Below are 42,091 nucleotides of genomic sequence, written 5' to 3'. Positions count from 1 at the left end.
TTGTCCACGACTTTGGCCTTCTATCCACGACTCTGGCTCTTCTATCCACGACTTTAGCTCTTCTATCCACGACTCTGGCTTTTGTCCGCGACTTTAGCTCTTCTATCCACGACTCTGGCTTTTGTCCACGACTTCGGCTCTTCTATCCACGATTCCGATGATTCTAAACGTCATTCGACTCTTTTTACAATGCAAGAACGCAAAAAAACTGCCCAACATTTCGTTTTGGACAGTCTTTGCATCCTATTTTAATCTTCTTTTTCGATTAGTGCTGCTAATGCTGTAACCGCTTGCTCGGCATCGTTACCATCGCCACTAAGTACAACTTCTGTTCCTTTGGCAATGGCTAAACTCATAACGCCCATAATGGATTTAGCGTTTACTTTTTTCTCGTCTTTTTCCAGAAAGATATCTGCGCTAAAACGATTTGCTTCTTGCACAAATAGTGCTGCTTGTCTAGCTTGTAGTCCTAATTTTAATTTTACATGGACTCTTCTCTCGGTCATTCTTAAAACTCCCCTTTACTACCGTTCATCTGTTATTTTTATCTTACCTTACTTACTAGCAAAAGAACAATACGCGATTAGGTATCACATTCATACCTGAAAAGTATGAAAATTTAACCACCAATTTTTTCTCCGCTTCTTAATGCATCAGCAATTTCATCGATTTTCCGTAATCGATGATTGACACCCGATTTACTAACCGTTCCGCTTGAGACCATTTCACCAAGTTCTTTTAGTGTTACATCTTGGTATTCTACTCGTAATCGTGCAATTTCACGAAGTTTTTCTGGTAATTGATCTAGACCTATTGAATTTTCAATAAATCGGATATTCTCTACTTGACGTAATGCTGCGCCTATTGTTTTATTCAAGTTCGCTGTTTCACAGTTGACAATGCGGTTGACACTATTTCTCATGTCTCGTAATATGCGAACATCTTCGAATTTCATCATTGCTTGATGAGCACCAACAATATTAAGGAAGTCAGAAATTTTCTCCGCTTCTTTTAAATAGGTGACAAAGCCTTTTTTTCGTTCAATTGTTTTTGCATTTAGCTCAAATTCATTCATTAAATCCATTAAAGCCTCGCCATGCTCTTTATACAATGAATAAATTTCTAAATGGTAGGCTGATGTTTCTGGATTGTTGACAGAGCCTCCAGCTAAAAATGCGCCTCGTAAATACGCTCTTTTTTGTCCACCCTTTTTAATGAGCTTCCGAGAAATAGTATGATTAAATTGAAAGTCGTCTGAGATGATTTCTAAATCAATTAGTAGCTCACGCGCACCTTCTCTTACGCGGCAAATGTATACGTTATTTTTTTTCAAACGCATTTTTTTTCTTACAAGTAACTCTACATTATACGGATAAAGCTTCTTCATAATCGTATAGAGTCTTCTTGCGATTGCAGCGTTTTCAGTTTGTACGTCTAAGCTTAACTGTTTATTCGCAAAGGATAATGAACCATTCATACGAATTAGGGCAGATACTTCTGCTTTCATACAATGATTGTCCGCTTCTATTTGCGTTAATTCTTTTTTCGTTTCAGAAGCAAAAGACATATCACGCCCTCCTTTCAACCTTTTGTTCTATGTATATGTTCATCTTATCATATACAATAAGCGCTTTATAATTCACTAACTTTTTGTCCGTAGATATTTGCGTAGTCTACAAGCCATTTAGCAACGTTTGTAGCATTATGACGAACCGTCCCATCTGGGCGAATCGTGGCAATATCTCGTTTAATAACCTCTAAGCCCATACTTTCCAGTTTTGCAACGTCAAATGTTACTGGCTCAGCACACTCTTCCTTATAAAGCTCTTTTACAGGATGAGGAAGTTTTACATCATTCACCAATATAGAGTCAATGAAGGAGTCTCCAACATGCTTATATAAAGCTTTAACATGATCGCCTGCTGTATAGGAAATGGTTTCACCTTTTTGAGTCATCAAATTACAAACATAAATTTTTCTTCCTTTCGCCTTCACAACGGCTTCCCCAATTTCTTTTACAAGAAGGTTTGGAATAATGCTTGTATATAAACTTCCTGGACCAATTAAAATATAGTCAGCTCGATTGATTGCTCGAATAGCCTCTGGTAGCGGTTGCACGTTTTCAGGCACTAAAAAAACCCGATTAATTGGTTTTTTAGCCTTTGGAATTTTAGATTCCCCTTCAATGATTGAACCGTCCTCAAGCTCAGCGTGTAAATTTATCTTTTTATTAGCAGCTGGTATGACGCGACCATGAACCTTTAAAACTTTTCCCATCTCACTAATAGCATGGTTAAAATCCCCGGTAATATCAGTTAATGCAGTCAGCATTAAATTACCTAATGAATGTCCACGTAAATCTTCGGATGCTGAAAATCGGTATTGAAACATTTGCTCTACAAGCGGCTCAACATCCGATAACGCCGCGATCACATTACGGACATCACCAGGTGGTGGAATATCATAGTCATCTCGTAAGCGTCCTGAAGAACCACCATCATCTGCTACTGTCACAATGGCAGTAATATCAAATGGGTGGTGCTTGAGCCCACGTAGTAACGTAGAAAGCCCTGTACCACCACCAATTACAACAAGCTTTGTTCGCTTCTTTCCCATTCACTCAATCCTTTCTACGATTGATGTCACGATGCGTAATAACAGTGTTTTCCTTTCCAGCTAAATAGGCTCCAAAATACTCTGTTAATGTTACCGAACGATGCTGTCCTCCAGTACATCCAAAAGCAATGACAAGTTGTGATTTACCCTCTTGTCTATAGAGCGGAATCATAAATTCAAACAAATCCGTTAGTTTTTGGATAAGTGTTTGCGTATCCTCAAGTGCCAGAACATAAGAAGATACCTCCGTTTGTAGGCCCGTTTTATGGCGTAACTCCTCCACATAATATGGATTTTTTAAAAAACGGACATCAAAAACTAAGTCAGCATCTATTGGCATACCATGCTTAAATCCAAAGGACATGATATTTACTGTGAAAATATTATCAGCATCACTGGCAAATTCTTTAGCAATTTTTTCACGTAGCTCTTTAGGCTTCATATTAGATGTATTGTAGACAGATTTAGCGCGACCTTTTACTTCCGATAAAAGCTTACGTTCTTGTTTAATGCCATCTAACGGCAAACCATTTACAGCCAATGGATGTGCGCGTCTTGTTTCTTTATAACGTCTAACTAAAGTTGCATCATCTGCATCTAAAAATAATATCCGAGCAACAATATCGCCTTCTTTAAGAATATGATCGAGGGCACCGATAAGAGAATCAAAAAAGTTGCCACCACGCATATCCATGACAGCTGCTATACGTGTAATATTTTTACCCGAATCCCTTAGTAAGGTTAAAAATGTTGTGAGTAACGCTGGTGGTAAATTATCAATACAGTAATACCCTAAATCCTCAAAGCTTTGAATAGCTACTGTTTTCCCAGCTCCAGACATTCCTGTAATAATAACCAATTCATGTTTACCTTTTAGGCCTTCAACCACCACTGTCATGCAGCTCCTTTATTGTTCAATTGATATTTGTATTTTCTCATGAAGTAATTCAAAATCAGTTGTGTATTCAAATGTACCGTACTGAATGCCTGATTGTGAGATAGCAAATTGTAAGTTTGTACGATCACCTTCAGCCATTGGCAAATGTTCCAAATCCTCTACAGGGTGCCATGCAAGTTTGCCTTCTCTCGTTTCTTTAAACGGTACTCCTTCTATATCCTTTGCAACAAATGTATAAAGCATCCATTCGTCCACTACCTCATTATTTTCTTTCATAACCATCGTATAAACACCCTTTAAATGAGCATTTATTGGCGTGACATTTGTTTCTTCTTTAAACTCACGTACTGCAGCCTCATAAATCGATTCACCGCGCTCCATTTTACCGCCAGGAGCTACGTACCAGCCACGTCTCGGCTTCTGAAGTAAAAGCACTTGACCATCTTTTACGGCTATTAAATTTGCGATTCTTTGCATAGGCACACCTCTAATCTCATTTACATTCTACCTTTTATTATAGCAAGACCAAACAGGGTTTGTCCTCATTTCTAAACTTTAGGTGCATGGCAATTTTAACTTCATCGATACATGTAGGAGACAAGTTTTTTTAACCTTTACACAAAGATATGAAACTCCGCCAGAAAAAATCAAAATTTCCGTACACAACAAAAATAGGTTGCTCCACCTTATTTGGCGGAAACAACCTACTCAACAAAATAAAAGGGGGATTGCTAATTACACTCTTTATATTACACCTTTTATATGTCATTCAAGTTACAACTATATTAAGACCGTATTAAAATTGTATTTTTTTCCTTAAAATAATGATTATGGGTACTTCTCCATAACGTGTGGTTGATTTCCGTTCCGATTGGGCGCTTTCCTGGGGGCGTCCGATGAGCCGCTTCGCTTCGCTGCAGGGTCTCATCTGTGACGCTAATCCCCAAGGAGTCGCCCAGTCTCCACTCCAATCAACTTATATAAATGTCATCCACAATGTTTTGGGTACTTTACTAAAATATTTACTTGACTACACATTACACTCTGGGAGGAGACTACCCTTATCAACATTGACTTTAAGCGTTAATTTTTTCTAATAATTCTTCCACATAGTGCTGTACTGCTTGTGCTGCAATACTTCCGTCACCTGTCGCTGTAACGATTTGACGAAGTGATTTTTCACGTACATCTCCAGCAGCGAAGATTCCTGGTACTGTTGTTTCCATATTATCATTTGTCAAAATATAACCAGCATCGTTTAAAATACCCAGAGATTCAAATGGTTTTGTTAATGGCAGCATACCAATGTATACGAATACGCCATCAGTAGCAAAATCAGATTCTGTACCATCTACCGTTGATTGTAATGTTACACTTCCAACTTTACCATTCGCCTCATTAATTTCTTTGACTGTTGCATTCCAAATGAAATCAATTTTTTCATTAGCAAAGGCACGATCTTGGAGAATTTTTTGTGCACGTAATTTATCACGACGGTGCACAATTGTTACTTTATCAGCAAAGCGAGTTAAATAAACGCCTTCTTCAACAGCAGAATCCCCGCCACCTACGACAACAAGATTTTTTTGCTTGAAGAATGCACCGTCACATACTGCACAATAGCTGACACCACGGCCACCAAGTTCTTTTTCGCCAGGCACGCCCATTTTTTTATATTCTGCACCTGTAGAAAGAATAATAGCTCGTGTTTTATATTCTTTAGTACCTGAAATAATTGTTTTATATTCCTCACCATCAATAATTTCAGTTACATCGCCATACGCATACTCTGCACCAAATTTTTTAGCGTGATCGAACATTTTTGTCGATAGCTCAGGCCCTAAAATTGTATCGAATCCTGGATAGTTTTCTACTTCTTCTGTATTTGCCATTTGTCCGCCAGGAATCCCACGTTCAATCATTAAAGTTGAAAGGTTGGCACGCGATGTGTAAACAGCCGCAGTCATACCAGCAGGACCTGCACCAATTATTACAACATCATAAATTTTTTCTTCTGACATAAATACTTCCCCCTAAACCGATTTTTTACTTTTTTATAATAACTTTAGTATGTTCATCGTATGTGAAAGTAAAAAGTTATTCAACTATGTTGCTCACGGTCTAATTATTTGGTAAAAACATTAAAATTTCTTCAATATACTTCGATAAAGTTGATACTGATACTCCGTATTGTTGAGCTATTTCCTTTTTTGTCACCTTGAGCATCCGGGAAGAACGAAATAAATAATCATTTGCTCCTGCAATAGCTGCTGGATTTGTAAAACGATAATTATTCATTAATGCTTGCTCACAAAGCACAAACCACATTTGGAACATTGGTGCAATTAATGTAGTAAGCTTCCCATACTGTTCTAGTAAAATTTCTGGTACACTTACTGCTCGTATAAAGCTAGCCTCCACTTTATTTTTCATATCAAATTGATGTCCTAGTGCATATGCGAGGAATAGCTTTTCATACGCATTAAATTGGTCAACGTCTATCCATTTTGGATGCGCAATAATTTCCTGTTTATGTGCTGTACAGCTTAGTAAAAATAAACCAAATATGCGTTCACTTGTATAATCGCTCTCTAGCTTTTCCACAATATAATCACGGTCGTGTTCTAATGCATCTAGTGAATAATTGTTGTTTTCTTCTTGACGCCAAGGCTCAAAGCCTTCTTTATCGGGATCTTGCTCAAGTAATTGTTCCCATGCACTCTTAGAAATTTCTTCATGTCCTGAGAAATAAGCTGCATGTGATAACCAAAAGTAAAAGCCGGCATCACCTACGTAGCCTCTTTTCTGCATGCTACGTAACCATTTAAATGCTAAATCATATTGTCCAACGAGCGCTAATGTTGCACCCAGTTTGTAGCGATGTTCCCATAAGTATGGTTGAATTTTCACAAGTACTTCTAAAAGGTCCTGTAAATCTTCTTCATTTTTTTCATAGTACGCGATAACCGTTAAATTACATAGTGCATGTAAATTACCTTTATTTTCACGTAATACCGTGTTTAGAAGCGCCTTTGCCTGTTCTGCTTCTCCCACATAGAAATAAGCAAGGGCTAAGTTGTTATGAGCTGACCAAAAATCAGGTCTATCTTCTATTAAGTCTTCTAGCATTTTAATAGCTTCAGGGAAATCTCCCTTTTCCATACTACGTCTCGCCTGTTCCTGCCGATATAAATCTTCTGCAGAACCTTCAAGCTCCTCAAAATCATCTTGCTCAATATCAACAAACTCTAATATTTCAGTAGCTTCATCTGCATAAACACCTTCTGGCTCTATTTGTAAATATTGCTCTGCAAAGCGTTTAGCATCGTGTATGATGCCGACACATCCTGAAACCTCTGCCATATAAAAAATAATTTCTGGATTGTCTTTATCTATCTGATAGGCATGACGAAGAAGATCATACGCTTCCTCGAAACGTTGACCCTCTAACTCTATGATCGCTAATTGTAATAAAATCATTGGATCATCAGGGCTTAAATCCACTGCTCGCTGTAAATATTTATAGGCTTTATTCATTTGTCCACTATTCATTGCTTGAATTGATTTTTTATAATAATAGTCGCCTGTTGGAATGAACGACACTATATTCGTTTGATTCTCTTTTTGACGTTTCTTTTCCAAAATATTTCCTCCGAAACAAGAAATAAGGAACGTATGATACGTTCCTTTTCACAGTAACTTCTATTATACCATACAATAAGCAATATGCCGTTATTTCTCCTCATGACGTTTTTCCAACACATGTAACACGTCATAAACACTTACTTTTTGCTCTTGTAGCAACACTAGTAGATGATAAATTAAATCGGCAGCCTCCCATTTTACTTCTTCGGCATCACGATTTTTTGCACCTATGACAACTTCCGTTGCTTCTTCTCCAACTTTTTTACAAATTTTATCGATTCCTTTATCGAACAAATATGTAGTATACGCCCCTTCTGGCATTTCTTGCTCACGCTTTTCAATGACCTTTACGAGTTTAGAAATAATCTCAACAGATCCTACCTTGGCATTTTGCTGTATGATGTCCGTGAAACAAGAAGTTGTTCCATTATGACAAGCCGGACCAGCAGGAATTACTTCGATCACTAATGCGTCACTGTCACAATCAGCCTTGATTGATATCACTTTTTGTGTATGACCACTTGTTGCCCCTTTGTGCCAGAGCTCTTGACGTGAACGTGAGAAGAACCATGTTTCACCCGATTCAAGTGTTTTTTCTAGAGATTCTTTATTCATATATGCAACTGTTAGTACTTCTTTTGTATTAGCATCTTGTACCACCGCAGTGACAAGACCTTTTTCATCAAATTTAATGCTGTCTATCATCTTACTGCCACTCCTTTTTCGCGTAAGTACTCTTTTACTTGTGCAACGCTCGTTTCTTTGTAATGGAAGATGGATGCGGCAAGTGCTGCATCTGCATCGATATCTTCAGCTAATACTTCGTAAAAATGTTGTGCATTTCCTGCACCACCACTCGCAATAACAGGAACTGTCACAGCCTCTCTTACAGCTTTTGTTAGGGTTAAATCAAAACCGGATTTCTCTCCGTCTTGATTCATACTTGTTAATAAAATTTCACCGGCACCTAGGCGAACCGCTTCTTTCGCCCACTCAGTTGCTCGCCATGTTGTTTTCTTTCGACCACCATGCGTATAAACCATCCACGTAGCATCTTCTTCGCTATAGCGGGCATCAATAGCTACAACAATACATTGTGCTCCAAAAAAGTCAGAACCTTCTTTAATGAGCTCTGGTCTCTCTAGAGCAGAAGTATTCACTGATACTTTATCGGCACCGGCACGTAAAATACGTTTCATATCATCTAATGTACGAATTCCACCGCCTACTGTGAATGGAATGGCTAATGTTGCTGCCGTTTGCCGTACGACATCAACCATCGTTTCACGGCCTTCATGCGATGCCGAGATATCTAGAAATACAAGCTCATCTGCCCCCTGCTCATCATAAAACTTAGCAAGCTCAACTGGGTCACCTGCATCACGTAATGACACAAACTGTACACCTTTGACAACTCGTCCCTCTTTCACATCAAGACATGGAATAATGCGCTTTGTTAACACGATGCCACCCCCTTCAACCATTGCTCTAATAAATGCACACCAAGTTGACCAGACTTTTCGGGATGGAACTGCATGCCCGTAATAGAGCCATTTGCCACAATGCCAGGAACCTTTATACCATGATAATCCGCATAAGCGATGAGCTCCCTTTCATCGATATCAGTTGCATAAAATGAGTGTACGAAATAAACATGCTTTGCGGTTACTTCACCATTTAACCAAGAAGGATACTTTGTCATGACAAGCTCATTCCATCCCATATGCGGCACCCGATACTTGCGCCCAGCATTGTCACCATTAAATCGTTTGATGCTTCCTTTAAAAAAGCCCAAACCCTTCGTTGGAGAAACTTCTTCACTTTGCTCAAATAATAATTGCATGCCTAAGCAAATTCCGAGAAGTGGCCGATTTTCAGCTTTCACCTTGTGCAAATATCGATCTAACTCCGTTTCAGCTAAACGTTTGATAGCATCTGGAAATGCTCCAACACCAGGAAGCAATAGTGCATCTGTTGTATCTAGCACTGTCTCGTTAGCCGTCACCACAACCTCACAGCCAAGTCGTTTTAATGCCTGTTCAACACTAAATAAATTCCCCATTCCATAATCAATAACACCTATTTTCACGTTAACAGCCCCTTAGTCGATGGTACACCTTTCACACGCGGATCCATTTCCACTGCTGCGTCAATGGCACGTGCCAACGCCTTAAAAATAGCTTCAATTATATGATGTGTATTATGGCCATAAGGTACGATGACATGGACATTCATTCGAGCCTCTAGTGCAAACTTCCATAAAAATTCATGCACTAATTCCGTATCAAAGCTACCGACCTTTTCCTTCAACTGTGGCACACGATATTCTAAGTGCGGACGATTCGAGCAATCCACAACGACCTGTGCAAGTGCATCATCCATTGGCACAAATGCTGTACCGTACCGCTTTATTCCTTTTTTGTCACCAAGCGCTTCCCGAATAGCTTGGCCTAATACAATTCCGAGGTCTTCTGTTGTATGATGGTCGTCGATATACGTATCACCATTCGCTTCAATCGTCCCATCAAAAAGCCCGTGTTTAATAAATAGGTCAAGCATATGATCCATAAAGCCAACACCTGTTTTAATAGTTGCCTTCCCTTCACCATCTAAATCGATAGCTACCGAAATTTGAGTTTCATTTGTCGTACGTTCAACTTTTGCATATCGTTTCTTTTCAGTCATTATGACTACTCCTTTTCCCATCCACGCGATTCGACTGCACGCGCATGACCCTCTAAGCCTTCCATACGTGCTAGACGTGCAATTTTCGGTGCATTTTCTGCCCAAGTTTTTTCACTATAATAAACAACGCTCGATTTTTTCACAAAATCATCGACATTTAAGCCACTTGCAAAGCGTGCCGTACTATTCGTTGGCAGCACATGATTTGTCCCAGCAAAGTAATCACCAACTGGTTCAGAGCTATAACGACCGATGAAAATCCCCCCAGCATGTCGTACTTGCTCAGCTATAGCCTCAGCATTTTTTGTGACAATTTCTAAATGCTCTGGTGCTAGCGAATTAATGGCATCTATGGCATCAGCCATTGTTTCAGCCACATAAATGGCACCAAAGTTTTCAATTGATGCACGCGCTACTTCTTCACGTGGTAAAGTCGTTAATTGCTTCTCTACTTCATCGGCTACTTTTATAGCTAATTGCTTTGAAGTCGTTATTAACATGGCACAGGCCAATTTATCGTGCTCAGCCTGTGATAGAAGGTCTGCCGCGATTTCATCAGCAAATGCTGTGTCGTCTGCTAACACTGCTATTTCACTTGGGCCTGCAATCATATCAATCGCTACCTCACCAAATACTTCACGCTTCGCTAATGCTACAAAGATATTTCCTGGACCTGTAATTTTATCAACTGGAGAAATTGTCTCTGTGCCATAAGCAAGAGACGCGATGGCCTGAGCTCCACCGATTTTATATATTTCTTCTACTCCTAAAATATGTGCTGCAGCAAGTACACCTGGAGGTAATTTTCCATCGCGGCCTGCTGGGGATGTCATAACAATGCGTTTGACACCAGCAACTTGTGCAGGAATAACGTTCATCAAGACCGAAGATGGGTATGCTGCTGTACCACCAGGAACATAAAGGCCTACTGCATCAAGTGCAGTAATTCGTTGCCCAAGCCATGAGCCATCTTTAAGCTCTAAGCGATAACCTGAACGCTTTTGCTGTTCGTGGTAAAAGCGGACATTTTGGGCAGCCTCTGTTAGATCAGCATAGAGCTGTGGATCGATTGAATTTGCGCCCTCTTCTATTTCTTCCTTCGTTACGCGTAACTGGTCTGGGGCAAAGCCATCCCATTTTTCTGTATAAAAACGGACAGCCGCGTCACCTTGTGTCCGAACGTCTGCTAATACTTGACGCACAACCTTTAACTGTTCTTCATTTCCCCCTTCAAGTACTCGTTTCAAGGAAATACCTTTTTCTAGCTTCGTTATTTTCATAGGTTTAATCTCCTTTAAGCCTCTTCCAATAGTAGATATTTTTATTTAACACATCTTTTTAAACGTTTCACGAGGTCGATAATACGGTCACTCTTCATGCGATAGCTTACGGGGTTGGCAATCAATCTGGACGATACGTCTGTAATAAATTCATACTCCACTAAGCCATTTTCTTTCAGTGTCCGACCTGTTGAAACAATATCGACAATTCGATCTGCTAAGTCAATCATAGGCGCCAATTCAATCGATCCATTTAGCTCAATAATTTCAACCTGCTCCCCAATACCCTTATAATATTTCATGGCGATATTCGGATATTTCGTCGCTATTCTTGGTGCAATTTCATTCATCGTCGTATTAGGTAAGCCTGCAGATGCGATATAACAGGTACTTATTTTTAAATCTAGTAATTCATGTACTTCTCGTTGCTGCTCTAATAAAACATCCTTCCCAGCAATACCAATATCCGCTACACCGTGCTCTACATATACAGGAACATCCATTGGTTTCGCTAATATAAAGCGAATTTTCTCTTCTGGAATTTCAAGCATTAATTTACGGGACATTTCGACTTCTTCTGGTAAATTAAAGCCAGCTTCTAAAAGCATCTGATATGCCTCGTCAAAAATACGCCCCTTCGGCATAGCAATCGTTAATTCATTCACCGTCAACGTCCTCCTGTCCCACAACAACTACTTCTGTAAAGTGTGCTAAAAAAGTTGCTTCATCTACTAGGCTACTCTTTAGCTGTAAGGTAACCTGTTTACCAGTTGCTCGTAGCTTCTGTACCTTTGCAAGAGCCGCTTCAAATTGTTCTTCCTCAAATAGCACGACTGTAGCTTCTTGTCGTTCATCGGATAGCCCATCAAGCGTTTCTAATAGGCGATCAACGCGAATACTAAATCCTGTTGCACCAACTTCTGAACCAAACACCTCTAGCAATCCGTCATAGCGTCCCCCATTACCTAATGGAAAACCACTGCCGGTTGCAAACACTTCAAATAACATGCCTGTGTAATAGCTCATGTGACTAGAAAGTGTAAAATCAAAGGCTACATAATCTGCTAAGTTAGCAGTTTCAAGCAATTTAGCGAGCTGTTGCATATATTCTAATGCGTCGTTTTTCCGCACGTATTTTTCAATATCTTGAATTTCTTTTACATTCATCGCTTCTTCAATAAATTGCAATAATGCATCGGATTTCGTTTTAGGCAAATCAAATGATGCTACCGCTTCTTCAAACCCTACATAATTGCGTTGCACAAGGAGTGCCCGGAGTATATTCTGCTGTTCAACGCTTTCGGTATAATCTTGTAAAATACAATGTAATATACCTGCATGACCGATCGTCACTTTAAATTGCTCTACGCCAAATTGCTTTAATAACTCCATTGCTGTCACAATAACCTCAGCATCAGCAAATACAGAATTGTCACCAATTAACTCGATCCCCATCTGGTCAAATTCTGCTGGGCGCCCACCTTCTGCTTCCTGTGCGCGAAAAACACTAGCAAAATAAGCCAGGCGTATCGGAATCATCTCTTTTAATAATTTGGATGTTGCGACACGTGCAATCGGTGTTGTCATATCAGGTCGTAGTACTAACGTGTTGCCTTGGCCATCCACTAATTTAAATAAATGCGCATTGGCTATCGCTGATGCTTTACCGACTGTATCAAAATACTCTACTGCAGGCGTTTTAATAAATTCATAGCCTCTTCGACATAAAAAATCTCGCCCTGTATTTCTTACAGCCTCTACTTTTTCAAATATTTGCGGAAATGTATCGCGCATTCCAAGTGGTTTCTCAAACATTTTAATCGACGACATTTTGACACTTCCTTACGTTGTACTTTAGTTCACTAGAGTATTAGAGAATTAGATTATGAAAGAATTTTAACTCACTTTCCCTTTCTAGTCAATGCAACTCTAGTAAGTTATCAAATAATTTCAATACTGATTATTCTGTTAATTATACTCGAAAATAAATAAATTGGAACTTTATTCAGCAAGGCAAACCTTGCACTATGTGGTGCTTTTGAAAAACTATATCACTAGAATTGAATAAAGTATGACTCTCCGGCAAAACGAGGGTTGATTTCCGTTCCGACTGGGCGCTTTCCTGGGGGCGTCCGATGAGCCGCTTCACTCGCGTTGCTCGCTCCAGGGTCTCATCTGTGACGCTGATCCCCAAGGAGTCGCCCATTCTCCACTACAATCAACCTCTTCACATAACATGTATCATTTATAGTGATAAAATGGTACTTCAACATGACTCTACAAAAGCAAATCCGCAGCGACAGAGGTTTTTTGTAGCGAAAGCGAAGCGACAAGTGTCACCACAGGAAAGCTATTAACTTCCATGACCACAAAAAACACTGTGCAAAGCCTGCACAGTGTAGGTATTTTTATTTTTTTGGCGTGCACCATTCTACTACTTCATTGCGTTTGCGCTCTGCCATTTGTTCGGCTGTATAAATAATTTGCATAGGATTACCGCCTGCTAGGCAGCCAGCTGGTACATCCTTATGAACAAGGGTAGCAGCTGACACTATCGCACCGTCACCTATCGTAACACCTGGAAGGATCGTTGAATTGGCACCAACCATCACTTCATTGCCAATATGAACATCTCCTAGACGATACTCCTCTATTAAATATTCATGCGCCAAAATAGTCGTATTGAAGCCTATAACGGTATTATCACCGATATAAATACGTTCTGGAAACATTGTATCTGGCATCACCATTAAAGCTAAAGAGGTTTTTTCACCAATCTCCATTTTTAACAAAGTTCGATACAACCAGTTTTTCACACGTAAAAACGGTGTGAAGCGTCCAATTTGAATGACAACGAAACACTTCATCACCTTCCAAAAGGACACCGTATCATAAATATTCCAAAGCGAGTTTGCTCCTTCGACACGGTAGCGTTCTGTTTTACGTGCCATTACCTTACCCCGCTTTCACAATGTCAAATAAATCCGTCATATGATGCAACATATATTCCGGCTTGAATTGCTGTAAGTATTCCTCACCTTTAAATGCCCATGCGACACCAGCCGCTCTAACTCCAGCATTGTGTCCTGCCTCAATATCGTGAGAATTATCACCAATCATAATGGCGTCTTCCTTATTTACACCAAGGCGTTCAAGAGCAAGCAAAACTGGCTCTGGATTTGGCTTTACATTTTTCACATCATCCGTGCCAATACGGATATCAAATAGATGACTTGCCCCTAGCACAGATAGACCACGGTCAATCATCGCATTACGCTTTGTAGAGACAATCGCTAATTTAATACCCATATCCTTTAATTGCTCTAAAGTGGAAACAACATCGGGATATTGAGTGACAAGCTCATCGTGATGTAATTCATTATATTCGCGATATTTAGCCACCATTGCATCCTCTTCACCAGGAGCAATGTCACTAAATGTCTGTTTTAAGGATGGTCCAAGGAATTTCAGGCAATCTTTTGGCGAATATTGCCCGGGAAATCGTTCGTTTAAAACGTGCATAAATGTTTGAATGATTAAATCATTTGTATTGAGTAATGTGCCATCAAAATCAAATAGTAATGCCTTTATAGCCATGCTATGCACCCCTTATTTATTATCTAAATACTTTACTGCAGGTTTCTCTTTTATACGTCGGTAAATAATTGCACCAAGACCTACTACAATACCTATTATTGAAACAACCTGAGCTGAGCGTAAATCCCCTACTAAATATAGGCTATCCGTACGCAGGCCTTCTATATAGAAGCGACCGATTGAATACCAAATTAAATAGCTGAAGAATATTTCGCCACGATTTAAATTTACTTTGCGTAAGACTAATAAAATAATTAGCCCAATGAAGTTCCAGACGGATTCATATAAAAAAGTAGGATGTACGTATGATCCTAATTCTTCAATATACATTTGATTAATAATCCAATCTGGAAGCATTAGATGTTCCAAAAACTCACGTGATACTGGACCACCATAAGCCTCCTGGTTCATAAAATTGCCCCATCGACCAATTATTTGTCCAATTAAAATACTCGGTGCCGCAATATCCGCTACTCGTAAAAAGCTTATATTTCTTCTACGAGTGAATATGTAAGCTGTTAAAAATGCACCAATCAGAGCACCGTGTATAGCAATGCCGCCATTCCAAATTTCAATAATCTTCCCTGGATTTTCACTATAATAATCCCAACGCATTGAAACATAGTAAATACGAGCACATATTATAGATATAGGAACAGCCCATAGTAATAGATCTGCAAGAAAATCCTCTGGTAAGCCTCTCTTTACAGCCTCTCTTTGTCCTACAATATAAGCTAGAATAATACCCGATACAATAAGTAACCCGTACCAACGTACAGGAATAGGTCCTAAATGGAAAGCAATCGGATTAATGTCTAATAATAATAAATCCATCTTAAGCTCCTCTCAAATTCATGTATTACATTTGTTAATGAATCCTAATCAATTATGCCTTAGCATAATTGCGTCCGGAATCGACTTTGTGCTTACCGAAAGCGTAGCGACAAGTACGGATGCTTGGACACCCGTTACAAGAAGTTAAAAACGATTAGTCGTCCAACTCATCTGTTGAGGAGATGACTTCATCTAATCGTCTAGAAAACTCCTCGGCTGCGTTAACACCCATCTTCTTTAAACGATAATTCATTGCTGCTACTTCAATAATAACAGACACATTTCGTCCAGGTCTTACAGGAATCGTTAGCTTTGTTAATTCCGTATCAATGATTTTCATTTTTTCTTCCTCTAAGCCTAGACGATCATATACTTTATCTGGATCCCATATCTCCAATTCGATAATCAATGTAATACGTTTGTATGGACGTACCGCACTTGCTCCGAAGAGTGTCATAATATCGATAATACCAATACCTCGAATTTCGAGTAAATGTTCTAAAAGAGGCGGTGGACTCCCAATTAAAAAGTTCTCGGATTCCTGACGGATCTCTACACAATCATCAGCCACTAAGCGATGCCCCTTCTTGACTAGCTCAAGTGCTGTTTCACTTTTCCCTACACCACTCTTGCCGATAATTAGTATACCGATGCCGTATACATCAACTAAAACTCCGTGAGCAGCAGTCATTGGTGCTAAACGACCTTCTAAATAGTTTGTAAGCCTACTCGAAAATTTCGTTGTTGTCATGTGCGTTTTAAATACAGGTACATGTTTTTCATTGGACGCCTGTATAAGTTCCTTAGGTACCTCTAAATCACGAGAAATAATAATAGCTGGTGTATCCTGTGAGCAAAGAAGACGCATGCGCTCCAGTTTCACATTGGCAGGCAGCATTTCAAAAAAAGAAAGTTCTGTTTTTCCTAGCAATTGTACTCGATTTGCAGGATAATGCGTAAAATACCCCGCCATTTCGAGCCCTGGTCTTGAAATATCACTAGTGACAATCGTTCTTCCTATGCCTTCCTCACCAGCTAATAGTTCTAACTTAAATTTCTCCATAACGTCTCTTGTTAATACTACGACCAATGTTTAGTAGCCTCCATTCAATGGAATTGAATATGTTTTGTCCTGCGTTAACTAGCGATCAGCATAATGATTGCAGTTTCACCTTATTTTAGCATGTCTATGTATAAAAGAAATGAATTTACACTCTGTCTGCCTGGCTAAAATATTCTACAAAATATAAAAAAACTAGCGGTTCTCCAGCCCGCTAGTTTCATGATTGTTTATTTTTGAGTAGCTAACCATTTGGCAACCGCTTCTGCATCTGCACCTTTGACAACCCCAGCAGGCATTGTACCTTTACCATTTTCAATAACATTTAAAATTTCTGCCTCTGTCATACGAGAGCCTACATCGCTAATCTTTGGTGCATTATTTTGACCTTGTAGCTCACCACCATGGCAAGTAATACAAGATTTCATAGCAATTGTTTCACCATCTGAAGCAGTAGTTTTTGTACCTGTTGTCGTTTTACCTCCACCACAAGCAGCTAAAAAGATTGCTGAACCAATCGCTACTGTTAACATTGCCTTTTTCATTAGGGCCCCTCCTAAAAGTAAATAAGTTCTTTCCCTGTCATTATACCAAAATTACGCACGCTTGAAACCTTCTCCCAACACCTCATAAGCATTAGAAACGATAACAAACGCTGATGGGTCAACGCTTTTAATGAGTTGTTTCAGCTTTGTGAACTCTGTTTGATAAACAACAACCATTAATACTGGTCGTGTTTCCCTTGTATAGCCACCTATAGCAGGCAACTTTGTCACGCCTCGATTGATCTCAGCATAAATGGCATCACGTACTTCATCTTGTTTCAGCGTAATAATATAAACCATTTTAGACTGGCTAAAGCCGAGCTGAATAATATCAATCGTTTTTGTAGTGACATAAAGTCCGATTAGGGCATATAACCCTTTCTCTAAGTCAAAAACAATTGCTGCACTAATTGCGATAATCCCATCAATTAAAAGTACACTTGTACCAAGCGATATTCCAGTATACTTTGTAATTATTTGCGCTAGTAAATCAGTGCCACCAGTAGAAGCATTCCCCTTAAAGACAAGTCCTATTCCTAAACCGACCACAATTCCCCCAAAAAGCGCTCCGAGTAAAGGATTATCTGTCCAAGGCCCCCAACTATTCGTTAGTAATACAATAAGCGGTAATGTGACTGTTCCAATAAATGATTTAATTCCAAACTTTTTCCCAAGAAATAATACACCTGCTATAAATAGTGGAATATTGAATGCATATTGTATAAATCCTGGATTCCAACCAAAAATACCGTGTAAAATTGTACTAATTCCGCTTACTCCACCTGAAGCTACTTGATTTGGCAATAAAAATACATTGAAGCCGATTGCAATAATTGCTGCTCCTATTATGACGTACACATACTCTACAATGCTTTCCCTTACACCATGAATTTGATTCATTTCCCCCACGCCCACTCCAACTATCAGAATTTTTTGAAGACCAGATGATTATAGCAAATAGTTTTCGCATTGAGAACTTCACCATGATGAAGGAAAAGGAAACATGTCCTTATATAATTTGCCTTATGTATTACACTTATGACAATTAATATAAAAGCACAAAAAATAAGCACCTTAAAGAGAGTTTTTTAGATAGCTTATTTCTATTTTATACGTTGCAGATGACACTTTGTTAAAACATATGTCATGTGGATTAGTTGATTGTAGTGGAGACTGGGCGACTCCTTGGGGATCAGCGAGAGTGGAACGAAGGCTAAAAGCATCACATCCTGTGATAACGCCTTCGTGACCAACATCGGTGCTGTTGCTGTCGCTACGCTTTCGCACAAACAAAACCCTCTGCTGCCGCTACGTTAGCACTACGCTTTCGCGCAAAAAACATCTGTTGGCCCGAGACCCTGCAGCGAGCATCGCGAGTGAAGTGGCTCATCGGACGCCCCCAGGAAGCTCTGCTCTGCGCGAAAGCGAAGCGGCAGCGGCAATGTTTTATCTGTGCGAAAGCGAAGCGGCAGCAACAAAGCACCCAGTCGGAACGGAAATCAACCCTACACTATGATTTACCCTTGTTTTTATAAAGATTTTTCTGCCCACTCCATTGCTTCATTGTAAAAAAGATCAATTTTTGTTAAATCAATATTGAGCTGAGGAGCTAAATCTTCTAAAGTAGACCAATCTAACTTACCTAACGCAATACTGAATTCCAAATAAGGTGTCATTTCAGTTTGCTTCCCTAAAATCGTTGATGTTATGTCTTCTGAAAAAGGTAACTGCTGTAAAATAACGTTCAGCGGTCTTTGCAACAAAGTATCTATTAATGAAAACATCCCAACTAAAAAATATTCAGAGAAGTTTTTCTTATAGGATAGCTTAGCCAGTTTTTCACATACTTTCGCTCTAAATAAAGAAGTACGCATGACTTCTTTAAAAAGATCATTATCCGCATTTTTATCCATTTCTCGCATTGCCAATAAATAAATCCACTTACGTAAATTTGAAACGCCTAGTAATATAATCGCTTGTTTTATGGAACGAACCTTTGATTTAGATCGTCGCTCTGAATTATTAACCATTTGCAATAATTTATACGTTAAAGAAATATCACGCTCAATATTATCAGCTAATAACTGTATATTAGGCTCCTCTTCTTTTAACAGCGTAATAATATATAAATATTGAATAGTATTAGCAGGTATCTCGGTTCCTGTAATGATTTGAGGCTGTTCAAAAAAATATCCTTGAAATAATTCATAGCCAGAATGCTTTGCCACTTCAAATTGCTGTCGTGTTTCTACCTTCTCAGCTAGTAATTTTATATGCGGGAAATTTTCTTTCACTTTATTTTCAATTTCCATGCGCTCTAGTAATGGTGACAATAAAAAATCAACTTTTATATAATCAACATAAGGAAATAACTCATCATAAACTTGTACCTTATCATCCAAAATAAAATCATCTAAGGCAATTTTAAAACCATATGATTTTAGCTCTATGACTCTCTCGACTAAATGAGTTGTAATAGGAACATCCTCTAAAATCTCAATAACAACTAGCGATGGATTTAAATATTCGTTTAAGGGACTCATCAGCAAGTTTTCTGTAAAATTAACAAAACTAGGTTTACCTTTTGTTACCTCTTCAATGCCGATTGAAAGAAATGAGTTTACTAGTACATCGATTGTTGCAGCATCTGAATCGACCATCGGAAAAGCATTCACGTTTTTGCTACGATATAATAATTCATACGCTACGACTTGTTCATGAAGGTTAAAAATAGGCTGTCTCCCGATAAATACTTCCATTTCGTCCCCCCCTTTCTCCATATTCTAGTAAATAATATTATAGCACCTTTCAATACTCTCTGCTTACCATTCAAATAACTGTCAAAAGTCTCCTACCATTAATGAAAATCAATACCTAAAACTCCAAATGGCTCAAACTCATTTTCCTTTTCCAGAGAGACTTTTTCGATTTTACTTATCCTCCCCATATAATATTTCCAAAATAATCATTTGTTATTGACATTTACCAATTTACATCATATAGTACATTACAACACTAATGCACTATGTTACACAGAAATGAAAGGAGGTTTTTCGATGCACGTTCATCTAGATGGTACAGCACCAATTTATATTCAAATTGCTGAATGGCTACAGCACGAAATCATTGCCGACCGATTACAAACAGACGAGAAGGTCTATTCACAATACCAGTTAGCTGAAATATTCAATATTAATCCTGCTACAGCTGGTAAAGGACTGACAATTTTACTGGAAGAGCAACTTTTATATAAAAAACGGGGGTTAGGGATGTTTGTCGCTTCGGATGCAAAAGAGCGAATTTTACTGAAACGTCGAAATGAAATATTGACGAAAATGGCACAAGAGATCGTATTAGAGGCAAAACGTTTACTTGTATCTGATGAAGAATTGCTAGTGCTTATTCGAAAAACTCAGGAGGGATTGGCATGAATATTATTCAATGTGAGGAATTATCTAAAAGCTTCGGACGTCGTCATGCACTACAGCGTATCACCTGCGCTCTGGATGCAGAGAAAATTATCGGTATTATTGGTCGTAATGGGGCTGGAAAGTCGACATTACTTAATATATTTGCCGGCTATTTAAAACCTACAAATGGATCATGCAGAGTGTTTAATGAGAATCCTTTTAACAATATTCATACTGCTAGCAACATGATTTTTATCGATGATCAATTAAGCTTCTCTAATTACTTGTCGCTCGAAGATATTCTAAAGATGGGGGCTAATTTTTATCCTAATTGGCAAAATGAGTTGGCCTATCGCATGCTCGATTATGCAGGTATAGATCTCACATTAAAGCATCAACAACTATCTAAGGGGCAATCGGCAACCTTTAACCTTGTTTACGGATTAGTAAGTCGATGTGCACTAACGATTTTGGATGAACCGATGAATGGCATGGACGAAGTGATTCGTACGGATTTTTACAGAGCGATTCTTAAGGAGTACCTAGCCTTTCCACGAACATTTTTAATTTCTAGTCACCATTTGCAAGAGATGGAAACTATTTTAGAAGAAATTTTATTAATAGATGAAGGTACAGTTATAGCCCATGCACCATTGGATGAATTTAAGGAACAGCTCGTATTACTAAACGGGCCAAGTGAAGCACTTGCTGAACTGCTCTCTGAGATGGAAGTTTACACTCAAAAAACGGTGACAGGAACGACCTCAGCCATAGTAAATGCTCGTAAACTATTCGTCTCTGAAGAAATACTTCGAACAAAGGGCATTACGGTATCATCCCTTACAGCAAGTGAAGTCTGCAAATATTTAACAAGTAAAAAAGGACGTGATATTGATGCAATCTTTGACTAATATTTCACTGAATACAATTGTAAAAAAACAGGTGAAATGGAAAGCACAATTATATATTTCCGCCCTTAGCTCCCTAGTTATTTCACAAATTATCTTTGGTGTTTTAACATCTAGCACTGGGAGTGGGTCTTCTGGTCATGGTGGCGGAAATATAAGTGTCCAATTCTCTGATTATTCACTTGATATTTTTCTTATTGTTTCAGTAATTTGGGCATTTATTGTAGGACTTCTCTTTACAACAAAAGCCTATCGTATGGATGATTTATCCGTTATTTCTAGCCGGACATCAAGCGCCATTGCAAATATCTTTGTCATGATTATTTACAGTTTTATGGCAGTCATCATTATAGTTTCGTCTTACTATTTACAAGTATTAGGAGTTTCGTTTATGGAGAAGAAATTTTTCGTCATAGAAAGTCTATTTATTTCACCATCAACATTAATAGTATGTTTCAGTAGCATCTGTTTATTTGGCGCAATTGGCTTACTATTTGGTACCAGCTTCAAGGGGCCCGTAGTCGTAAAAATATTTGTACTCATGTTTATGTTTTTAGCCCTCCTATTCATTTTTATGTCACCAGGGTCTATTAACCTTATGCCATTTATAATGTTACCAAATCTTATGATGAGTGTTCTTAATTTGCTTGTGGCTACACTTTGCTTCAGCCTCACTATTTGGATTGCTAATAAATCGGAGGTGTCTCGCAAATGACAATCGCGCCCTTTTTCTTTTTATTTATTCCATTACTATTCTTAGTTGTTGTTTTTCTAATATTAAATAAATTAGGTGAAAGAACTAAAAATATTTGGACACCTAAGCGTACTATGATTGGCATTACTTGCTATATCATACTTGGATTTACAGCCTTCCTTTATAGTAGTTTTTTTTCAGAATCAACAATACCAGTACTCTCCCCTTCTGAAATTAAACAAGCTGAGAAAAAGTTTGAGCGAATCCAAAAATATGATCAAGAATACAATTCTTCCTATTTAAAAGAGGGCAACAAAAAGAAAACATGGAAAATTAACTTTGAAGGCAATACATTACCTGTTGTTATAAATGATGACAATTATTCAAGCTTGAAAGTTCGACAGCGTTATAATGACACTATTGAACCAGGGAAAGCTCTTGTAACCTATTATCAATTTCCTGACATTGTAGAAGGGATTGATCTTTCAGACGAAGTACCATTACCTAACGTATACGTAGCACAAAACAAGCTATTCATTGAATTTCTTTCTGAACAAGAAGTACATTATTATCGTATAAAAGCAACATTAGATATCTTAGATTTTAATCGAGAGATAGAACACAAACCTTATGGAAGGTACGATTCCTATTCTAGTGTCTTAGTTATTGACATACCAAGAAGTACAGAGTTAGAAGATTCTCAAGGCCTTGTGCAATATATAGAATAGTGAACAATGGATCATCACTAATAGTTAGGGATGACATTCGCTAAAACCGCGAGTGAAGTGGCTCATTGGAAGCCCCCAGGAAGCTTGCCCTACGCGAAAGCGAAGCGGCAGCGGCAAATGTTTTCTGTAGCGAAAGCAAAGCGTCAGCTACAAAGCGTGAACGAAAATCCAACCACTCGTTATGCTGATCAACAAAAAAAGGACCGTCCTAAGTGATGTTTCATCACTTTTGGACCGTCCTTTTATTTTCCACTTACTTTTGATTTAACAGCACCAATAACAGCTGGTACAACTGAAATGAAGATAATTAATATAAGAACCGTTGAGAAGTTATTTTTAATAATAGGAATATTACCAAAGAAATAACCTAGTAATGTACAGCTGAGTACCCATAACACTGCACCTAGAACATTGTACATAATGAAGTAGCCATACTTCATTTTACTAGCCCCTGCAACAAATGGTATGAATGTACGGATGAAAGGCATAAAACGTGCGATGACAATCGTTTTACCACCGTGTTTATTAAAGAACTTTTCTGCTGCCTCCATACGTTCTTTTTTTACGACTCTACCAAGGAAGCTCTTTGGTGGAATAGATGTCCCCACTTTATGACCAATATGATAATTCATCGTATCCCCTAAAATTGCAGCTGCTAAAAATACAGGAATTAATATCCACATGTTAAACGCGCCCATTGCTGCAGCTAATGTACCACTTGCAAAAAGCAATGAATCACCTGGCAGGAATGGAAAAATCACGACACCTGTTTCAACAAAAACAATGGCAAATAGAACGAAATAACTTAAATTACCAAACTTATGAATGATCTCCTCTAAATGCACATCAATATGCATTATAAAACTAATTAACTCCTTGATGAGTTCTATCATTTTTCCATATGCTCTCTTTCAATTAAATTTTCTAAAGGCTTTGACGAAGCTAGACTAAAAAGGGTTCCTTTACATTTACAGTCTACTTCTCCCTCACTATATGACAAGCCTTTAAAAAGTATGTAGATTTCACAAGTTTGATTTTATCACTTCCAGACATACACACTCAACTATTTAAATAAGTGGCCATACTTTTTTTACATTGCTGTAATAAGTAGTAATAAAGAAATACAGGTGTATTGATTAACCATTTTTATACATTCTAATTAATTCGAAGAGCCTGATTTCCACTACGGGCTACTCGCTTTGTCGCTGACGCTTCGCTTTCGCGCAGAGCAAAGCTTCCTGCGGGCGAGCGTCGAGCCGCTTCCTCCGCTTCGCTCCGTGCAGGGTCTCGTCTGTCTCGCTTTCTCGCGGGAGTCGAGTAGCCCTTCGTTACAATCAGTTAAAATGGGAATATCTTAGCAAAATTGCATCAAAAAATCCTTTTATCACTCTATAATAAACCTTTTTTCTTAATCAACACGCCTGGAAGAATTATCTTAAAATATATTAGCTCCCCCTAAAATTTTTTCACAATATAAAAAAGCTACCAATTAAAAAGTAGCTTCTTTATTTCGAGCATTTATCTTATACTTTTTCTTTTAATGAACGACGCAAAATTTTCCCTGTCGTATTTTTAGGTAATTCATCAATAATCTCGATTACTTTAGGAACCTTGTATTTTACCATATGCTTTGCACAGTATGCCAGAAGGTCTTCTGCTGTAGTAGCTGCTGCATCTTTTAAGACAACATATGCGTGAACTGCTTCACCTAAGTTAGGGTCTGGGTAACCTACAACTGCCGCTTCAATAATATTATCATGAGCAAAGAGTACTTCCTCAACCTCTCTTGGATAGACATTAAATCCGCCTACAATAATCATATCTTTCTTACGATCAACGATGTAGAAGTACCCTTCTTCATCAACTTTAGCTAAGTCCCCAGTGTATAACCAACCATCACGTATCGCCATCGCCGTTTCTTCAGGTAATTTATAATAACCCTTCATAACATTTGGTCCTCGTACAATGAGCTCCCCTACTTCACCAACGGGCACTTCTTGACCGTTAACATCCACTACCTTATTTTCAACATTGGAAATGGATGCTCCAATAGAACCTGCCTTACGCTCACGATCCAATGGGTTAAAACATGTTACTGGTGAAGCTTCTGATAAGCCAAATCCTTCTGAAACACGTACATTAAATTTCTTCTCGAAATTATGTAATAGTGCTACAGGTAAAGACGCGCCGCCTGAAATCGCTAATCGTATTGTTGAGAAATCTTCAGGGTTGCCTTCAGGTAATTGATACAAGAAGTTATACATAGTTGGCACACCAGCGAAGACTGTTGCTTTTTGTTCCTTTGTTATTTTAAAGATTTCAGTTGGACTAAAACGTGGTACAAGTAAAACTGTTGCTCCACTCAATAAAGGTGCATTGACAACGACAGTTAACGCAAATACATGGAAAACTGGTAAAGTAGCAATCACACGATCATCTGCTTTATAACCTAAATAATGCGCGACATCTCGAGCATTTGAGTAGATATTACTATGAGTCAACATTGCCCCCTTTGGCGTCCCTGTCGTTCCAGAAGTATATAAAATAATGGCATTATCATCGTCAGCTACTTCTACTGGTTTGAAAGAGTCCGATACACTAGCAATTACTTGAGAAAATAAATGAATTTTTGCCTTTGCCTCATCAGATAACGTCGTTACCTTTTCAGCAACATCTGCTGTTGTTTCACAAACAACAAATGTTTTTACTTTTGGAAAAGCATGTACACCCATTTCTACTAATGGAAGAAGTGCATCAAGTGCAATAACAGCTTTTACATCACCATTATGCAAAATATACGAAATTTCATCTGGTGTATAAATGGGATTAATCGGAATTGCCGTTGCCCCTAAACTCATTGTTGCATATAACGCAATTAAATAATGTGGTGTATTGCCGAGTAAAAACGCCACATGGTCCCCTTTTTCTACCCCTAAATCTTGTAACCCCTTTGCAAAGCGACCAACTGTGTGTTCAAACTCACCGTAAGTCGTATCTTTCCCCATAAAATGATACGCAATTTTATCCGGTTGCTCTAACGCCTGTTGACGAACACTTGAAACTAAATTCAATTACACCATCCCCTTATCGTATCAATTTCGCCTCGGCGTAATTGCCGCTGTCGCGCAGATAAACAATGCGTCTGGATTTTGAATTGTGCCCGCACAAATTCATTCCTTTGAAAATCCGTGACATCCGCCGGAGGCTTTATCTTCATTCAGTAGATGTTTGGACATCCCTTGAAAAGGAATCACACCCGCATCCATTTCACCACCTTTAGAGGTGGGAGTAGTCTTCTACTGAACGAAGATAAAATGAATCATTATTCAGTAATATTATATAAGAAATATATCTAAAAGACAACGAAACTTTTTATTTCATGTCGCAAATTACGTCAAATAATTCATTTTTCTCTCTCTTGCACACCTTTGTTACGAACGAATATGTGAGATGTATCGCCAACGAATCAAATAAAAATAGACTACTTGTATTAACACAAAAAAACCAAAAGCAAAGACTACTTCTTTTACAATGGAAATATTTGCTATATCTTTCAAAATACCTTGAACCATTAGAAAAGCAAAGGCACTATGCATCATTGCTACACCCCATGGCAAGAAAAATTGTGGGAATAAATGACGATTCACAAGCTTTTTGAGCTCTGTATCTGTTAAGCCCATTCGCTTTAAGACATCGAATTTACGCTTTTCTCTTTCAAGAGAAGTATGCAATTTAAAGTAAACAAAGCTACCTGCTGCCAATAAAAATACCGTTGCTACTAAAACCCCTACTAATGTGAATAATGAGTAAGTAGCTAATATATAAGAATAATTTAATCCTGCATTTTCAAAGTAAAATGGGCTAAATCTATTCTTCATATAAAAATATTGAGAAGCTTCTATATCCTGACCAATGTCTTTCGTTTCTATCCACTGAGGAATATAGAAGGTAAACAAATGATAGGTTGGCTGTTCAATGTTTTTATCGGCAATTGGATTGATCAGCTTTCTAAAATCCTCATCGCTTATTACTATAGAATTAACGCTAACAATAGAGCCTGGAAATACTATTTTAGGGTATACACTATCTATTGTAAGTGGTATATCGTTTTCCTCTAGTACGGTATGCACAACTTTATTTTTTAGTTTCTTTATGGCATCTTCCGAGTATGGAATAAATACCGCCTCTCCTGAATCTAACTCAAGTAATGGGTAACTAAAGGAGGAAAGCAATACATTCATATCTGATTCTCTAAACACCTCAACCTCATTATGAGTATATGAAGATGTTTGCTTGATGACAAAGAAGCGAGATAAATGATAGGACAAACCCTTCTCCTCTAATTGAATTCGTAAAGAGGCGATATGATTTCGCTCATATGGGTTGTCGGCATCTCCCTTATAAACTAACCCTAATGGATTTAAACGGTCATATTGTATTGTATATGATGACATTGTTGCTAAAACGCCGACAGATAAAAAGGCCAATGTTGACACCATCGTTACGACAAAAAACATTTTCACATTATCCATCATAATATGAGTTTGCTCGGCTAGCGAAAGAAGGCGATAGCGTTGCCAATGAAATTTCCGTTTACCTCGTGCTTTATCTAAAAAACACGGTAAAGAATCACTGAAAAAATAATATGTTCCAAAGGTTGCTAAAAACGGAATTAATACTATTAAACCAATTAAAGATGTTTTCGGTACGATAAATGCTAGTAAATATGCTGATAAAATAAGAGCAATCCCAAATACAGCACGAGTTTTAGAAAAGGTTGCCGTACTATTTAAATAAGCATCCCCTTTAAGAAGATCACGTAGTTTTCTTTCACGTGTAAAATACACACTAATAAAGGAAATGACTACAAAAGCACTTGTAAAGACACCAATCGTAAGTAGGAATGGCTGCCATGAAACGTATAAGGGTAATGCATCTAAATGTAAAATTTCTCGAACAATCATGAAAAAGAATTTCGAGAATGAGAAACCAAATATAATCCCCACAAGAATAGAGCCCGATCCAATAATCATTGTCTCCAAAAAGACAAGTCTATTCATCTGGCGTTTTTCCATTCCTAAATGTAATAAAATTGCAAACTCATGTGATCTAGCCTCTAAAAAAGCGCTCATCGAATAATATAAAAAGAATAAGGTAAAAAGCACGAGTATGATTTCAGCACCAACCATCCCAATTAACGATGCTTCTCCTAAAATCCCTTGTTCAATATCTGGATGAAACATGAGCATTGAATAGATGAAAAACACAGCAACAGAAAAAAAGCTTGCCATGAAAAAGGCACCGTATATACGGCTGTTCCGTACGACATTACGGTAAGCGAATTGTCGAAAGGTCACCTACTTGTCCTCCTCCTAGTAAGCTTAAAACATTTAATATTCGCTGGAAAAACATTTGACGACGGTCATCTTTATAAATCTCATTGAAAAATTCGCCATCTTTAATAAATAACACGCGATCGCAATAACTAGCTGCAATAGGATCATGTGTGACCATTACGATCGTTGTTCGTTTTTCCTGATTGATTTTTGTTAAAAGTTCAAGTACATCACGCGAAGAATTTGAATCCAAATTCCCTGTCGGCTCATCTGCTAAAATGAGACTTGGATTATGAATAAGTGCCCTTCCAATGGCTGTTCTTTGCGCTTGTCCACCTGATATTTCATTTGGGCGTTTATGCAGAAACGAAGTTAAATCGAGTTTCTCTACAATGCCTGCAAGACGCTCCTCTATTACTTCCAATGGCTGTTGATCTAAAGTCAGTGGCATTACAATATTCTCTTCCACTGTCAGCATATGCAAAAGATTAAAATCCTGAAAAACAAAACCAAGCTGTCTTCTTCTAAAGTAGGCTAGCTCAGTTGCATTCAGCATATGAGGGTTCATGTCATCTAAAATGATTTCGCCACTCGTTGGTTCATCAATCGTAGAAATCATATTCAATAATGTTGTTTTTCCACTACCTGATGGACCCATGACTGCTAAAAACTCACCTTCCTCAACGTCAAAGCTTAGTTGATTTAGTGCGCGATGAGTTACTTTGCCTTCATAGACCTTCGTCACGTCTTTTATTTGTAAAATAGGCATAACTTGTTCACCTTATTTCTTCATTAATTCCATGGATTCTGGTAAAAGCCATTGTACTACTACTTCAAAGCCAATTTGAAAATATGGCTCTGTTAAGGATTCAGCTGATTTACCATCCTCCTCCACTAGACTAAAGCAATGCGACCCAATGATGACATCCCAGGCATCTATTTCACCTTCCATTATTTCTCCACAAACCATATAATGCCCACTGTACATCACATGTTCACCTTCTACAGGAAAAGCGTTAAGTAAAGTTGGTTTATGTAAGTGTAGCCCAAGCTTATTCGAAAAATGCATGACTTCTTCATGAAACAATAGACTTGCCTTTCGGAAATTTTTGCAGGATAAACATTCACAAACATCATCATTATGCGATTCGTATAATGCCTGTGTTTTTTCTGTCTCTACATGTAAAACCCATTCACCTAAGCATACTTCTGTCATTTCCGATCCCCCTAATTCGTAAATGTCACTGTAACAATCGTTCCTTTTCCAACCTCTGATGTAATGTTCAAGTCGTGGCCGAGTTTTTCACAGATTTCTTTCGCTAAATATAAGCCCATCCCTGTGGATTCCCCGGTTTTACGCCCATTCTCTCCAGTGAAGAAGGCTTTAGTGACACGAGATAGATCGGAAGCTGGAATACCAATACCTTCATCACAAATGGCTAATTGTACGTGATCATCCTTTTTAGTGGTAGAAATCACTATTTTTTTATTTGCCTCAAAAGTATATTTAACCGCATTGGTTACGAATTGGCCGATAATAAAACGCAGCCATTTTGAATCACTTGCTACGATAATGTCATCCTCAATATGAATTTCTGGGAAAACACGCTTTGTAATAAATAAACGTTTATTTTCATTTACAGTTGCAGTAACAATCATTTTTAAAGCAATCTGTTCAACTTGCATATCCTCTTCAAAATTTTCCAATCGAGCATTCACTAACACCATATCCAAGCCTCTACGCAAGCGGTCAATTTCCTCCTGCACATTCTTTTTATCGAGAGGACGTTCATCCTGCAATAAAAGCTCAATAACAGAGATTGGTGTTTTCATCTGATGCACCCATTGATTTATAAACTGATCATGTCGTTTTTGGCCCGCATATAACGATTGAAGTTCATGCTTATAAAGTCGATATAGTTCATGCATATATTTCTCAGCCTGCATTGCCTCAGGTGTTTTTGCATTTTTTTGCAACACATCCTCCATTGTTTTAGGAAGCTGTGTTATTTTTAATAAATAACGTTGACGCATTAAATAACGAATCAGTAAAAACGAGGCTAACAACACTAAACTAATACAGAAGGAATATATAGCAGTATCAACATTTCGAAAGCCGTCCAACCAATATAAGACCATGATGAAGCCGACTAATAAAAACTGGAATACAATGAACGATGCGTAATCACGCAAAAATAATTTCCAGCCCACTATATCTCACCTGCGCTTAACATAAAGCGATAGCCTGCTCCGCGTACTGTTTCAATCGATGATGCAATATGATAATCAGCTAGCTTTTTCCGCACTCGTGTCATATTGACATTCAACGTATTCTCATCGACAAATGCCTGATCGTCCCAAAGCTCTTCTAACAGTTGCTCACGTGTCACTACTTTTGGGGCATTTCCCATTAACAGTTCTAAAATAATACATTCTTTTTTCTGAAGTGGAATCTCTAAATCATTTTTATGGAGCTCCATTCTTTCTAAATGAAGAACAAGCTGTCCTTGTTTAATTGTCCGTTCCTCTTGTTTTGCTGCATATTCACCATATGTACGGCGTAAGTGACTACGGATTTTAGCCAGTACAATTTCATAATTAAAAGGCTTCGTAATGAAATCGTCGCCCCCATTTTCTAGCGCAAAAATTTGATCCATTTCCCCTGAACGAGCAGAAATGAAAATAATTGGACAAGTTGTATGTTGACGTAGTTGGCGACACCAATAGTAGCCATCGTACGAAGGTAAATTTATATCAAGCAGCACCATATGTGGATTAAATGCTGTAAATTCTTCAATGAGCTGATCAAATTCTTTGACCGTTTCAACTTCGTATTGATATTTTCTAAGCGTTTCTGCGAGCAATGACGCAATCTTTACATCATCTTCGACAATAAATATTCGATGCTTCTCCATACCAACACTCCTTTCTATCTTACATTGTATCAAAAAAAGGCCCGCCGACATAACTGTCAACGAACCTTTTGTAGCAAAAGTTAACACGAATTGTTAACTACAGATTTTTGTGTAAAAATGCCTCTGCCTTAATAAGGGGCATTCCCATAACGTGTGGTTGATTTCCGTTCCGGCTAGCCGCTTTCCTGGAGGCGTCCGATGAGCCGCTTCACTCGCGATGCTCGCTCCAGGGTCTCATCTGTGACGCTGATCCCCAAGGAGTCGTCTAGCCTCCACTCCAATCAACTATTCGCATCGCATACTTTTTAACAAAATGTCATCCCTAATTTCCAATGATGAGCCAAAATACATTGGACAATCACTTGTATGATACTCATACCAAAGCGAGGGATTAATTTGCATGGAATACGTTTTAACAAATGTCACCCCCTATTTTTTAGTGTTGATTCCTCAGTTAGGATATTTGCCAATTTCTACACAGGCTTTTCTTAATATATTAATTGTAAAAACTCTTCTGTCGTAATTCCACCAAAGTATGTTGGGATATCAATATCCGTTAACGCCTCAGCGATTGCAGTTCGATCATAGTTTGTCCCAACTAAGCGTTGTTCAACATCTGCCATGTCGCCTACACCGAAGAAATCACCAAAAATATGCGCTTCTTTAATAATTCCGTGATTCACCTCTAAGCGAATATCAATGCCTCCTGTTGGGAAACGATGTGTTTTTTGAATATTAAAGCGTGGTGATTTACCGTAGTTCCATTCCCATGTTTGATAACGCTCAGCAGATAGCTTATGGATATTTGCCCAATCTTCCTCCGTTAGCTCATAATAGCGAATATTTTCTTCACCACCGAAAATGGATTTTAAAATTTCTAGGCGGAATTCTTCGACTGTCATCTTATCTTTTAAGAATTCAGAAATATTAGCTACTCGTGAACGAATCGATTTAATGCCCTTTGATTCAATTTTATCTTTCTTCACTTTTAGTGCAGAAACAACAGCATCAATTTCTGTATCAAACATTAATGTACCGTGGCTAAACATACGACCCTTTGTAGAAAACTGTGCATTTCCGGAAACTTTACGTCCCTCCGCTAAAATGTCGTTACGGCCTGAAAGCTCAGCATGAACACCCATTTTTGCTAGTGCATCTACAACAGGCTGCGTGAATTTTTTATAATTCATAAAGCTATCGCCATCGTCTCTCGTGATAAAACTGTAGTTAAGATTCCCTAAATCATGATATACCGCTCCACCACCTGAAAGACGTCGTACAACGATAATGCCATTATCCTCTACATAATCGGTATTAATCTCTTCGATTGTATTTTGGTTTTTACCAATGATGATTGAAGGCTGATTGATGTAAAAAAGTAGCACCGGATCCTTCTCAACATCCATTGTTTTTAATAAATACTCCTCAATGGCAAGATTAATGCGTGGGTCATGAATCCTTTTATTATCAACGAATATCATAAATTCCATTTCCTCCTTCACAAAATATCCATAATTATTTTAACGTAAATTAGGCATTTTGTGTTGACGAAAAGCATCTGTTATAATACACTATAAAATATCAAAACAGTAATAGTACAGATGAACTTAAAGGAGGAGTCCACAATGTTAGAAAATGTAGTTGAATTTTTCAAGAACCTACCTGCAAAGCAATGTACAGAATGCGGTGAAAAAATTGAAGAACAAAGTGAATGCTACAGCAACACTTGTGAAAAATGTAACCACCTATAAGCATTTGCCTATTCTGTAATAGTCATATACGTGCCCCACACGTACTAATAATGACACCCTTCATCATAATTTGATGAACCTTTAATTAAATCTCTTACACTTACAAAACAGCAGCTGATACGCTCATATCAGCTGCTGTTTTTTGTGTGTTTATTTCATTTGAGCAATTTTTCGTTGGAGCCGAGCAGTTCTTCCCTCTACCTGATCAGTTTGCGGGGGTACCTGAGCTGTTCTTCTTCCTACCTGATCAGTTGCGGGGGGACCCGAGCAGTTCTTCTCCCTACCTGATCAGTTTGCGGGGGTACACGAGCAGTTCTTCTCCCTACCTGATCAGTTGCGGGGTACCTGAGCAATTCTTCTCTCTACCTGATCAGTTTTCGGGGTTACCCGAGCAGTTCTTCTCCCTACCTGATCAGTTCGTGGGGGTACCTGAGCAGTTCTTCTCCCTACCTGATCAGTTGCGGGGGTACCTGAGCAGTTCTTCTCTCTACCTGATCCGTTTTCGGTAGCTCTCTTCCCAAGTTAAAGCAATCATTCAACCACAAAAAAACACCCACCAATATTGGTGGGTGTAAAAAATTCCTTTTTAGTTTTCCTCGGCTACTTTTGAGTAACGTTTTGTGTGTAGTAACATGAAATAACCGAAAGTAATTGCTAAGAATGCTACTAGGAAGCCTGCTAGAATTCCATAGTTTTGCATTAAGAATGATGTATCACCAGTTGAGATACTTGCTTTAAATGCTGAAACAGTATATGTCATTGGTAATAGTTTATTAAATACTTGTAATGGTGATGGGATTAACTCAAGTGGGAATGTACCCGCACTTGTTGTAAGTTGTAAGATTAATACAACAATCGCCATAAAGCGTCCTGGATCACCGAAAATAGATACTAACATTTGGATTAAAGCTAAGAATACATAGCTTGTTAATAATGCTGTTAGGAAGAAGTATCCAAAATTGTTTACTTCAAGGCCTAAGCCCCATTTTACAATAACCACTGTTAATATAGTTTGAATTAAGCCGACTATTGCTAAAACTGAGACTTTACTTGTAAACCAAGCTGCTCCATTTTTTGGACGAATCGCTGGTTCCACAAGTGGGAACACGATAGAGATTAATAGCGCACCAACGAATAAACCAAGAGAGATAAAGTATGGTGAGAAACCTGTTCCGTAGTTAGGTACATGGTTAACAGATTCTTTATCAACCTCAACTGGGCTACCTACCATATCATATGTGTCTTTACTTGCATGAACTTCTTTTGCTTTTTCACTAGCTTCACCTAGTTTGCCAGTTAAAGTTGATGTACCATCTGCTAGTTCAGTTGAACCATCAGCAATTTTCGCAGAACCTTCTGCTAACTCACCTGATTTAGAGGCAAGTGTTGATGTACCTTGATTCAATGTTGTTGAACCACTTGCTAACTCACTTAAACCTGAAGCCAATGTTTTAGAACCTGTTACAGCTGTCTTAACACCAGCATTTAATTCACCTAATTTTTGAGCAAGTGTTGCATTACCAGCTTGAAGACCTTTTGCTCCTTCGATTAATGCACCACTTTTTGATGTTAACTCATTAGCCCCTGCTAACACTTGTGATTGCCCTGCTGCAATTTGTGATGCACCAGAATTTAATTTGTTAGCACCAGCTTGTAATTCGTTTGTTTTACCTGATAAAACACCTAAACCTGAACGCACTTTTTCGTTTCCTGCACGTAGCTGTGCTAATGATTGATTTATTTGATTTAAAACTGCTTTTTGCTCTTCAGGCGATGAAGCTATCATGGCGTCTAATTTTTCAGATAAGGCATCTATGCCTGCTGTTACTTCAGCAGAACCTCCTGCTAATTGGCCTGCTGCACCATTTAATTGACCTGCACCATTAGCAAGTTGTGCTGCGCCTGCAGTAATTTGTGGTTGATTATTGCTAATCTTAGCTAAGCCTGCTTGAACTTGCGCTACACCCTGTGTATATTGTGATATACCTTGCGAAAGAGTTGTTGCTCCAGATGCTGCTTGCTGGGCACCTGTTTGTAACTGTACAGTGCCGTCTTGTAATTTTACTAAGCCAGTAGTTAAATCATTCGCACCTTTTGCAGCGTCTCCTGCACCTTTAGTAATTTTATCTGCACCATTTGACAATTCAACTGTACTTGATGCTAGTTGCTCAAGATAACCTTTTAAATCTTTTGTACCATTTGCTAAAGTTTTAGCACCTTCATCTAGCTTACTTGAGCCATCTGCAGCCTCTGTAAAGCCATCTCCAAGTGTTGTAATAGAATCAAATAATTTTTCTGCATAAGTAGCAGAAACTTTAGAATTCACTTCCGCACGTACACGGTCCATTGCTGTTTCACCAATTTGTGCACCAAGGAAGTTCAATCCTTCATTCGGAATATAATTCATCACTAGTTTAGAAGGTTTGTCATCTAATAAAGTAGTTGCGTGTTCAGAGAAATTTGTTGGAATTTCTAGAATCATATAGTAATCACGGCCATGTAAACCTTTTTCAGCTTCTTCTTTGGAAACGTCAATAAACTTAAACTCGTTACTCTCGACAAGCTTATCGACTAAATCGTTCCCTAAATCTAATTTAACTCCTTCCATTTCAGCGCCCTTATCTTCATTGACAACGGCTACTGGCAAATTCGGAAGACCTTTATACGGATCCCAGAATGCCCATAAAAACATACCGGCGTACATGACTGGGATAAATAATACAGCGATTATTGAAACAAGCATTTTTCTTGTTTTAAAGATTTTCAGCCACTCAGCTTTAATCATAAGTTTTCTTCACTCCTATTATATTTGACCGAAAATGTAAGTCGGTCATTTTTATTCAAAAAAAAAGCAAAATTTTCAGGGGAGGGCAAAACCTCTAGACCGTCATTGATTCACCTTTTGCTCAGCTAAATCAAGTTAAAATTAACCCACGGAAGATTGTTTCCTTGAAAAGATTTAATATCTTTTCTTCTGGAATAATTTCGCCATGTAGCTCATGCCAATCAACGACAAATGCTAGATACGCCTTTAACAACAGAAAGCTTACTAATTCTGCATCACAGTCTCTAATTTCTTCTTTTACGATACGTCTTTGAATTAATTCAGTAACGTAGGATAAAATTTCAGTCTCAATGCGAGCTAAAGCTTGTTTAACTGCTGGCGTTCGTAGTTCCTTTTCCTCCTCTAATAACTTCGCAAATAAAAGATGTTTTTCACGGAACTGTAGCATTTTCATTAAAGCATTGTGCGCATTGTCCATAAAGCTAGCTGATGCATCCAACACTGCATCCGCTTCTGCTTGCATCTCTCGTACAAGTGACATAGCTATCTCTTGAAATAAAATTTCTTTATTTGCAAAGAATGTGTAAATCGTCCCTTTACCGACATTCGCAATTTTAGCTACTTGCTCCATTGTTGTCGCCTTGTACCCAAACAATGTAAAGGATTTTGTAGCTGCTTCAAGAATTTCCTGCCTACGATCCATTAGTAACATCCTTTCCTGTTCTATTATGTACATACCTTTGTACACGAAAATGATAATGACCAGAAAACCGTTTCGGTCATCTGGTCATTATCATATTCCTATTTTAAAAATAATGCAAGCATTTAATGGTGATTTTTTTCACTTTTTTCTTGATCACTATGCTCAGTATCCTCAGAATTATTATTACCGTGATCCATCATGTTATGATCCATGCTGTTGTTATTTGCTTTTTCATCCTCTGGTAAAACTTTCGACATATCAGGGCTTCCAGCAGTAATTTGTTGTTTCGGCATATTATGAATACCACTGGCTGATGTAGTATGGGCATACATATAATATACCCCATCGTGTTTAAATGTAGTCGTCGCTTTATAAACACCATCTTTCTCTAATTTACCGTCCATCATTTGACCTTCATCACGTTTACCAGATTCCCATACCTCAAATTGTACAACTGCATCATCAACTTTTTTGCCACCTTCTACGACCTGAGCAGCAAGTTCAATCGTTTCATTGATCGCTACTTCTTTCGGTGTTAAAATTTCAACTTCTGGTATTTGAGCTACTTCAGGCTCTGGTAAAGCCGCTGTCTCTTTCTTGTCTCCGCAACCTACTAATAATGCAGGTACTGCGACTAATGCCAACAACCATTTTTTCATGTTTTTATTCCTCCATTAACGGCAATGTAATTTTTACAATTGTGCCTTTTTCAACTTCACTTTCGATCTCAATCTTGCCCTGTAACTGCTTCAACAATTGTTCAACAATTGACAAGCCTAGACCACTGCCACCATCTGCTCGGCTCCGTGCTTTATTAACACGATAAAAGCGCTCAGTTACATGCGATAAATCCTCTTGAGGAATGCCCATTCCGTAATCCTTAATGATAATTTGTGCATTAGCATTATCCTCAAAAGCAGTAATTTCAACCTTTGATCGTTCATACGAGTAATTAATAGCATTTTCAATAATATTAATAAAAATTTGTTTCAGCTTTACCTCATCAGCTTTGATGATTAATGTATCATCGGCATCCAAATGAAGTGCAATGCTCTTTTTCTCTGCCTGATGCGTTAATATTTTTTGAACCTCACGTAATGTTTCGGCAAGTGGGATTGGATATAAAGTAATTTCTGCTTGTTCATTTTCCATACGAGCAAGTTGAAGCAATTCATTTGTTAAACGTTCCATACGATTGGCCTCACGTACAATCAACTGGATCGTTTCCTCTTTTTGATTTTCTGGAATAATGCCATTTTGCATTGCTTCACTATACCCTTTTACATAGCTAATGGGTGTTCGTAATTCATGTGAGACTGTCGCTAAAAACGTTTTTTGAGCCTCATCCTCTTGTTGGATCGCCTCTGCCATTTGGTTAAAAGTGTTCGAAAGTCTCCCAATCTCATCCTTTGATTGAACTGGCACGCGTGTTCCATAGTTTCCGTATGACATTTGCTCAACAGCGTTTTGTAAATCGCTTAAAGGTCTCATAATATGACGAATTCCTTTATAAATTAAATAGCTGACGATAATTAAAAATATAAAGGCACTAACAAATAAAAAAATGACTTCATTATTCGCCAACTCACTAATCTTTGCTAGAGGGAAGTAAATATAAATAATCCCTTCAAGCCTATTTTGATCTACCAATGGAAGCACTACAGAAATTAGCTGTCTATCAAATCGGGGCTCGTACCCAATTTTTTGAACATATTTACCTGAAAGTAACTGCTGTCGCTCTTCTGGACCAATTAATGTTTCGAAATCAATATCAAACGGCACACAGGCACTTAGTTCTCGCGGATTTCTTACTGCAAAAATATTTAAATTTGAATAATTGGCGTAATGTTCAATATCTGCAATAAATTCATCTGTCACCTTACTACCGTTATACATTGTTTGTAGCTTCGTCCCTACTTCTACCATCGTCTCTTCCGTATCTTCTACATAAAGTCGTTCATATAAATAATTAGTCAGGACATACATAAAGACAACGGTAATGATTAAAAATGCAAAGATTAAAAGCCAAATGCGTGTTGAAATCTTTTTCATTCGCCAGGATCAAAGCGATAGCCCACTCCCCAGACGGTTTGAATATGCCCCGCCGCTTCCTTTCCAAGCTTAATACGTAAGGTTTTTATATGCGTGTCCACAGTTCTTGTTCCCCCTACATAGTCAATATCCCAAATGCGTTCTAGTAATTGCTCCCTCGTATAAGCATTTCCAGGATTATTCATAAATAAATGTAAAAGTTCAAATTCCTTTAAAGTAAGTGGAATACTCTTGCCATCTACAGATACCTTTCGTGCAATCTCATCTATTTTAATAGGTCCAAATATCACATATTTTTGCTGTAAATCTTCAACATTAGTACCACTTCTTCTTAGCACAGCATGGATTCGTGCAACTAGCTCATCATTTGTAAAAGGTTTGACAATATAATCATCTCCGCCAATTGTTAAGCCTTTAACCTTATCCTCATTTGCATCACGTGCTGTCAGGAAAATAATGGGTATATTCGACATCGCACGTATACTTTGGCAAACCGCAAAGCCATCTTCATGGGGCATCATCACATCAAGTAGAACTAAATCAATTTTTTCGCGTACGATAATATCGTAGGCTTCTGTACCACTCGCTGCTGTTACAGTCTCAAATTTTGCATTATGGAGCATCATCTCTATTAAATTACGCATATCTTGCTCATCATCAACAATTAATACAGTTGTCACATTTTTTCCTCCCTCACTAACAATTGAAATGCACCTTTTCCCACATCAACTGTTTTTTTCACCTGACCTTCTTTTATGAAATACAAAGTATGGTCATCATAACCAGCGACAACAATATAATCCTTAAACTGATTTACGACAAATGGATTTGCGCCTACTTCTTGCTGCCATCTCACATTTCCATCAAGATCGGCAACATATAATTCATTGCGGCCATGACTAACAACGAGGACAGCATCCTTTGTTTTAGTTAATCCTACAGGCATTAAAGGCATTTTGATCTCCCCATTTTTGGCCCCTGTTATCAGATCATATTTTTTTACTGAGTTATTCGGTTTACTTCCTTCTCCATGGCCACCAATCCATAGTTCTTTTTTCTCTTCAAGAATTGCTATTCCATGTGATGACTTTTGAATCGGCCACTCTTGCTCAATTTTTAGATTTTCAATATTTAACACCGATAATTTCGTATCTTTATAATTTATCACATATAGCTTATCTTTATAGGCAGCCATTGACATAGGATAATTACCAAGCTTCTGTGTTGCCAGTTCGTTGCCCTCTTCATCAAAGCTTGTCACGGTATTCGTTTTGCTATTCGTCATAAAAAACTGTTTTCTATTTTCTACATAATACGCATTCGTTGAACCAGGCTTTACCTTTTTGGAATAGAGCTTCTTTCCGGTTGATAATGTATAGACGTCAATTTCATTCAATTGATGGCCGTACAATAACACACGATCATTTCCGAGCAGTATTGCCCCGGAGTAAGCTTTTTCAAATAACCATGTTGCAATCACATTACCTTGTCCATCTATAAAATCTAACGAAGGCTCTTGTATATTTAAGGACGCAATAAAATTCTGATCCCGTTCAATAGGCTCAAACGATTTCTCCGTACATCCCGCTAACCATACAAGCTGTACTAAAGAAAAAATGAAGAATGCCCATTTTTTCAACATCATCACCTCTGTTTCTTAACTATACTTCACAATTGTGAAATTCACGTGAAACTTGAAAGGTAAATTTATGACAAAGAAAACAAGCAAATTGCACAGTTATTATTATGTAATGCTACATCTTCGAGCATTTATCCAACCAAAAATTTTAGTAGCACATATACTACATTGATTATAGTAAGGAGGAATCAACTTTATGGTGTCCATTAGCTTATGTATGATTGTGAAAAATGAAGAAGATGTCATTGGTAGATGTCTTGCATCTGTAAAAGACTTAGTCGATGAGATTAATATCGTAGATACAGGCTCTACCGACAATACAAAACAAATTGTAAAACAGTTTACAGATCGTATTTTTGACTTTGAGTGGATTCATCATTTTGCAGCTGCAAGAAATTTTTCATTCCAACAAGCAACAAAGGAGTACATTTTATGGTTAGACGCGGACGACGTATTACTAGAGGAGGATCAGGAAAAATTTAAAGCACTAAAAGAATCCTTAACTCTTGATATAGATGCTGTTTCAATGAACTATAATTTAAGCTTTGATAACGAAGGAAATGTAAATTCTCTATTAAGAAGAAATCGTTTAGTAAGAAAAGATAAACAATTCCAGTGGATCGGTGCCGTACATGAATATTTAGAAGTCAGTGGAAAGCTTTTAGAGAGCGATATCGCTGTCAGTCATTTACCACTAAGTCATGATCATACGCGGAATATTAACATCTATAAGCAATTAGTCGAATCAGGAGAACCGCTCTCTCCTCGAGATACATTTTATTACGCCAATGAATTAGTCGATCATGGACAATTTGAGGATGCAATATTTTACTACGAAACGTTTTTAACCTCTAAATTAGGCTGGATAGAAGATAACATTCGATCCTGTTTCCAACTAGCAGATTGTTATTCTCATTTAAATGATACAGACAATAAATTAAGTTCCATTTTAAGAAGCTTTGAATATGATATTCCACGCCCAGAAGCGTGTTGTAGACTTGGTTTTCATTTCATGGAGCAAGCCAAAAATTATGAAGCAATATTTTGGTATGAACAAGCACTTGTCATCAAGCAAAACCCAAACGCCCCTTTTCAAAATAAAACCTATACGACATGGTTGCCCCACTTACAGCTTTGTGTCCTCTTTGATCGGTTACAACAATATGAAACTGCCAACGCCCATAACGAATTAGCCAGATTCTTTTTACCAAATGATGAAAGAATACTGCACAATAAAAAATATTTTGATCGTATTTTAAATAAGTCTGATGAAGAATCTTAATTTTCTTCTATATTGATGGATGATTAGTTAGTACAATGGAGTAATTTTCAATTTCTAGTAATAGATTTTACTATTCATTGAAGAAATATACTTTTATCGCTATTAATACTTTGGAATAACCAAGTAGTTAAACTGTCTATTTCACTTTCTCTCTCTATGAATACGATATTTGAGAGAGAGGAGGTGAAACAATGCATTTTGGAAAATTTAACGATAGAATTTGCAGCAAATGTAATACATTCCCGTGCTGTTGTAATCCTTGTGCTCCAAGCTGTCCTGTTTGGCCTGTTAAACCTGGAAGAACTGGCGCTACTGGAAGTACTGGAGCTACTGGCTCTACTGGGGCTACTGGCTCTACTGGTGTTACCGGGGCTACTGGCGTGACTGGCGCTACGGGTGTAACTGGTGCTACTGGTGCTACTGGTGCTACTGGTGCTACCGGGGCTACCGGGGCTACTGGCGCTACTGGTGTTACTGGCGCTACTGGTGTTACCGGGGCTACTGGCTCTACAGGTGAAACTGGTGCTACTGGGGCTACTGGTGCTACCGGGGCTACTGGCTCTACTGGTGTTACTGGCGCTACTGGTGTTACCGGGGCTACTGGCGTGACGGGTGTTACTGGTGTTACTGGTGTTACTGGTGTTACTGGTGTTACTGGTGTTACTGGTGTTACTGGTGTTACTGGGGCTACTGGTGTTACTGGGGCTACTGGTGTTACTGGGGCTACT

The 42,091-nt window shown here is 38.2% G+C and carries 43 protein-coding genes and 1 pseudogene; 8 read left to right on the top strand and 36 right to left on the bottom strand.

Annotation, left to right across the window (positions count from 1 at the left end; translation table 11 throughout):
• Positions 1-248: 248 nt before the first annotated feature.
• The 22 genes from MWJ95_RS23910 to MWJ95_RS23805 all read right to left on the bottom strand — a co-directional run bounded on the left by MWJ95_RS23910 (position 249) and on the right by MWJ95_RS23805 (position 19,919).
• Positions 249-506: an HPr family phosphocarrier protein gene (locus MWJ95_RS23910; RefSeq protein WP_053485816.1), complete on the bottom strand. Its 258-nt coding sequence runs from the start codon at positions 504-506 to the stop codon at positions 249-251.
• Positions 507-619: 113 nt separating this feature from the next.
• Positions 620-1,567 carry a DNA-binding protein WhiA gene (gene whiA, locus MWJ95_RS23905; RefSeq protein WP_249076198.1) on the bottom strand — a complete coding sequence of 316 codons (948 nt, stop codon included), beginning with the start codon at positions 1,565-1,567 and terminating at the stop codon, positions 620-622.
• A gap of 65 nt (positions 1,568-1,632) precedes the next feature.
• Positions 1,633-2,616, bottom strand: coding sequence for a gluconeogenesis factor YvcK family protein (locus MWJ95_RS23900; RefSeq protein WP_249076199.1), 984 nt, complete (start codon positions 2,614-2,616; stop codon positions 1,633-1,635).
• Between the two features lie 4 nt (positions 2,617-2,620).
• The gene (rapZ, locus tag MWJ95_RS23895) at positions 2,621-3,514 is read right to left on the bottom strand and encodes an RNase adapter RapZ (RefSeq protein WP_249107360.1); all 894 of its coding nucleotides are present in this window, start codon (positions 3,512-3,514) and stop codon (positions 2,621-2,623) included.
• 9 nt (positions 3,515-3,523) lie between these two features.
• On the bottom strand, positions 3,524-3,991 hold the full coding sequence (locus tag MWJ95_RS23890; protein ID WP_249076201.1) for an 8-oxo-dGTP diphosphatase: 468 nt from the start codon (positions 3,989-3,991) through the stop codon (positions 3,524-3,526).
• Positions 3,992-4,590: 599 nt separating this feature from the next.
• Positions 4,591-5,535, bottom strand: a complete 945-nt coding sequence (trxB, locus tag MWJ95_RS23885) for a thioredoxin-disulfide reductase (protein WP_249107359.1) — start codon at positions 5,533-5,535, stop codon at positions 4,591-4,593.
• Between the two features lie 100 nt (positions 5,536-5,635).
• Positions 5,636-7,156 (bottom strand): tetratricopeptide repeat protein, encoded by a 1,521-nt coding sequence (locus MWJ95_RS23880; RefSeq protein WP_249076203.1) that lies wholly within the window; start codon positions 7,154-7,156, stop codon positions 5,636-5,638.
• Between the two features lie 90 nt (positions 7,157-7,246).
• Positions 7,247-7,864: a bifunctional phosphoribosyl-AMP cyclohydrolase/phosphoribosyl-ATP diphosphatase HisIE gene (gene hisIE, locus MWJ95_RS23875; protein ID WP_249076204.1), complete on the bottom strand. Its 618-nt coding sequence runs from the start codon at positions 7,862-7,864 to the stop codon at positions 7,247-7,249.
• Entirely contained in the window at positions 7,861-8,622 is a 762-nt protein-coding gene (gene hisF / locus MWJ95_RS23870; protein WP_249107358.1) for an imidazole glycerol phosphate synthase subunit HisF, read from the bottom strand. The genes hisIE and hisF overlap by 4 nt, the downstream gene beginning before the upstream one ends.
• The gene (gene hisH, locus MWJ95_RS23865) at positions 8,616-9,248 is read right to left on the bottom strand and encodes an imidazole glycerol phosphate synthase subunit HisH (RefSeq protein ID WP_249076206.1); all 633 of its coding nucleotides are present in this window, start codon (positions 9,246-9,248) and stop codon (positions 8,616-8,618) included. Before hisH ends, hisF begins: the two co-directional genes overlap by 7 nt.
• Positions 9,245-9,844 (bottom strand): imidazoleglycerol-phosphate dehydratase HisB, encoded by a 600-nt coding sequence (hisB, locus tag MWJ95_RS23860; RefSeq protein ID WP_249107357.1) that lies wholly within the window; start codon positions 9,842-9,844, stop codon positions 9,245-9,247. The genes hisH and hisB overlap by 4 nt, the downstream gene beginning before the upstream one ends.
• A 5-nt stretch (positions 9,845-9,849) precedes the next feature.
• Positions 9,850-11,124, bottom strand: coding sequence for a histidinol dehydrogenase (hisD, locus tag MWJ95_RS23855; protein ID WP_249076208.1), 1,275 nt, complete (start codon positions 11,122-11,124; stop codon positions 9,850-9,852).
• Positions 11,125-11,165: 41 nt separating this feature from the next.
• Positions 11,166-11,789: an ATP phosphoribosyltransferase gene (gene hisG, locus MWJ95_RS23850; RefSeq protein ID WP_249076209.1), complete on the bottom strand. Its 624-nt coding sequence runs from the start codon at positions 11,787-11,789 to the stop codon at positions 11,166-11,168.
• On the bottom strand, positions 11,782-12,954 hold the full coding sequence (locus tag MWJ95_RS23845; RefSeq protein ID WP_249076210.1) for an ATP phosphoribosyltransferase regulatory subunit: 1,173 nt from the start codon (positions 12,952-12,954) through the stop codon (positions 11,782-11,784). The genes hisG and MWJ95_RS23845 overlap by 8 nt, the downstream gene beginning before the upstream one ends.
• A gap of 578 nt (positions 12,955-13,532) precedes the next feature.
• Entirely contained in the window at positions 13,533-14,075 is a 543-nt protein-coding gene (locus tag MWJ95_RS23840; protein ID WP_249076211.1) for an acyltransferase, read from the bottom strand.
• Between the two features lie 4 nt (positions 14,076-14,079).
• On the bottom strand, positions 14,080-14,721 hold the full coding sequence (ppaX, locus tag MWJ95_RS23835) for a pyrophosphatase PpaX (protein ID WP_249076212.1): 642 nt from the start codon (positions 14,719-14,721) through the stop codon (positions 14,080-14,082).
• A 12-nt stretch (positions 14,722-14,733) separates the two neighbouring features.
• Entirely contained in the window at positions 14,734-15,555 is an 822-nt protein-coding gene (gene lgt / locus MWJ95_RS23830) for a prolipoprotein diacylglyceryl transferase (RefSeq protein ID WP_249076213.1), read from the bottom strand.
• A 154-nt stretch (positions 15,556-15,709) separates the two neighbouring features.
• Entirely contained in the window at positions 15,710-16,645 is a 936-nt protein-coding gene (hprK, locus tag MWJ95_RS23825; protein ID WP_249076214.1) for an HPr(Ser) kinase/phosphatase, read from the bottom strand.
• Between the two features lie 200 nt (positions 16,646-16,845).
• Complete coding sequence (gene cccB / locus MWJ95_RS23820; RefSeq protein ID WP_249076215.1) at positions 16,846-17,160, bottom strand: cytochrome c551; 315 nt, start codon at positions 17,158-17,160, stop codon at positions 16,846-16,848.
• Between the two features lie 51 nt (positions 17,161-17,211).
• Positions 17,212-18,060, bottom strand: a complete 849-nt coding sequence (locus tag MWJ95_RS23815; RefSeq protein WP_249076216.1) for a YitT family protein — start codon at positions 18,058-18,060, stop codon at positions 17,212-17,214.
• Between the two features lie 174 nt (positions 18,061-18,234).
• Positions 18,235-18,447 (bottom strand): hypothetical protein, encoded by a 213-nt coding sequence (locus MWJ95_RS23810; protein ID WP_249107356.1) that lies wholly within the window; start codon positions 18,445-18,447, stop codon positions 18,235-18,237.
• A 242-nt stretch (positions 18,448-18,689) separates the two neighbouring features.
• Positions 18,690-19,919: an EAL and HDOD domain-containing protein gene (locus MWJ95_RS23805; protein WP_249107355.1), complete on the bottom strand. Its 1,230-nt coding sequence runs from the start codon at positions 19,917-19,919 to the stop codon at positions 18,690-18,692.
• A gap of 297 nt (positions 19,920-20,216) precedes the next feature.
• Between MWJ95_RS23805 and MWJ95_RS23800 the strand changes: the two genes are divergently transcribed.
• Genes MWJ95_RS23800 through MWJ95_RS23780 form a run of 5 tightly spaced genes read left to right on the top strand, consistent with a single transcriptional unit; the run spans position 20,217 to position 23,116 of the window.
• Complete coding sequence (locus tag MWJ95_RS23800) at positions 20,217-20,591, top strand: GntR family transcriptional regulator (RefSeq protein WP_249076218.1); 375 nt, start codon at positions 20,217-20,219, stop codon at positions 20,589-20,591.
• A complete protein-coding gene (locus MWJ95_RS23795) occupies positions 20,588-21,481 on the top strand; it encodes an ATP-binding cassette domain-containing protein (protein WP_249107354.1) in 894 nt (297 codons plus the stop codon). The genes MWJ95_RS23800 and MWJ95_RS23795 overlap by 4 nt, the downstream gene beginning before the upstream one ends.
• On the top strand, positions 21,465-22,193 hold the full coding sequence (locus MWJ95_RS23790) for a hypothetical protein (protein ID WP_249107353.1): 729 nt from the start codon (positions 21,465-21,467) through the stop codon (positions 22,191-22,193). Before MWJ95_RS23795 ends, MWJ95_RS23790 begins: the two co-directional genes overlap by 17 nt.
• A complete protein-coding gene (locus MWJ95_RS23785) occupies positions 22,190-22,900 on the top strand; it encodes a hypothetical protein (protein WP_249107352.1) in 711 nt (236 codons plus the stop codon). The genes MWJ95_RS23790 and MWJ95_RS23785 overlap by 4 nt, the downstream gene beginning before the upstream one ends.
• A 30-nt stretch (positions 22,901-22,930) precedes the next feature.
• Positions 22,931-23,116 (top strand): hypothetical protein, encoded by a 186-nt coding sequence (locus MWJ95_RS23780; protein ID WP_249107351.1) that lies wholly within the window; start codon positions 22,931-22,933, stop codon positions 23,114-23,116.
• Positions 23,117-23,142: 26 nt separating this feature from the next.
• Here the strand turns inward: MWJ95_RS23780 and MWJ95_RS23775 are convergent, their stop codons facing one another.
• The 8 genes from MWJ95_RS23775 to lplA all read right to left on the bottom strand — a co-directional run bounded on the left by MWJ95_RS23775 (position 23,143) and on the right by lplA (position 32,632).
• Complete coding sequence (locus MWJ95_RS23775) at positions 23,143-23,790, bottom strand: VTT domain-containing protein (RefSeq protein WP_249107361.1); 648 nt, start codon at positions 23,788-23,790, stop codon at positions 23,143-23,145.
• A 633-nt stretch (positions 23,791-24,423) separates the two neighbouring features.
• A complete protein-coding gene (locus tag MWJ95_RS23770) occupies positions 24,424-25,971 on the bottom strand; it encodes a fatty acid--CoA ligase family protein (RefSeq protein ID WP_249076222.1) in 1,548 nt (515 codons plus the stop codon).
• Positions 25,972-26,331: 360 nt separating this feature from the next.
• Complete coding sequence (locus MWJ95_RS23765) at positions 26,332-28,257, bottom strand: FtsX-like permease family protein (protein ID WP_249107350.1); 1,926 nt, start codon at positions 28,255-28,257, stop codon at positions 26,332-26,334.
• Positions 28,229-29,005 (bottom strand): ABC transporter ATP-binding protein, encoded by a 777-nt coding sequence (locus tag MWJ95_RS23760; RefSeq protein ID WP_249076224.1) that lies wholly within the window; start codon positions 29,003-29,005, stop codon positions 28,229-28,231. The genes MWJ95_RS23765 and MWJ95_RS23760 overlap by 29 nt, the downstream gene beginning before the upstream one ends.
• Positions 29,006-29,017: 12 nt before the next feature.
• Positions 29,018-29,452 carry a hypothetical protein gene (locus MWJ95_RS23755; protein ID WP_249076225.1) on the bottom strand — a complete coding sequence of 145 codons (435 nt, stop codon included), beginning with the start codon at positions 29,450-29,452 and terminating at the stop codon, positions 29,018-29,020.
• An 11-nt stretch (positions 29,453-29,463) separates the two neighbouring features.
• Complete coding sequence (locus MWJ95_RS23750) at positions 29,464-30,447, bottom strand: sensor histidine kinase (protein ID WP_249107349.1); 984 nt, start codon at positions 30,445-30,447, stop codon at positions 29,464-29,466.
• Positions 30,447-31,151, bottom strand: coding sequence for a response regulator transcription factor (locus tag MWJ95_RS23745; protein ID WP_249076227.1), 705 nt, complete (start codon positions 31,149-31,151; stop codon positions 30,447-30,449). The genes MWJ95_RS23750 and MWJ95_RS23745 overlap by 1 nt, the downstream gene beginning before the upstream one ends.
• Positions 31,152-31,639: 488 nt before the next feature.
• Positions 31,640-32,632, bottom strand: a complete 993-nt coding sequence (gene lplA, locus MWJ95_RS23740) for a lipoate--protein ligase (RefSeq protein ID WP_249107348.1) — start codon at positions 32,630-32,632, stop codon at positions 31,640-31,642.
• 144 nt (positions 32,633-32,776) lie between these two features.
• On the opposite strand from lplA, the gene yhfH reads away from it, so the two are divergent.
• Positions 32,777-32,902 carry a protein YhfH gene (yhfH, locus tag MWJ95_RS23735; RefSeq protein ID WP_012292204.1) on the top strand — a complete coding sequence of 42 codons (126 nt, stop codon included), beginning with the start codon at positions 32,777-32,779 and terminating at the stop codon, positions 32,900-32,902.
• A 586-nt stretch (positions 32,903-33,488) separates the two neighbouring features.
• Here yhfH and MWJ95_RS23730 read toward each other — a convergent pair.
• From MWJ95_RS23730 to MWJ95_RS23705, 6 genes are all read right to left on the bottom strand, one after another.
• Positions 33,489-35,687 (bottom strand): YhgE/Pip domain-containing protein, encoded by a 2,199-nt coding sequence (locus MWJ95_RS23730; protein WP_249107347.1) that lies wholly within the window; start codon positions 35,685-35,687, stop codon positions 33,489-33,491.
• A 130-nt stretch (positions 35,688-35,817) separates the two neighbouring features.
• A complete protein-coding gene (locus MWJ95_RS23725; protein ID WP_249076230.1) occupies positions 35,818-36,390 on the bottom strand; it encodes a TetR/AcrR family transcriptional regulator in 573 nt (190 codons plus the stop codon).
• A gap of 122 nt (positions 36,391-36,512) precedes the next feature.
• Positions 36,513-37,049, bottom strand: coding sequence for a FixH family protein (locus tag MWJ95_RS23720; RefSeq protein ID WP_249107346.1), 537 nt, complete (start codon positions 37,047-37,049; stop codon positions 36,513-36,515).
• A 4-nt stretch (positions 37,050-37,053) separates the two neighbouring features.
• Positions 37,054-38,442 (bottom strand): sensor histidine kinase, encoded by a 1,389-nt coding sequence (locus MWJ95_RS23715; RefSeq protein WP_249107345.1) that lies wholly within the window; start codon positions 38,440-38,442, stop codon positions 37,054-37,056.
• Entirely contained in the window at positions 38,439-39,122 is a 684-nt protein-coding gene (locus MWJ95_RS23710) for a response regulator transcription factor (protein WP_249107344.1), read from the bottom strand. Before MWJ95_RS23710 ends, MWJ95_RS23715 begins: the two co-directional genes overlap by 4 nt.
• Positions 39,119-40,087 (bottom strand): YncE family protein, encoded by a 969-nt coding sequence (locus tag MWJ95_RS23705; protein WP_249107343.1) that lies wholly within the window; start codon positions 40,085-40,087, stop codon positions 39,119-39,121. Before MWJ95_RS23705 ends, MWJ95_RS23710 begins: the two co-directional genes overlap by 4 nt.
• A gap of 190 nt (positions 40,088-40,277) precedes the next feature.
• Between MWJ95_RS23705 and MWJ95_RS23700 the strand changes: the two genes are divergently transcribed.
• Together MWJ95_RS23700 and MWJ95_RS23695 are read left to right on the top strand one after the other, a co-directional pair.
• Positions 40,278-41,363, top strand: a complete 1,086-nt coding sequence (locus MWJ95_RS23700; RefSeq protein WP_249076235.1) for a glycosyltransferase family 2 protein — start codon at positions 40,278-40,280, stop codon at positions 41,361-41,363.
• Between the two features lie 191 nt (positions 41,364-41,554).
• Positions 41,555-42,091, top strand: a pseudogene (locus MWJ95_RS23695) (collagen-like protein); the annotation flags it as partial.

Source organism: Lysinibacillus sp. Bpr_S20 (genome assembly GCF_023337835.1).
In the GTDB taxonomy this organism is placed as follows: Bacteria; Bacillota; Bacilli; order Bacillales_A; family Planococcaceae; genus Lysinibacillus.
Note: the sequence above shows the minus strand (reverse complement) of the source record. Positions and strands in the feature narration are given on the sequence as shown.

Coding starts and splice junctions, on each gene's coding strand:
- MWJ95_RS23725 (WP_249076230.1), bottom strand. CDS start 36,390: ATGGATCGTAGGCAGGAAATTCTTGAAGCAGCTACAAAATCCTTTACA.
- MWJ95_RS23755 (WP_249076225.1), bottom strand. CDS start 29,452: ATGACAGAAGTATGCTTAGGTGAATGGGTTTTACATGTAGAGACAGAA.
- MWJ95_RS23910 (WP_053485816.1), bottom strand. CDS start 506: ATGACCGAGAGAAGAGTCCATGTAAAATTAAAATTAGGACTACAAGCT.
- ppaX (WP_249076212.1), bottom strand. CDS start 14,721: ATGGCTATAAAGGCATTACTATTTGATTTTGATGGCACATTACTCAAT.
- cccB (WP_249076215.1), bottom strand. CDS start 17,160: ATGAAAAAGGCAATGTTAACAGTAGCGATTGGTTCAGCAATCTTTTTA.
- MWJ95_RS23900 (WP_249076199.1), bottom strand. CDS start 2,616: ATGGGAAAGAAGCGAACAAAGCTTGTTGTAATTGGTGGTGGTACAGGG.
- MWJ95_RS23785 (WP_249107352.1), top strand. CDS start 22,190: ATGACAATCGCGCCCTTTTTCTTTTTATTTATTCCATTACTATTCTTA.
- MWJ95_RS23795 (WP_249107354.1), top strand. CDS start 20,588: ATGAATATTATTCAATGTGAGGAATTATCTAAAAGCTTCGGACGTCGT.
- lgt (WP_249076213.1), bottom strand. CDS start 15,555: ATGGATTTATTATTATTAGACATTAATCCGATTGCTTTCCATTTAGGA.
- MWJ95_RS23800 (WP_249076218.1), top strand. CDS start 20,217: ATGCACGTTCATCTAGATGGTACAGCACCAATTTATATTCAAATTGCT.
- MWJ95_RS23720 (WP_249107346.1), bottom strand. CDS start 37,049: ATGAAAAAATGGTTGTTGGCATTAGTCGCAGTACCTGCATTATTAGTA.
- MWJ95_RS23805 (WP_249107355.1), bottom strand. CDS start 19,919: ATGGAAGTATTTATCGGGAGACAGCCTATTTTTAACCTTCATGAACAA.
- MWJ95_RS23700 (WP_249076235.1), top strand. CDS start 40,278: ATGGTGTCCATTAGCTTATGTATGATTGTGAAAAATGAAGAAGATGTC.
- MWJ95_RS23780 (WP_249107351.1), top strand. CDS start 22,931: ATGACATTCGCTAAAACCGCGAGTGAAGTGGCTCATTGGAAGCCCCCA.
- whiA (WP_249076198.1), bottom strand. CDS start 1,567: ATGTCTTTTGCTTCTGAAACGAAAAAAGAATTAACGCAAATAGAAGCG.
- trxB (WP_249107359.1), bottom strand. CDS start 5,535: ATGTCAGAAGAAAAAATTTATGATGTTGTAATAATTGGTGCAGGTCCT.
- yhfH (WP_012292204.1), top strand. CDS start 32,777: ATGTTAGAAAATGTAGTTGAATTTTTCAAGAACCTACCTGCAAAGCAA.
- MWJ95_RS23715 (WP_249107345.1), bottom strand. CDS start 38,442: ATGAAAAAGATTTCAACACGCATTTGGCTTTTAATCTTTGCATTTTTA.
- MWJ95_RS23705 (WP_249107343.1), bottom strand. CDS start 40,087: ATGATGTTGAAAAAATGGGCATTCTTCATTTTTTCTTTAGTACAGCTT.
- MWJ95_RS23745 (WP_249076227.1), bottom strand. CDS start 31,151: ATGGAGAAGCATCGAATATTTATTGTCGAAGATGATGTAAAGATTGCG.
- lplA (WP_249107348.1), bottom strand. CDS start 32,632: ATGATATTCGTTGATAATAAAAGGATTCATGACCCACGCATTAATCTT.
- MWJ95_RS23760 (WP_249076224.1), bottom strand. CDS start 29,005: ATGCCTATTTTACAAATAAAAGACGTGACGAAGGTCTATGAAGGCAAA.
- hisD (WP_249076208.1), bottom strand. CDS start 11,124: ATGAAAATAACGAAGCTAGAAAAAGGTATTTCCTTGAAACGAGTACTT.
- MWJ95_RS23890 (WP_249076201.1), bottom strand. CDS start 3,991: ATGCAAAGAATCGCAAATTTAATAGCCGTAAAAGATGGTCAAGTGCTT.
- hisIE (WP_249076204.1), bottom strand. CDS start 7,864: ATGATAGACAGCATTAAATTTGATGAAAAAGGTCTTGTCACTGCGGTG.
- MWJ95_RS23840 (WP_249076211.1), bottom strand. CDS start 14,075: ATGGCACGTAAAACAGAACGCTACCGTGTCGAAGGAGCAAACTCGCTT.
- MWJ95_RS23790 (WP_249107353.1), top strand. CDS start 21,465: ATGCAATCTTTGACTAATATTTCACTGAATACAATTGTAAAAAAACAG.
- MWJ95_RS23730 (WP_249107347.1), bottom strand. CDS start 35,687: ATGATTAAAGCTGAGTGGCTGAAAATCTTTAAAACAAGAAAAATGCTT.
- MWJ95_RS23845 (WP_249076210.1), bottom strand. CDS start 12,954: ATGTCGTCGATTAAAATGTTTGAGAAACCACTTGGAATGCGCGATACA.
- hisB (WP_249107357.1), bottom strand. CDS start 9,844: ATGACTGAAAAGAAACGATATGCAAAAGTTGAACGTACGACAAATGAA.
- rapZ (WP_249107360.1), bottom strand. CDS start 3,514: ATGACAGTGGTGGTTGAAGGCCTAAAAGGTAAACATGAATTGGTTATT.
- MWJ95_RS23815 (WP_249076216.1), bottom strand. CDS start 18,060: ATGAATCAAATTCATGGTGTAAGGGAAAGCATTGTAGAGTATGTGTAC.